This window comes from Flavobacterium frigoritolerans (assembly GCF_025847275.1).
GTDB classification, from domain to species: Bacteria; Bacteroidota; Bacteroidia; order Flavobacteriales; family Flavobacteriaceae; genus Flavobacterium; species Flavobacterium frigoritolerans.
This window is the reverse complement of sequence record NZ_JAOZEV010000005.1, coordinates 1-57,671: the sequence shown is the minus strand read 5'-3', so window position 1 is coordinate 57,671 and position 57,671 is coordinate 1. Positions and strand designations below refer to the sequence as shown.

The window sequence follows — 57,671 nt, the reverse complement described above, 5'->3', positions numbered from 1 at the left end:
GATTATAGAAATGCTCAAAGTTCGTTTGAAAAAGCGACGCAGTTAAATCCAAATAATAAATGGTTTTGGTTGGGTATTTATGATGTTTGTTATCAAACCAAGAATTATCCTTTGGCAATAGAAACCATTCAGAAAATTATTCCGTTTGATGAGGAGTATAAAGATGATCTGATTTCATTGTACATGATCACAAATCAATTAGACAAAGCGCTTTCGTTGATTAATGAAATGAATGAGAAGTTTGGAAAATCGGATGAAAGAGAATTATATAAGGCACAGATTTTGTCACAAGGAAAATATCAAAATGGTGAAATAGAAAACCTTGTTGATCAGATTAAGAAAAATCCAAAAGAAGAGTCTAATTATATTGCTTTGATTACATTGTACGCAAAGAATAATGATGCTGACAAAGTGCTGCAGATTACGCAACAATTAGAAAAGGCAATTCCTACATCAGAGTGGGCGCAAGTAAGTTCTTTTAAAAGTTATTTAGATCAAAATCAACCAGAAAAAGCAATTCAGGCAATGAACGTTGTTTTAGCAAATTCTAAAATAGACTCTAAAATAAAGCATCGAATCTTAAATGAGTTTTTGATTTTCGTAAGTAAGAACCCGCAATTTGCACCAGATTTGGATAAAGCAATTGTTTATTTTAAGAATGATCCAAATGTAGATGTCGCAAAAGAAATTGGAAAGTTTTATCACAGTAAAAATCAATTTGATCAGGCAGTTAAATACTATGAGTTGTCGGTAAATTCGGCTTCGGAAGTAGATATCGAAACTAATTTACTTTTGCTTCAAGCATACACCGAAACCAAACAATACGAACCAATGGCTAAGCGTTCGGTAGTAATGATAGAGACATTCCCAACGCAGCCACAATTTTATTTTTATTCAGGTTTGGCTAATAATCAATTGCAACAATTTAAAAAGGCAAAAGACGTTTTAGAAATGGGACTTGATTATGTTGTGGATGATCTGACTTTAGAAGCAAATTTTAACATTCAGTTAGGAGAAGCTTATAATGGTTTAGGGGATATGAAGAAAAAAGAAGCGTATTTTGCGAAAGCAAATCAATTATTAAGACAAAAAAAGTAAATTCTGATGAAGAAATATATAATGATCTTGTTACTCGTTTTCATCGTTTCGTGTAAATCGAAATCGAGTGCAGTACAAGGGAATGACAACAAAGAAGAGGTAAATCCTATTGCTGCGAATAAAATTATCGACGGACATTATAATAATAAATTACAGTTTTCGACTTTATATATTAAAGCCAGTGCCAAATATTCTGATGATAAACAAAGTCAGAATGTTACAGCTGAGATAAAAATTAAGAAAGACGAACAGATTTTGGTAAGTATTCGTTTTCTGGGTATTACAATGGCTAAGGCTTTAATTACGCCAAATTCCGTGAGCTATTATGAAAAAATAGGAGGCTCTTATTATGAAGGAGATTTTAGTAGTTTGAGTAAATGGCTTGGAACTGATTTAGATTTTAATAAAGTTCAAAACCTTTTATTAGGTGCAGCAATTGATGACTTGAAGAAAGGTAAATATACCGAAACGTTAGTTGATAGAGTATATCGATTAGATGAGGCAAAGGAGACAGATATTAAAAAATCATTTTTCTTTGAAGCCGATACGTTTTTGTTAGAAAAAGAACAAATTTCACAAACGTCAAAGAATATTATGATGCAAATTGCATATGGTGATAACAAAACTTTTGATCAAGGAACACTTCCTAGAACCATTGCTATAGAAGCTATCCAGCCAAAAGGGAAAACAGAAATTAATTTAAATTACAATACAATTACTTTTAATGAAGAACTTTCTTTTCCTTATAGTGTTCCAAATGGATATAAAAAAATTATAATTAAGTAAGTTTGCAAAAATATATTTTAAAGATGCCAAAATTTCTCCTAAGCCTAATTTTTATTTGCACCACTTCATTTATGTGGGCGCAAGACTCGCAACAAGAAAAACTGGAACAACGTAAAGCTCAGATTCAACAAGAAATTAGAGACAACGAGAAGATGTTACAATCTGTAAAGAAGAAGGAAAAATCTGCAGTGAATGTTTACATTGTTCAGTCTAATAAAATTAAGCTTAAAGAAAAGCTAATCAATACTACCGAAAAGCAAACGAAGCTTTTGAGTAATGATATGTATATTAATCAAACAAAAATTAATAAACTTAAGAAAGAGTTAGAGGTATTAAAAGCAGATTATGCCAAGATGATTCTTAAGTCTTATAAAAGCCGTTCTGAGCAAAGCAGAGCAATGTTCTTGTTGTCTTCGGAGAGTTTTCTGCAAGCATACAAAAGAGCACAGTATATGAAACAATATACAAATTTCAGAAAAAATCAAGGAGAAGAAATTCAGTCAAAATCACTTCAATTATCCGATTATAATGCAAAGCTAGACGGACAAAGACAAGTGAAGAGAAAAATAATTGCCGAAAATGAAAAGGAACGCATTGCATTAGAAGTAGAAAAGAAAGAGCAACAAAAACTAGTTAACTCGATTAAAAAGGATAAAAACAAAATTATTGCCGATACCAAAAGCAAACAACAGGAAGCAAAAAGAATTGATAGACAAATTGACCGCTTAATTCGTGAAGCTATTGCTGCTGCAAACCGTAAGGCTGCTGCCGAAAAAGAAAAAGCGACAGGAACAAAATCGGTTGCTGCTGTATCGGATACAAAAATTGCATTAACTGCTGAAGCAAAAATACTTGCTGCTGACTTTAAAGCCAACAGAGGGAAATTACCTTGGCCAGTAGAAAAAGGATTTGTTTCATTGGGCTTTGGTGATCAGCCGCATCCTATTTATAGTACATTGGTAATTCATAATAGTGGTGTCGAAATTACGACTGAATCGGGTTCAAATGCAAGAGCGGTTTTTGAAGGGGTTGTATCGAGTGTTATGGTATTATCGCCAATAAATAAAGCAGTAATGATTCAGCATGGAGATTATTTTACAGTGTATCAAAACTTAAGTTCAGTATCTGTAAGTAAAGGAGAAAAAGTAAGCATCAAACAAAATATAGGTAAGATTAGAACTAGTGGAGAAACTGGAAAAACAACTATTAAGTTCTCAATACTTCAAAACACAACGTATAACAATCCGCAAAGCTGGTTGTATAATATGTAATAGAAAACGGGACTTAGTGTCCCGTTTTTTTATATGTTGTATTTGATTTAATCGTATTGTTCTAAAAAATATCTTACAACATCGGTTGTAGTAACAATACCCTTGAGTTCACCATTATCAACTACAGGCAAAGCGTGAAATTCTTCTTTCACAAAAATTTCAGCCAAATCTCTAATAATTGTATCCGATGATACTGTCATGGGTTTTGATGTCATTACTTGAGTAATTGTAAGCATATCCAGAATAGCTTCATCGGCTCCTTCTTGTCCTTCGAATAAAGCACCAAAAGTTAATCGGTTTATATCTGTACGGCTTATAATACCAATGACTTCTTTACCCCGAACGATAGGAATGTGTCTAATGGTATTTTTTCGGAGTTTTTCGACTACTTTTCTTAAACCGTCATTTTCATTTGCAGTTACTACAGTTTTAGTCATTATATGACTGATTGGTTCTCTCTTTTTCATAATATATTGTGTTGTTATTTCTTTATTAAAGATGTAGAATATTTCTTATAAAAAACATGATTTTTATCATCTTACTAAAAAGAAGTAATGAGTGAATAATTATCTCAATTTTGGTTTTTTATTAAAAAAGAGTACCGAAATTTGTGCTAAAGGAAATAAGAATATAAAAATGATCTTATTGTTCATTTGAAAATGTATCGATTGAAATTTAAAATAGTATTTTTGCACTATGGAAACAAATAGACAGAAAAAAATAGGCGGTGTCATCCAAAAGGATTTGGTTGATATTTTGCAAGGTGAAGTGAGAAAAAATGGAATTAATAATTTGATAATTTCAGTATCCAAAGTTAGCGTAACTACAGATTTATCCGTGGCAACAGTATATTTAAGTATTTTTCCTCAGGAGAAAGCCAAAGAAACATTGGAAGCAATTAAGTCAAATTCGACTTTGATAAAACATGATCTATCACAACGCGTACGTTTGCAATTACGTAAAGTACCCAACTTAGTGTTTTTTATAGATGACTCATTAGACTATATTGAGAAAATAGACAATGCTTTAGCAAATAGAGATAACCCAATAGAAAATCGTGATCTTTTAGAAAAAAGAAGAAAATCATAGCTTGAACTTTCCCCTTTACATAGCCAAAAGGTATATTTTTAGCAAGAGTAAAAACAATGCTATTAATATCATAAATCGTATTGCCAGCCTTGGAATAATTGTTGGTACAATGGCTTTGTTTGTGGTTTTATCCGTTTTTAGCGGATTAAAAGTATTCAGTCTTTCTTTTACAAATGAAATAGACCCTGATTTAAAAATTGAAAGTACCTATGGAAAATCATTTATGGTTGCTCCTGATCAGGATACTCAAATTAAAAAAATCGATGGGATTGCTTCGTACACGAAAATAATAGAAGAACGGGTTTTGTTTATTTTTAATGGAAAACAACAGGTTACTTATTTAAAAGGAGTTGATCGTAATTATCCAGTTGTAAATGATATTAGAAAAAAACTCTTTAACGGGCAATGGTTAAAACCTGATACGTATCAGGTTGTTGTAGGTTATGGGATTTCCAAAAACTTTTCGATGGGAATATTGGATTTTGAGAATCCATTGCAGGTGTTTGCACCCAAACCAGGAAAAGGAACTATCGAAAATCCAGAAGAAGCGTTTAGTAAAACAGATGTATTGCCAGTAGGAATATATTCGATAAGTGAAGATTTAGATTCTAAATATGTTTTTGCTGATTTAGGTTTAGTTCAGGAATTATTGGAGTATAAACCCAATCAGATTTCTGGAATCGAATTTAAGTTAAAACCAAATGCAAACGAATCAAAAATTGATTCACAATTACAAACAATATTCAATAATAAAGTTACTACAAAAAACAGAGCACAACTTAATGCGTCTTTGTATAAAATGCTTAATACCGAAAATATTGCAGTTTATTTAATATTTACGTTGGTAATTATTGTAGCCCTTTTTAACCTGATAGGAGCATTAATTATGATGATTTTGGATAAAAAAAGCAACTTGAAAACGCTTTTTAATCTAGGAACGGAAATTAAAGATTTGCGAAAAATATTCTTACTGCAGGGAACTTTACTAAGTGTATTTGGAGGTTTGATAGGTCTTGTGCTGGGTGTTATCCTAGTTTTATTGCAACAACAATATGAGCTTATAATGATTACTTCGACACTAGCTTTCCCTGTTGTTTTTACTCTTGAAAACGTATTTATTGTTTTAGGAACTATTTTTTCACTTGGATTTATAGCTTCATTAATAGCAAGTACACGCGTAAGTGTAAAATTGCTGGATTAGATTTTTTCTAAATTAAATAATAATTCTTCTTATATTTATCATCTCAAAAAAACACTACGCTATGATAGTTTCTGCCTAGTCCTATTTTTATTTTTCGAATAATTAGGATGTCTTCAAATTTTTTTAAGTCCAGCCAGCATATGGTTCTGGACAATTTTATCATTTATCCTTAATTATCATGACAGAAACAACAATACAGAAAAGTGTATTCTCACGAATTTTTTCAACAATAAAACAAGCAATCAAAGGAGACGAATCCTTTGATTATACATCTGGTAGTATAAAAAAAGCAGTGATTCTTCTGGCTATTCCAATGGTATTGGAGATGCTTATGGAATCGGTTTTTGCATTAGTCGATTTATATTTCGTTGGCCATCTAGAGCATAGTAGTTTTGCTATTCAAGCAGTTGGACTTACTGAGTCTGTTATTACCATCGTTTATTCTATAGCAATTGGTATAAGTATGGCTGCAACAGCAGTTGTTGCTCGTCGTATAGGTGAGAAAGATCCAGTTGCTGCTGCAAAAGCAGGAATGCAAGCCATTATTATTGCCTTTGCAATTAATAGTGTAATCAGTGTTTTTGGTTTTATTTATGCCAAAGAGATCTTATTACTTATGGGGGCTTCAGTAGAAGCTGCCGAGTACGGTTATAGATTTACTCAAATTATGATAGGCGGAAGCTTATGTGTGATGCTTTTGTTTCTTATCAATGGTATCTTTCGTGGTGCAGGAAATGCGGCTATAGCCATGAAAAGTCTTTGGATTGCTAATATTTGTAATATCATTTTGTGCCCTGTTTTAATTAATGGATTTGGGCCAATCCCAGCTTTTGGATTAGTAGGAGCAGCAATAGCAACAACTACAGGAAGAAGTATTGGTGTATTATATCAATTGTATCACTTATTTAACGGAAAAGGAGTTTTAAAGATTATTTCATCTTATTTTATTCCTGACTTCAAGCAAATCAAAGCTTTGGTAAAAATTGCAGCGCCAGGAGTATTACAATTTGTTATTGCATCTTGTAGTTGGATTTTTCTTGCACAATTAGTTGCTACAACAGGAGGAGATCATGGTTCTGCAGGGTATCAAACGGCATTGCGTATTATGATGTTTTTTATTCTCCCAGCATGGGGATTAAGTAATGCCGCAGCAACTTTGGTTGGACAAAATTTAGGTGCCAAGCAAATTGAACGTGCCGAAAAATCAGTTTTGACAACTGCGAAATACAATGTTATTTTTATGGCAACAATAATGCTTATAACATTCTTTTTTGCAAAATATATCGTTTCATTTTTCACCTATGATATTCTAATACAAAATATAGCTGTTGAAGCTTTACAGATTATGAGTTCTGGATACATTTTCTACGGAATCGGGATGGTATTAATTAATACTTTTAATGGAGCAGGAGATACCTGGACACCTACACTGGTTAATTTTGTTGGATTCTGGCTGTTACAGATTCCATTAGCATATGTATTAGCGAAGCATTTTAAAATGGGGCCAACTGGTGTTTTTATAGCTATTCCAGTTGCAGAAACGGCTATAACTTTGGCAAGTATTGTATTGTACAAAAAAGGAAAATGGAAACGTATTCAAGTGTAATTTACAATTTATACAATTTTTCTTAAATATTCTCGTTGGAATAGACTAAACAAATCAAAACTAAATTAGTATGAAAACCAACATCAAAATTTCAGGAATTCTTAGTGCAGTAGTATTATTTTGTCTTTTTGCATTTAAACCGCTAGAAGAGAAAAAAGTGATTGTAATTGACGCAGGTCACGGAGGTCATGATTTTGGAGCAGCGATGCATGGTTTTCAAGAAAAAGTTATTTCTGAAACGATTGCTAAAAAAATCAAAGCTTTAAATAAAGATAGTAATCTTGAAATCGTTTTACTTCGTGACGGAGATCATTCTATGGAATTGAGCGAAAGGGTTTTAATGATAAATAATCTTAAACCTGATTTGGTGATTTCATTACATATTAACGCTTCAAAAAATACTGAAACAAATGGGGTTGAAGCATATATTTCATTGAATAAAGAGTTTTATGAAAAATCGAAAGAAAGTGCAGAAAAAATAATTGATGAAGTTTCTGGAGAAAATCTTTTTAAAAGAAAAATAGGTGAAGCTCCTTTTTATATTTTGAAAAACTCTAATTGTCCAGCAATAGTATTAGAAATGGGATTTTTATCAAATAATAATGATAGAGTTTACCTTACTAGTGAAACTGGACAGAATGAAATTGCAACTAAAATTTTAGGAGCAGTAAAATAAACGATAATTATACAGCATAAAAAAGACCGTCAATTGACGGTCTTTTTTGATAATATATTTGAAAGAAAACATCTTTGTCAAAGTTTAAAACCTTGTCAAAGATTAATCTATAGTCTAAACAAATTCATATCCAGCATATACGTCCTGGATTTCGTTCATTACATTAAACAGTCCTTGAGGATCATCAATTGTAACTAGTTTTTGTTTGTATTCTTTAAAAGAGTGTATGCCTTTAAAGTAATTGGTATAATGACGACGCATTTCAACAATTCCTAAGCGTTCCCCTTTCCATTCCATCGACCACGTAAGGTGGTTTCTTGCGGCTTCTACACGATCAGCAACTGTTGGAGCAGGTAAATGCTCACCAGTTTCAAAAAAGTGCTTTATTTCGTTAAAAATCCAAGGATAGCCAATTGCAGCACGACCTATCATAATACCGTCGATACCGTATTCATTTTTAAATTTTAATGCTTTTTCAGGACTATCGATATCGCCATTTCCGAAGATAGGCATCGTAATTCTTGGATTGTTTTTTACACGGGCAATGTGGGACCAATCTGAATGCCCTTTGTACATTTGAGCACGTGTTCTTGCATGAATCGTTAACGCCTGTACGCCAATATCCTGTAGGCGTTCTGCCACTTCATCGATGTTTATCGAGTTATCATCCCAACCTAAGCGGGTTTTTACAGTAACAGGTAAATTAGTGCTATCAATAACGGCTTTAGTCAAACGTACCATTAAATCAACGTCTTTTAGAACTCCTGCTCCAGCACCTTTACAAACTACTTTTTTTACAGGACAACCAAAATTAATATCGATCAAATCAGGATTCACGGTAGTAACAATTTTTGATGACATTGCCATCGCTTCTTCGTCTCCACCAAATATCTGAATTCCAACAGGACGTTCATAATCAAAAATATCCAACTTCATTCGGCTTTTAATAGCGTCACGAATTAATCCTTCCGAAGAAATAAATTCCGAATACATTAAATCGGCTCCGTGTGTTTTACACAATCTACGGAACGGTGGATCACTCACATCTTCCATAGGAGCGAGTAGTAAAGGAAATTCAGGTAATTCTATGTTGCCAATCTTGACCATCTTCATTATTTTTTGCAAAATTACAACTTTTAGTTCAATTTGTACCAAATTGAGGTTCAAAGGTTCATAGAAGCAAAGGTTCACAGGTTTTTTTTAAAAGGTGCAGAGGCTCAAAAGTATGAGGAAGGGTTCAAAGGTTTAAAGAAGGTTCAGAGGGAGAAAGGTTTTCCGTAGAGGCGCACCGCAGTGCTTCTTAATTAAAAGAGTAAAGTTTTAAATTAAGTCAAAATTGGATTTTTTTTAAATCTTTGAACCTTTGTACCTCAGAACCTTAGTTCCTTGTCTTAAGAATCTCTGTTGTCAAAAAAACGAATTGGTTTGCGACTCATTGGGTTAAAAACCAGAGGATTTAATAACTCTTTTGAAGTAAATTCTATTTTTGGTGTTACTCTTAATTTGGCTCTAAAGTGATCTTTGATTGCATGCAATAATTCATCCGATTGATTTTTTACAGCAATCTTAATCAGGATTTCGTCAGTTCCTAAATCATTGGTAGATATTTCGATGATGTGATTTTCGATAGCATCAAAATCACTTAAAACATCATTCATTGCAGGTGGATAAAGGGTTGTTCCTTTGTATTTTATCATTTGTTTTTTGCGTCCGATGACTGGGCCTACACGCAAAGTATTTCTTCCACAGGTGCAAGGAGTGTCGTGTAATTGTACAATATCGCCAGTTTTAAAACGCAATAAAGGCATGGCTTCGATTCCTAAAGTGGTAAAGGTAAGTTCACCAGCTTCGCCATTCTTCACTCGATTATTATTTTCATCAAGAACTTCTACAATGATTAATTCGGGATGATGATGTCCTCCATTTCCATGCTCACATTCAGTAAAAGCAGTGCTCATTTCGGTTGAAGCATAAGTAGAGAACAACTTTATATTCCATTTGTCAGTGATTTTTTTAGACAAAATATTCATCGAAAAATTTTGATTCCTAAGTGATTCACCAATACAAATTGCGCCTTTTATGCTCGAATTATTATAATCAATATTATTATTTTCGGCATATTCAATCAGTTTTAGTAAAAATGAAGGTACCGTTATTAAATAAGAAGGATTGTATTTTAAGATGGAGTCCCATTGTAGCTCGGGAATTCCTGCACCTACGCGAATTACACCCACTTTTAATTTTCGCAGTCCCAAAAAGTAAGCTAATCCAGCCATGAACTTACGATCAATTGTAGTCATAAGTTGTACAATATCACCCTCTTTAATTCCTGCACAATCAAAAGAAATAGCCTCGTTATAAGCTAATCTGTCTAAATCAGCATCGGTTAAACCAAACGTTACAGGATCTCCTAAAGTTCCCGAAGTAGATGCAAAATCGATGACTTTTGAAATTGGTACACAAAGGAAATCATCATTGTTATTTTGAAGATCTTCTTTGGTAGTAACTGGTAAAAGCTGAAGATCTTCCAGAGTTTTAATAGCAGAAATATCAATTTTTTTCTTTTCGAATAGATCTTTATAAAAAGGAGATTTCTGACTGATATAAGTCAAAAGTTCAGTTAATTTTTTCTCTTGAAAAATTTTAATTTCTTCTAAAGAACCTTTTTCTATTTCTGGGATCATCTTAACTTGCTTTTGATTTTTTTAATATATTTTTCAACTTTCTGTTTTTCAGGAAGCGTCGTGATTTCTTTAGTTAGTGCTTTTTCAAAGTGATTTCGTGCCAAAGCGTATTCTTTTTTCTGATAAAAATACAATCCCGCTTTATAATAAACGATCCAGTAATCTGGATTTAAGGATTGATATTCTTGAATAAACTCAGATGAAATGGTGTCTTTTTTCTTTAAAGAAGAATCGATTTTTTCATCTTCAATTCTAAATTTCTGATAATTTTTAAATTCGACTGTAGCCAAAAAAGGATCCTTTGCAATATTTAATTCACTTTTAGACAAAGATACAATTGTATCTGTTTGCTCTCGATTTTTAAATATTTTATTCAAGTCGTAACAAACAAATTCGCCTAATTGGTACGGATTAGCAGAAACCCAAACTAACTTTTCTTCGGGTTTAAAAATTATGCCATGATGTGCCATTAATTGATTCAAGGATTTTTCGTTACCATAACCTAATTTAATGTTCTCCAGACCATCTTTGTTTCTAAGAATTTCGGATGCCTTTTTAGGATTTACTTTTGGCGTTTCTCCAAAAAGTTCTACCATTCTATCATATCTATATTTTGAATGACTGTTGAGAATTTGATTCTCATTTCGTTTGTCATTTTTTAAAGCATCACTCTGAAAGTGATTGGAACAAATAAGCTGATTGTTATTCGGAACTTCATAAACTCCAAATTTGTTTGGAGATACTTCTATTAAAACGGCTTTGTTATCGCTGGCACTTCCTACCATAATTGACTCGGAAACAAAAACAGTTGTTCTTTTTGCAATAGCAATAGCCTCATCAATATTGGTAGCATATTGGAGGATTTCACGAGTGAGAATAGAAATTGGAGTTTTTGCAATTAGCGGGATTTTTGATTTTCCAGCATTTATGGTTACTGTTAATCCTTCCTGATTCATTCCTGAAACTGCTCCAATCATTCCTGGCCAGGTTACCATCATAAACGGATGACCTGTTTTTGGTTTTATAAAAGCTACTATTTTGTCTTTCGCGAAAGCGTCATTTACATAAAAATCAAAATTGCGCCCAAGGATTAAATTTCCATCTTCTGATTTTTCTCCCCAAGCTGCAAATGAAGAACAGCCTACCAATGCTAAATCTTGTAGCGCATGACCGATATCATGTGCTGCATGTAAATACAAATTGCGTAAATACTGTGATGCGATTGCATCGTAATCATGAGATGTATATTGAGAAACACCGTAAATTTCAGTTTGATATTCTTCGGGAACATTGAGGTATAATTTCCTGTTGTACCATTTTAAAAAGTTTCGAAGCATATTTTGCTTAAACTTTGAGGGTACTATATCTTTAATTTTAGAGAAAAATATGTGCTCCTGTTTCTTTAAAAGAGAGTCGGTTAATGCTCCTGAATTAAGACCAATTTGATATGCATCACCTTCTACATAAAGTTCCCAAAGGCCTTGTTTGTTTTTTAAGAAGAAGTTGTTTCCTGATGAAAATACCGAATCGGATTGTTTTTTTACAATAGGTAAAATAGTATCATAATCTGAAATCTTGGGCTGATGATGCATTGATTTTGAAGTACCACATGATAGGCACACCAACAAAAAACCGATTAGGAAGACAACCAGAATTCGTTTTTTCATAATCAAAATTATTCAGAGGCTTGGTTGATTTTAGTTACTAGATATTCTTTCCCAACTATTTCTGAGCAAGTAATAACAGCACCAATAGTTACGCCCAAAACGCCATGCATATTAATACTTTGCCCCGTTAAATATAGGTTATTAAGTTTAGTTTTGGAAGCAATAAATGACTTCATAGGATTATTGGAATCTTTAATATAGCCATACATATTCCCATTATAACCACCAATATAATCACGATAAGAAAGTGGACTAGAAGTATGCATTGATTGAATACAATCCTTTATTCCAGGGAATTTTATCTCTATCTCGTTTAAAAACTTGGTTGCTTTTCGGGTTTTAAATTCATCATAACTTTCACCGCGATCTTTTTTCTCTGCAGTAGTATTAAATGTATCTGCCCAAGGTAATAAATCATCGAATTTCATGTAGGTAATAAAGGTCATTCCATCAGCCCATTCTTCTTCTTCCTTAGATGCGTTCATTGAAGCCATATATGTTTTTGGCCATGTGTTTTCATCATATTCATGCGCAGTCCAAACTTCATTACTACTTTTAAAATGGTAATAGTTGTGATTGATGTATTTGAATGTTTTTGGTTTAAAAACTAAGTACAAACTAAACGCTGATAGTACTCCTTCGAGACTTTGAATGCGATTGTAGAATGATTTTCTGAAATTTTCCTCGCCAACCATTTTTAAAGTGGTTTTGGGTTCAATGTTAGAAATAAAATAAGTTGCTGAAAGTTCGCTTCCGTCTTTCATTTTAACTGAAGTTACATCATTATTTTTGGTTTCAAAATGAATTACTTCTTTGTATTTATGAACCTCTCCACCATGTTTTTTTAATTGTTTGATGAGTTGTTTTGTAATTTGGCTTCCTCCATTTATACATCGCCAAGAGCTTTCTATATAGGAGTTTACAGATAAGGCATGTACATAAAAAGGCGATTTATCTTCAATACCTGCATATAAAAAATTAGAACCAGCAAGGACAGCTCTTAATTGTTTATTCTTAGTTATGGAGTCAATAGTTTGTTTAGCATTTAAAGTTAAGATATCACTGTCATATTTTCCTTCCCAGCGTAAATTATATAAGGGAAACAAATCGCAGGTATCTTTTATTTTTTTACAATAATTTTCTATTGCTTCTTTTTCTTCTGGAAAATGTTTTAATAATTGATTAACGAAGTTTTTATATCCTTGAGCATGCGGATATTCTTTGTTTTGATCTTCAAAGGAGATAATGTCAAAACCATCTTCGTCCATTTTTTTTAATTTCAAATGATCTATAATTCCCAGATATTTGAAATATTTATGCAAGTTTTGCCCTTCAGTCAATCCTCCTATGTAATGGATTCCTGTATCAAAAATAGTTTTATCTCTCACAAAAGTCTGAAGATTTCCGCCGAACTGATTGTTTTTTTCGAGCACACAAACGCTATATCCTTCTTTGGCAAGAATGATAGCCGAAACGAGACCGCCTAAACCGCTCCCTACGATGACAACATCATAACGTTCTTTCATGCTATTCTTTCTTTAATACTAAAATTTCACCCTCCTCATTTGTACAAGTATAACCAAAATTAAGCAATGTGTCTTTTAAATTGGAGCTGTTTATTAAAATTATGCAAGAAGTAACTGTAACTATTTCTTTGATTACAGCACTATAATTTTTATCAGAAATTAGAACAACATCATATTGTTTTTGTAATGCAGGATTTAGATTTTCCAGATAGTGGATGGCTCTTTTCTTAACTATATAATTTGTTTTTGCAACCGCATGTTTTTCTTCATCGGTTGTATAAGAATCAACTTTTCGTTGTGGTTCCTGTAATGTTAATAGTAAATCCAGTTGGCCATAATCATTACTTAAATGCAAGATCTTAGCTTTAAGGTTTATGTGTTTGTTTAACAAATAATAGGTTTCTAAATTGGTATTTAGGTTCTTTTTTACGCTATTTATTATTTCTAATTCTTTGTAATTAAAACTAGTAAGAATCATTTTTTTGAAATAATCTGCACCTTCAAGTTGCTCACGTATTTTTTTGAATTCGGATTTAAAGTACGTGCTTATTTGTTTTGTTTTTTCGGTATAATTTTTTCCAAAAGCAAGATTTTCGGGAGTAATTCGGTCCAGAATAGTAACGGTTATAGCACCGTCATATATAATGAAATCTCCTTTTGGTAAGACTTCGGATGTACCATGAATTACAATCGGAATAATGTCAAGATTAAAATGTTCGGCAAGATAAAATGCTCCTTTATGAAATCGTTTTACCTGATTGCTTTCGGATCTTGTTCCTTCTGGAAATACCATTAACGAATATCCTTCGTCTATTTTTTTTCGTAAATGTTCGAGACCTCCTTCTAGTCCTTCTGACACGGGATAAAAACCAGCTTTTTTTACAGTTGCTCCAAAAACAGGAGAATTATAAACCCAGTCGCTTACGAGATAGATGATTTTTGGACTCAGCATTCCAACTGCCAGAATATCCAAAAAAGAAGAATGGTTGGCAATAATTACGGCAGGTTTTTCGAAATTTTCATGATGAATATTAATCACTTTTTTACGTACGAAAGGATTTGTATATAAAACTGATTTCATGAATTTTGAAATCAAATATCTAAAACCGTTCATTTTTGTTTGCTCTTTTAAAGGAAGAATTTTCATGATTGTCAAGCAAAAAAATGACATTAAAACTCCGCCAAGACCATAATACAAAAATGAGAATATACCATTTATGAAGGAACGAATTTGAAATGGTGCTTTCCCATTTTTAGGGCGATTGGACAAAAATAATTTGAATAAAATTGGATAAAAGATAAACGTAATGATTAGTGCTGCAAATACTCCAATTAATGAGATTGACGAAATAGATTGTAGTGCAGGATGTTTGGCAAATATCAATGCGCCAATTCCTAGAATGGTTGTTATTACCGCAAGAATAATTGATGTTCTATAGATTGCAATTTCATTCTTTCCGGTTGTATATTCTTTCTGTAATGCACTAGTCATAAAAATACTAAAATCGACACCATGCCCGAAAATTAAGGTGCATACAATCATACTGAAAATGTTCAGTTCGATATTAAAAATCCCCATGATACCAGCAGTTACAATTCCGGTTAATGCAATTGGGATACAACTTATGATTACCAATTCGACTCTTCTGAAAAAGAAGAACAGAATAAGAATTACTGCAACAAAAGAATAATTTACAAGAGAGTTGAAGTCGCTGTTTAGCGTACTAAAAAAGGTTTCATTCATTTGCTGACGGTCGATTGCCAGTAAACCGTCTTTGGCAGATGCTGATTTTACAAATGTATCACGTTGTTCAGGCGCGACTTTTACTAATGTCGAAATGGTGAAAAATCCATCTTTCTCACTAATAAATTCCTGTAATTGTAAAGTACTTATCTTTAAATAATCATGATAGGAAATGGGTTTAAAGCTAGTATCAAGATGGTCAAAAAAGGCAGTGTATGTTGTAGGTTTAAATCCAAGTTTGGCTCCTTCGGTTATTAATTTAGATTTTAAAAGCTGTTTTTTATTGGCATCCCAAAACGAATTCCATTTATCTATTTTTAGCTTTTGCTCTTTTTGCGAAAGCATAATTCCTCCTACCGAACTATAATTTAGTATTTTATTTTGTTGTTTGTCTTTTGCGAGAGCATCAAAAAGCTGACTGTTTTTTTGCAAAACTTCTTCCATACTATTTCCGTAAGAAGCCAGATAAATTGTTTTAGAAGTTAAACTTGTTGTACTTTCTTCCAACTTTTTTTCAGCAGCTTTAATTTCTTTTGGAACAAAATTAAGTTGTGATAAATCGTTGTTGAATCCTACATCGTTATAAGTAAAACAACAAACGATGGTAATAAGTACGCAAAAACCAATTAGGAATTTATTGTTATGAAATGAAAAATGAGCCAATTTATCAATCACATTTTTCTTGTGTTCGAAATTATTTTCTTTTGGTTTATATAAATGTGGTACAATGAGAAGTGAGAAAAATGCAGATGCCATTACAATTACTGCAGCAAAAATCCCCAAGTCGTTTAGTGCATCTGATTTTACAAAAAGCAAACATAAAAATGCAACGGCAGTTGTAGAGCTGCTCATGATTACTGGCATCGTTATGTCTTTGTATAATGTTTTTACATCGCTATTATGCTTGTAATGTGTTAAGATATGTATGGAATAATCTATGGTGATTCCCAATAGAATAGAACCTATCCCGAGTGAAATCGCTGAAATTTTTTCTTTCACAAAGTATAAAAATGCAATTGCAAATAGCGCTCCAAATACTGTTGGAAGAAAAATGATTAACGGGATAAATACTTTTCGGTAAAACAAAATCAAAATAAGCATTAAGGTAATCATTGCAATAGTTGTAGTAAGTACAATATCGCCTTTTATCTGGTTGGCATTTGCAACAGCAATAAGTGCCGAACCAAAATAACTTACTGAAGCTTTTGTTTTAAACTGTTTGTTTAAATTGTCTTTTATGGTATTGAGCTTTGCAGCAAAAATAGAGTTTTGCTCTGTTTCGCTCGATGGTAAATTAGAAGTAATAAATAACAACAATTTCTTTTTGTCTTTGGTCATTACAAAGCCATTATCGAGAGTAAAATCATCACCCACATTTAATTGCTGTAATTTTTTTAGAGCTATAAATGAAATCCCTAAAGGATCTTGTAAGATGAAATCTTTGGTAATAAATCCCGAAGGCGAAATTATCGATTTGTAATTTCCTTGTACTGTTGCAGCAATACTATCCTGTTGCAGTTTGGATTGTATGGTTGCATAATCTTGATCATCCAGAAAAAGCGGTACATTGTTGTAAACAAAATCGATGGTTTCCTGAATGTTCTCTTCGTCTATTTTTCCTTGTACAGCCGTTATATAAGGTTTACAAGTTTTGGCAATACTATCAGTAAAAACTGCTGCCATTTCTTTTAAATCTTCATTTGTTCCTCCTTTTTCAAGCTGAAAGATTACTGTAATCTTGTCAGCGAAATTAAGCTGTTTTAGTACTTTGGCAGTAACATCGGTCTTGTCGTTTGTTGGAATAAGTTTGGTAATATCTTCTTCAAATTTAATTTTTGAAGCAAAAAATACAAATATAAAAAGCAATGCGATTGCCAGAAAAACCGAGAGGGATTTTCTTCGATTTACAAATAAATGTATGGCGTAGAAATAATGATGCATGCTTATTTTTTTTGAGTACTAAATAATGTTAAAATCAAGTACGATGTTAATCCGAATAATAATGCCATTAGAGATGCTAAAATAAGACTTCCAATGACATATTGTGTTATGTTTTTTGAAACGTCAGCGAGTACCATTGAATCATTTTGTATCGAGGAAGAATTGTTTGATATAAAAAGGCTTCCCATTTTTAGAGATCCATATATTACTAATGGAATCAAAGGAGGCAAACTAATATTTGAAGCTACAAAAGCTATGACTTTATTGAGCTTGAATAAGGTGGCTAAAAAAAGAAGTAATACCGTTTGGAATCCCCAAAAGGGTGAAATTCCAATAAATACACCTAACGCGATTGCGGATGATTTTTTAAAATTTGACTCGTCACTTTCTAGAATATCCTCGAGAAGAAATTTTTTAAGTCCTTTTTTTTTAATTTTCTGAACTAAATCTCTTGGTTTGATATAAACAAGAGCAATAATTACCAATACAGTATTTAAAATACTAATTCTGGTAAAATCCTTGAATGGGCGAAAATGTGAAACCCGCTCAAGTGGATCGTACAAAACTTTAACTGGGATATTTTTAACAGGAATGCCTTTCCAGGCGGTACGTACAATAATCTCGATTTCAAATTCAAATTTAGGAGTGTAATACCTTTCGGGAATTAATCGTAAAGGGTATAATCTAAATCCAGATTGTGTGTCTTCAAGACGTATTCCTGTTTCAAACCAAAACCAGAAGTTTGAAAATTTATTTCCAAAGCTACTTTTTTTAGGTACATTTTCCTGCGCCATATTACGACTACCAATAAGTAATGTATTTGGTTCGTTTTGGATAGCATCGATAAACGAAGGAATATCCGAAGCAAAATGTTGCCCATCGGAATCGATTGTTATTGCATATTCGTAATTTAAAGCAATTGCCTTATTAAACCCGTTTTGCAATGCAATTCCCTTTCCTTGGTTTTCGGGATGGTGAATTTGAATGAGTTGTGGAAATTTTCCCAAAATTAGACTTGTTCTATCTGTAGATCCGTCATTGACTACAATAATATTCTTGGTGTAGGTCAAAATTGAATGAAGTACTTTCTCCAACGTTTTGTTGTTGTTGTATGTGGGTACAATAACACAAAAATTAGTTTGAGCAAGTTGTTCTTCTTGAGATAGAATAGGTTTCATTTTGTGGTTTTTCTTTAATTACTTTATCGTTAGTTTTTCTGTTGTGGAAAAACTTTTAGATTCTAGGATAAAGTTTTTTAAATATTCTTTTAGTATAGTATCCTGATCACTATACCCTTTAGTACTAGTTTTATAGTTACGTTTTTTTATAAACATTACTTAGTTTTACAGCAATTGTTTCGTTAAAATAAGTGGTGTTTTTTACTTTTACCAAACCATCTTTGGTTGTTGTAATATCCAATTCTAAACGCAATTTGGGTGTAACTTCGGGATTGATTAACGCCATAAATTTTGCATTACTAAGTGTTTGCATCGTTAAGTTACTTTGGGTGATTGTTTCTGAAAGTTCTTTTATAATCTGAATCATGCATACTCCTGGCATTATAGGATTGTCTGGAAAATGACCTTTAAAGACGTCATGTTTGTCATTTACCAAAATGACAGCATCATATATGGAACCATTTGAGTTTTCTAATGAAAGGATTTTATAAAAGTCTTTTAAAACCATGATGTGTTTTTATTTTACTTTGAATGTATAGGTAATTCCAAGTTGAAATACTTGATTTAAGATAATAGTATCGTAGTAGTAATCGTATCCATTATCAATACCATCATATCCGTAAATATCGACTAATCCTTGTTTAAATCTTGCTTCAAAAGTTAAGCCATTGGGTAAAGTATATCCAATACCACTAACGAAAGCAAGGTCAACTCCGACAGGATCGTAATCGTATGAAGGAAAATTGTCGTTAACTTTAAAATCTATTGAAGGGCCGCCTATTATATGAAATCCACCTCCGGTAAAATGATATTTAGCAACTGCACCTAATGAAATATAATTTAATTCGTAGGTTCTTTTACTTGATCTGCCTGATCCTATAAAATATTCACGCGCTTCTGCTCCTTGTCTTGTGTAAGTTAGTTCTGGCTGAAGTGTAAAATATTTGTTGAATTTTATAGCTATTAATCCACCAGCATAAAAATCTGTTTTTGAGTTACTAGACCCAAAATTGGTTAAGTTTGAAACATTTAAACCACCACGAATTCCCGGACTAACGGTTACTTGTGCATGAGATTTTATAAAGCCGATAAAAAATATAAATGCAATTAAGGTTAATTTTCTCATTTTGATTTAATTTAGATAATTAGTTTAAATTTTACTCTGACTTAAAATAATTCAATTCAATTTTTAACTTTATATTTTGATGTAAAATCTCAATTTTTTCTGCAAAATTATTGTTTTCTGAACTAAAAAGAATAGTTATCTTTTCTTTTGTTTGAGAGGCATGTATTACTTTCTCTAGTTTTTGATTGTCTTTAGATAAAAAAATAAAATTATATTGTTTGTCATCTTTAGATTGGTAAATAGTATTGGTTTGATCTTCAAATTGTTTTTCGATCAAGTAATCTTTTCTAAGGAGCAATCGAAAATCTTTTTTTAAGGTCGAAATAAGAATCTTCCGGTCTAATTCGGATACAATTGAGTTGACTTTAAAGCTAGCTTCCGAAATTTCAAAGTCTAGTAATTTATTGCCAAATTCGGTTGTAAATACAACTCTATGTGTAGTATCATTTATTTTTTTTGCAATAAATATTCCTGATAATTCATGTCCATAAACGGTTATGTTTGCTTTATATACATAATCAATTTCGGGACTAGAAAAGTAAGGTGCTTCATAAGATGTTTTTTCTAATGGTTTTGGAGTGTAATTTCTCGTGATTTTTTGACCACAAGAAAACAGGAAACAGACTAAAAAACAATTAATTAGTAAAAACGGAGTCGTCGATTTTTGCATTTATCACTTTGTTTTTAAGTACAATTCGAGTATAATCTTCAGATGATTCAAGCAGTTTTACCTGAACAACTGTAGCGTCTTCTTTATCAAAAGTTAATTCTATTTGTTTAATGTATTTCTTTAAAGTTACATCTTTTGGAATGAACTTGGCAATATTCTGATTTTTTGATTTAAAATAGCTGATAATGAATTCTTTATCGTCAAACATATCGCCGCTTACGCTACCTACAATTAGTTTATTTATTCGACCAAAAATTTTGCTGTTTCCAATATCTACAGCACTTTTTTTACCTTCGTCATTAATCAATATTTTACCATTTTTAAAGACAATAGTATAATTGTACGGTTTCTTGTATTGCCATTGCAACAAGCTAGGTTCTTTAAAAATCATCTTCCCAGATGTTTCAATATCCTTGGATAAAAAATCCAAATGTTTGTATTGTACAAAATCAGTACTTAATGTTTTTATCTTTTTAGAAACTACATTAACCGATTGTTTGAAAGTTGTGATTTCACCATCAGACATTTTTTGTTCTTGTGCGGAAGAGTTCCAAGCGAACAGATTCAGAATAATAGCGAATAAATATATTTTAGTTCTCATATGCTTTAAGATTCAAAAGTTTTTCAACCGTAATCACGGTATAATTGTTTTGTTGCAGGAACTGCAAGAACTGTTCCAAGACCAAAACCGAATGTTTAGCCGTATCGTGCAAAAGTACGATTCCGCCGGGAGAAAGGCGTTTTATAATACGATTGTAAATGATTTTTTGGTCTTTGATTCCGCCATCAAGCGATCGTATATTCCAACCAATTACTTTATGCCCACTTAATTTTATGGCTCTGCGAATAGATGGAGTTGTTACGCCATAAGGAGGTCTGAAGAATTGTATTTTCTTTGAGGTGAATTTTTCCAGAAGTGCATCAGTTTTATTAATTTCTTCCAGTATTTTTTTAGCATTGTAAAAATCAAAAAAAGGAGAATGATTGTATGAGTGATTTCCAACAAGATGCCCTTCGGATAAAATACGTTCTATGATTTCTGGATATTTCTCAATGTTTTTCCCAATACAAAAAAAAGTAGCTTTTACATCGTATTTTTTTAAAACATCTAAAATCTCTAAAGTGATATCGCTTGGGCCATCATCAAATGTTAAAGCAATTTTCTTTTCGGTTAGCGATGGGTTATTACAATAAGCCTTTACATGATAGTTGGATTTTATTTGTGCTGAGTTTATTGCTACTATACTCAACCAAATTATTCCAATTAGGATAAACCACCAAAAATTGATTGCTATATAAAGTTTCGTAAGAAGCAATAAAAGCAATAGGATGATAAAAAATACAGCAGTTTTTGTGTGTGTTATCATTTTGAAATTAATGTAAAACTATGATCTTTTCCGTTTAACTGATTGTATAATAAAATAGTATTATATGCAGGTCTTTCTATCGAATTTGATTTAATTAGTTCTGGGATTGTCTGTGTCTTAATGATTTTTGAACCTGTCCATAACCCAAAGGCAGAAGCAGTATTGTATTCTCCACATAAATGTTTGTAGTAAATCTGTGGCGTGTTCGCGAAAGCATTTTCTGCTAAATTTTTATAATAGGAATCAAATTCAACATCTCCATTAAAGCCTAAAATGATAGCATCGATGTCTGAAATTTCTAAATTATTCAATTTAAGAAAATCAATAATTTCAGTTTCAATTTCATCTTCTTGTAGTACATTTTTAATTTCTAAATCTACGAGTTGAGCGTAAGTACTCTCTTTTTTTTCATTTTCTAAAACAAAAAAACAAGCTCCTTCTCCATGAATATATCCTTTTGTAGTTTCGTTTAAAAGTTGGTACGGTTCTTTTCTGTCTTCTTTTATATAACCAGCTAACTTAAAAAGAGATAGTATATGATCACCATTTTCATCAACTCCGCCAACTAATATTGAGTTGGCTTCATTTTCTTCTATTTGCATTTTAGCATCTAAAAGACCCGACTCAAAAGAGATTGCGCCATTTACATAAGTAAAATTATATCCTTTGCATTGCATTGTAAGGGCAATTTGTGCTCCAACGGTATTATGTGTTGATTGTATAAAAGCAGTTGGTGTTAAAAACTCTTCGTTATTATCGATGATTGCTTTTAAGAATTTTTCAGTATCCTCGATGCAACCCATTCCAGTTCCAGTAATAATAGCATCGACATTTGTAACATTGGCTTCTTTCATGGCATAAGCCGAAGCTACGATTCCGTTTTTGATTCCATTAGCCATTCTTCGGCTTGCAATTGGAGAAATAAAATCTTTGTAAACCGGTTTTTTTAAAAATAAAACATTGTCATTTTTATTCCATTCGGCATCTTCCAAAAAAACAGTATCAAATGTTTTTTGAGCTGAAAGACAACCTGTACCATTTATATATGTCTTTCTCATTTGTTTTTAGAAAATATAAGAGTGGAACAATTACCGCCAAATCCGAAAGAATTGGATAATACGTGCTCGATATTTTTATGTTTTAATGTTGTTTGTGGTGTCAAGTTAAATTCCTGCATCGGTGTTTCGAAATTTAAACTAGGGAAAACCACATTGTTCTGAATGGCAAGTATGCTATAAACAGCTTCGATTGCTGCTGCTGCTGCTAGTGTATGACCTGTAAAAGGTTTAGTCGAGCTAAAATCAGGAACAGATTTTTCGTAGTATATTCTAAGAATGGCTCTTCCTTCTGATAAATCATTATTAGGAGTTGCTGTTCCATGAACATTTATATAATCTATTTCGCTTGGATCTAAAGCTGCAACATTAAATGCTTTTTTCATAGCAAGGTAAGCACCATCACCATTTTCAGACGAAGCGGTTTGATGAAATGCATCATTGGCATTGCCATAACCCGAAACACGAGCGAGTACTTTTTTGTTTTCTTTTTTTACAATTTCATCAGATTCTAAAACTAAAAAAGCAGAGGCTTCACCTAAGTTTAACCCTTTGCGTTCATCATCAAAAGGTTTGTTATAACCATCGGATAATATCATTAAAGTCTTGAAACCATTGATTGTAAATTTTGCCAAAGCATCGGTTCCGCCAACAATTACACGGTCTAGTTTTCCAGTCTTTATCAATCGTGCACCAAGCATAATTGCATTTGCAGCCGAAGAACAAGCGGTACTTATTGTTGTAACCATGCCTTTTAATCCAATTTCGGAGGCAATTTTTTGAGCTACATCTCCACAATTATGACTAATAATGTATTTTCGTACTTCGGGATTTTCAAAATAGTCATAATAATACTTTTCGGTCATATCCATTCCGCCAACGGTGGTTGCCGAAATTAATCCTGTTTTATATTCATTAATTGATGTAATTCCTGCATTTGCAACAGCTTCTTTGACAGCAATAAGACCAAGTAAGGCTGTTCTTGAAAAGTTGCTTTCTTTGTCGAGTTGTAATTGTGCAATTAACTCAGCATTGGTTTTTTTTATTTCTCCAACCTTAATACTATTCGCATGAACTGTCGAAATGTTCTCGATAGTTGTTATAGCAGCTTTGTTATTTATTAATGAAATATAATTTTCCTCAACCGAATTTCCGATTGAAGAGATTATTCCCATTCCAGTTATAGCAACTCCTTTTACCATTTTTTAGACTTCTTGGTTTTTTAGACTTCTTGGTTTTTTAGACTTTCTTAGATTTCTTATATTTTAGGCAATACTTCATATCTAAGTAGTCTAAAAATCTAAGCCAGTCTAAGCCAGTCTAAGAAAGTCTATTTAGTTCTGTTTGCTGTAATATATGCTGCCATTGATTCGATTGATTGAAAAATTACTTTTCCTTCTTTCGGGTCAATTAGTTTAATTCCGTAATCTTTATCTAGAATAACGATTAATTCTAAAGCATCAATAGAATCTAAACCCAAACCATCTCCGAATAAAGGATCATTGTCATTAATGTCTCCAAGTGTAATATCTTCAAGGTTTAATACAGTAATGATTTTATTTTTTAATTCTAATTTTAATGCGTCCATTGTTATTTATTATATAATGTTTCTATCGTTTCGTTTTGATATTTTTGGTTTTCTTCTTTACCAATCAGGCAAAGAAAAGATTTATATTCTTCATTAAAAAATTCGACCCATCCACAAAGTACCCTTTCTGCTTTATTGGTATGCAAAAGCGTATTGGCATAACTGGTCATAAATTCTGGATTGAAGGCATCAAATATAAAGAAAGAATTCTCACTTTTTAGTTGATGACGAATGCTAATTTCGCCCAGGCAAATGTTTGGTAACGTATAAACAAAAACTGCAGGACTTGGATAATAGTTTTCCTTATCGGATATGGATTCCTGATATTTTACATCGGTATCTAAACTGGATGATTTATTAGCTAAAAGTATAGCAGTATTGTTTTCTGTTTGCTTTGTGAGTTCAGTATCGCTCAGGTTCAATTCTGTTTTTGATTTCAAAAGTAATTCAGCGCCTAAAAAGGCAAGTTTACTTAAAGAATCCATCTTGAAAAACTTAGGATAATTAATGTCAAAATTGCGATACGCTTGTTTTGAAAAGTCAGCAAAAGCCGTAGGTTCTATTTTGAATATAGAAGTTCCATTCAAAACAATTTCGTTGTTTTGGATTGTGCAATAGGATTGTATGTATGTTTTGTTTTGAGTCATTTTATTTTATATAATCTTCTGCATCATAAGCATCAATAGGAAAATCTTCTTCAGTTATCGATTTATAGAAGAAAGTTCCAATACTCATTTTTAAATCAATATAAATTTTATTTAAATCTTCAATATTTTCTTCTTCCCAAAGAATGTCATGAAAAGTATATCCAACACTCATTGTTTTTGTATTTAGAACAATTGGATCTCCGTTTGCGCCTGAACCAATAATTAATAAATCTTTTTTATAAATTTCTTTATTCTCTTCTTCAATATTTTCTGTTCTAATTCTGTTTACGCAATTGAAATATATACTTCCAAATTCAATTTCTTTTTTAAATGAAAATGTTTTAAAAAAAATTATCAAATCTTGAGATAGGTTTAAGCTTTCAAAAAAATCAATAGTTTTATCTGTTACTTTTATTACATTATCTTTAAAATCAAAATTTTGAATTTTTAAAGCTTCTTTAAAAAGTGATTCTTCTAAATTCATTTCTTTAAGTTTTGAGCTTGTAAGGATTGTTTACAAGTTAAATTCATGTTTAACTTTTTCAAAAACTACAGCCGTATTACAACCTCCAAATCCTGAAGCTGTTTTTAGGAACGTTTCGATATTTTTATTTTCATTTTTCTGAATAACATTTATCGATTGACTTACGCCCAATTCATCAAAGCCTAATGAAACAAAAAGCTTGTTTTGAAGTACAGATTCAATCGCAATGACGGTTTCTAATAAGCCTGATGCGCCTAAGGTATGACCATAAAAACCTTTCAGACTATTTACAGGAACTGCTTCCATTTCTAATCGGTTGAAAGCAATGGCTTCCATTTCGTCATTAAAAGAAGTTGCAGTTCCATGGGCAGAAATATAATCGATATTCTCTGACTTTATTTGTGCTTCGTTCAAGGCATTTTGTATACTTCTGAACAAACCTTCGCCTGTTCTTGAAGGACCTGAAATATGATTGGCATCGTTTATAGAACTATCTCCAATAACTTTTATTTTTGCGTCTTTGGCTTCTGCTGAAACTAAAACTGCTGCTGCCGCTTCGCCAAGACTTACGCCAGTTCTGTTTAAAGAATATGGTTTGCATGGTAAGTTACTCATTGCCTGAAAAGCATTAAAACCTGATAAAACAAACTCAGAAACTTCATCGCCAGCAACGATAAAAACATTGTCGTAAAGTTCGCTTTGTAGTAGTTTTTTGGCAACCGAAATGGCTAAAATACCAGAGACACAAGCATTCGAAACTACGATTGGTTGGGTTTTAAATCCAAAAAAATCGGCGATTGTTTGAGCCAAAGTATGTAAATAGGCATTCTGAAAACTCTCTGGCGAATCATTTTTTAATGCAGTAATATTTCCTTTTGTGGTCGAAAGTATAAAGGCTGTCTTTGAATTTAATTCTACTTTAGAATTTTTGATAATTGGCTCTAAAGCCAAAATCATCATTTTCTCTAATCTTGAATAGTTGGTTTTGGAACTAACTTTCGCGAAAGCGGTATTTAGTTTCTCTTCCTTTATAATTGAAGCATAAAAAGGATTTGGCATCAAAGACACATCTTCATGCAACTGAATACCTGATTCACCACGAACTATAGCATCAATGTTCGAGGGAACATCAAATCCTAATGGTGTGATACAATTGGTTTGCGTGATGTATACTGCTCTTGTCATTTTTATTATTTTATCCTAACAGGTTTTTAAAACCTGTTAGGTATCTCGTATTTATTATCATACCTACAAGGTTGGAAAAAACCTTGCAAGAAAGCTTTTCGGCGTTTGTATCTTGTTGCCGAAAGAGGCACGCAGATTTACACGTATTATTTTATTTCGTGACAATTTATGTTTGTCTTTATTTCAACAACCCGACTTTTCGTTTCCATTCTTCATAAAATGGAGGATTAGTGAGCATTAAATTTCCTTCTTTATTTAAAAATACCTGAACGGTTTCGCCTGTGCAAACAATTTCATTATTAGAATTAAAAATTTTAAATCTAAAAATTATTTTAGCTGCGGGTGTATCTACTATGCTTGTTTCTACGCGAATAACATCGCCATAGCGTAAAGATAATTTATGTTCGCAAATTGATTTTACAATAGGTGTTGTATATCCGCTCTTGGCAATATCAAGATATGTAATTCCGTGTTTACGCCCAAAAGCTTCACGACCATCTTCAAAATAGGTTATGTAATAACCATGCCAAACAATCCCTAAGGCATCAGTTTCATTAAAGCGAATTCTGACTTCTTCGGTAACGGTTAATGCAATAGCTTCGTTATATTGTTCTTTTCTTCTTATCATATGCTAAGGGAATAGATTTCGTAAAATCCAGTCATTTATTTTTGCAAATATAACAGGTTTAAAAGGCTTTTTTACATATCTAGTATAACTAGAAAGAATAAGAGGGTCTATTTAGTTAGATTCTTTTCTTATAGCTTTTTATTTTAAAAGAGTAGGAGGTATATTGCTTGCTTTCAGTTGTTTAGTGAAATCATCATTTTCCTGAGAATAGTCTCAAGCTGATAAGAGAAGCATTAATGTGTTATTTGGCCAAAACGGTCTTCATCTGACCATTGGCAATTTCTTCATTGTTTAATGTAGTAACAATATCTACTAAGGTTATGCCAGCAAATTCTTGTATAATGGTTATCGACGATTGAATTTCATCGTTAATATTTGGCAACTTTTTTATATTAATTTGTTTGATGGAGCCAATATAACCTATAGGTGCTTTTTCTTGTTTTAGAAAAAAAACATATCCAGTATGTAATGCTACAGATTGCGCCATATGTTCTATTAATCCAGCTTCTAAAAAAACTCCATTTTCTAAAAAGATATTTTCACTTTTAATTTTTAAACCAGCTACTAAAGAAGTTTCATCAAATGAAAACATCTTATCTACCATTACAAAAGGAAACTTCTGTGGCAACAAATTTTCTACTGCTTCTTTATCTAGAATAGGTTTTGTCATGATTTATGAAACTAATTTTTTGATTTTATTTGCTCGTTTGTGCAAGCCCAATTTAAAGAAGTTGATTCATCTTTGGATTATAAAATCGTATTTCTTAATGATTTGTTTTACAATAACTTTTCTGTAATGTTTCAGAAAACAGACTCTTTTATTTTTTATTTTTAAATTGATTCCAAAAATCAAAATAATTAAACCATTGAAGTGGGTACTTTTCAAGCATAGATTCAACGTTTTCTATATAGGCTTTTAACAATCCTTTTTCATCACGATATTTTACAATGGCTTCACGGGCATATAAATGATAGTGTAGTTTTGGTTCTTTCATTGCATAAACAAAAACAACAGGAACTTTTAATCGAGAAGCAATTAAAAAGGGCCCAGCAGGAAAATTGGTTTCTTGACCTAGTAATTTTTCAGATAATGATTTAGATCCTTCAAGGTAACGATCACCTGTAAAACAAATGAGCTCATTTCGGTCAAGAGCAGCATTGATCTCGAAAACATGAGATAAGTCGTCTTTTATGATTATATGCTGGACAGTTGGTTTTTGGGTAACGCTTTCTAAATATTTTTTTATGTCAGAATGTTCCAAGTCTGTAGTAATCAAATTGATTCGGAAATTAATGTCTATTTCTTCGAAAAAATGTTCAGCAATTTCAAAATTCCCAATATGAGCACTAATTAAGATGCCACCTTTTTTTTCGGCAATCAGTTTTTTTAGTGATTCAATACCATCAAATTCATAAGTAAATTTTTCTCTCATTCCGGCAGAAATGGAGACTTTGTCAATTATGGTTTGACCAAAAACATAGTAGCTTTTGAAAACCATTCTCTTAGATTTAAAATAAGAATAGCCTAGTCTTTTGTTAAAATAGTAAAAGATGACACGATTACTTTTTTTTAGGAAAAGAAAATAATAAGAAGCAACAAAATATAAAAGAAAATAGGCAGATTTAACCCCCGCTTTTTGTATTAAAAAAACGAATATTCTATAGCCTAAAACTGTTCCTTTTGATTTGCCATCCCATTCACTCATTAAGCAGTTTTAGCTTTTAGTTTGGTTTCGATAAGGTCATAAAAGTTTTGAAAAGTAGCAATGCCAACAAAATCAACTTCAACTAATTTTACGCCAAAATTTGACTCTACAGATACTACTAAATCTACATAGTCTAAACTATCTAGTCCTAAAGTATCTTTTAAATTAGCATTTGGTTCAATATCATCATTGTCAACTTCAAATTCATCAACCAAAAAACCATTAATTTTTTCTATTATCTCTTGCTTATTCATTATTCAATTTAAACTTTTTAACTACCAGTGCAGAATTTGTCCCTCCAAATCCGAAGGAATTGGACAAAAATATATCAATTTTTTTATTTAAGGTAGTTTTAACTAAATTTAATTTAGCGGCTGCTTGGTCTGGAGTTTCTAAATTGATGTTTGGAGCTATAAAGTCATTTTGCATCATTAGTATAGAGTAAATAACTTCGCTAGCGCCAGCCATCCAGCATTCATGTCCTGTCATCGATTTTGTAGAACTCACATAAGGATTGCTTTTTTCAAAGATTTCGAAGATAGCTTTGGCCTCATTTTCATCTCCAACAGGAGTAGAGGTTGCGTGTGCATTTATGTAGTCAATGTCTGACGCATTTAATTTGGCATCATCGAGTGCTCTTTGCATTGCTATGGATGGGCCTTCGACATTTGGAGTCGAAATATGTCCTCCATTTGATGAAAATCCATAACCACCAACTTCGGCAATTATAGTTGCTCCACGTTTTATGGCTGATTCATAACTTTCTAGAATTAGAGTTGCACCTCCACCGCTAGGAACTAAACCATCTCGACCAGAGTCAAAAGGTCTTGATGCTTTGGTAGGGTCTATATTTCCTGTAGAAAACACACCTAAACCATCAAAACTGCTCATGGCGTATTTGTTGATTTCTTGTGCTCCACCACAAATTATGATATCTTGAAATCCACTCTTTATCAAAAAATAAGCAAGGCCTATAGCGTGTGAACCGCTAGCACAAGCCGCACTTATAGTTAAATTAATCCCTCTTAACTTAAATATTGTCGAAAGGTTCATTGTAACAGTTGAGTTCATGGACTTAAAAATCGCTCCAGAACCAATAAGGGCAGTATCCTTTTTTTCTCTAACAATATCGGTTGCATCAATAATAGCTTTTGAAACGCTATCATTACCATACATAATACCGACTTCGTTATCGTCGAAAAAAGAATCATCAATTCCAGCATTTTTTAATGCTTCAATAGTAGCCATATAAGCATATTCGGTTTCTTCACCAATGCTCATACGTTGTCTTCGGGTTAATAAGTTTTTCAAATCTGGTCTCGGAACCATACCAGTTAAGGCCGACTGAAAACCAAATTCTTTTCTTTCTGTATCACATTGTATTCCTGATTTTCCATTATAGAGGGATTCTTTTACTTCATTTAATGAAGTTCCGATACATGAGTAAATCCCCATTCCTGTAATTACAACTCTCCTATCCATCTTCTTTTTTATAGTAATTTTTTAAGAATATATACCACCGTTTATGTTTATAACTTCACCCGTTATATAACTTGATTTATTAGAAATCAAAAAGCTTACCAAATTTGCAACTTCTTCAGCTTCGCCAAAACGATTAACAGGAATTAATTTTAATAATTCTTTTTCGTCTAGCTGGCTTGTCATGTCAGTTCTTATAAATCCTGGAGCGACAGCATTTACGGTAATGTTTCTTTTGGCTACTTCTTGTGCTAATGCTTTAGTAGCAGCTACAATTGCACCTTTTGCAGCAGAATAGTTGGTTTGACCTGGAGTCCCTTTTACTCCTGAAACTGAAACCATATTTACAATACGTCCGTATTTATTACGGAGCATTTTTTGAATGAAAAATTGTGTGACATTAAAAAAACCACCTACACTTGTGTTCATAACACCATTCCAGTCTTCATGCGACATCCACATAAATAAACCATCTTTTGTAATTCCTGCGTTGTTTACAATTGCTTCAACAATTGCTTCAGGATTTGCATCCTGCCATTGGGTTAAAACACTTTGTACTTCTTCAAAATTAGAAACGTCAAATTGTATAATCTCGGCAGTTGCGCCTAATTTTAATACTTCTTTAAGTGTTTGTTCAGCAGCAATTTTATTTGAATGATAATTAATCAGAATGTGGTACTTTGTATCTACAGCTAATTTTTTACAAATAGCACTCCCAATTCCTCGCGAACCACCAGTTACTAATGCGCATTTCATATAGGTAAATTTTATTTTTTGTATTGATTGAGAAATGTTATCGCTTTTTTTTATTTACTGGTTTTGTAACCGGTTTTGTTTTTGTTTCTGACTTTGTTTCAGCTTTTGGCTTATCAGTAGCGATTTCATTTATCGTATTTTTTTCTTTTGTTTTCGAAAAGAGTTCAGCGTTCTCGAACCATTGGTTACCTAATACAGTTCCGTCAGGTTTAAGAAATCCCCATTTGCCTTCATTTTTTACTCTTGCTAAGCCATCAATAAATCCTTTGTCTTGTTGAGTAAATAAAGCAATGACGAATGCGTTTGCAGTTATACCGTATTGAGTTGGGATTACTAATTTTCCTGTTTCATTAATAAACCCCCAGTTTTTTTCTTTTACAGGAGCTAAGCCGTTTGTACTAAAAACTTCTGCATCACTGTAAGTTGGCGGAATAATAAATTCTGCTTTAGGGTTAATATAGCCCCATTTAAATCCAATACAAACCGGAGCTAAATTTTTAGAAAAAGCTTTAGCTTTATCGTATATAGGAAGGATTGCCCAATTTCCTTTTAAGTCAATGAATCCAATTTTTCCATCTTTTCTTGCATATGTTAAATCTTGAGTTTCGAAATCCCAAATTTTATCAGCGCCTTCTACAGGAATGAATTTTCCAGCAGTTACTAACCCCAAAACTTTGTCTTTTTTGGCCCAAGCTACATTTCTATAATAATTACCAATTTCTGCATAAGCGGGTTCTATAATTTCTTTTCCAGTAGTATTTATAATCCCCCAATTTTTATTGTTTTGTACTCTTGCGAAACCATTTTCAAAAGGTTTGATAACATCATATTTTGGTTCCAAAAGAGTTGCCATTTTCGAATTGATTAATCCGATTTTGTTTCCTTGTTTTATAAAAGCTACGCCATCTTCAAAATCAAATAACTTGTCTGAAGGAGGTGCGATTTGAACTTCTCCTTTGATATTGATGTAAGCCCATTTTTTGTCTTTATATACAATACATATGCCACTATTAAAATCTTTTACATTATCAAAAGTTGCAGGGATTGCCCAAGCACCTTTAGTATCGATAAATCCCCATTTTCCATTTTCTTCTACAGCAGCCAAACCATCAAAAAAACTTTTAGCACTTTTATATTGAGGTTCAATACGGAATGTTCCTTCTTTGGTAAGATATCCATATTTTCCGTTTTTTCTAATTAATGCCAGTTCTTGACTATTAACAAATTGAATACTGCATAGTAATAAAAAAATAAGTGTTTTTTTCATGATTTTAAGATTCAAGATTAATAAATATGAAATAAAATATTAATTATTTATCAGGTAGTCTTTTACTTTTTGAACAAAAGGATACATAACCTGGTCTTCTTTAAATTTAGGAATAATTGCTCTAATATCGTCATATATTTTTTTAGATACAGACGAAATTTGATCTTTTTGTTCTAAGTAATCAATTGCTTGAACAATGGTAATCAATTCAATAGCTAAAACTTCAAATGAATTTTCGATAACTTTTGCAGTAATTACGGCAGCATTTGTTCCCATACTTACAATATCTTGATTGTCGTTATTGTTTGGGATACTGTGTACATACATCGGGTTAGACAGCATTTGGTTTTCGGCAGTTGTTGAGGTTGCGGTAAACTGAACTCCTTGCATTCCAAAATTAAACCCTAAAGTTCCAAGATTAACAAATGGAGGAAGGATCTCATTGATTTTTGAATTTAATAAATAATTCAATTGGCGTTCAGCAAGCATTGTAAGTTTAGTTACTACAATTTTTAGTTTGTCCATTTCTAGTGAGATATAATCACCATGAAAATTACCGCCATGATATACATGTTTATTTTTTACATCTATAATAGGATTGTCATTTGCTGAGTTAAATTCGTCTTCAAGAATTGAACCTACATTGTTGATGGTCTCCAAGATAGGGCCTAGAATTTGCGGTACACATCTTAAAGAGTAATACTCCTGCACTTTTTCTTTAAAAATTTCTTGGGTGTTTTCACCTGTATATAAATGATCTTCTCTTTTACGAATTAAAGTGCTGTCTGAAAGATTTTGTCTCATTCTTGCAGCTACTTCTCGTTGCCCTTTGTGACGTTTTGTTTGATTTAATTCTTCTGAAAAATGATCATCATAAGCTTGTACAAGTTCATTTATTGTACATGAAAATTTTAAAGACCAATCTAGTAATTTGTTTGCATGATGTACATTTACAACGCCTATTCCGGTCATTACTGAGGTTCCGTTTATAAGAGCAAGACCTTCTCTTATTTCTACTTGAATTGGTGATAGATTTTCAATTTCGAAAACTTCTTTTGTAGATTTTCTTTCGCCTTTGTAAAAAACTTCTCCTTCACCAATTAGTGTTAGAGCCAAATGGGATAGCTGAACTAAATCTCCACTTGCTCCAACTCCTCCGTGTTCAAAAATTAACGGAGTAATATCTTTATTTATAAAATCTTTCATTAAATGAATTACCGACGGATGTACGCCAGAATTACCTAAAGAAAGTGTATTTAATCGTGCCAGAATTGCTGCTTTTACTAAAACAGGATTTAAAGGTTTACCGGTTCCAGACGAGTGACTTCTTATTAAATTATATTGTAGTTGAATTTGGTCTTCGTCTTTAATACGATATTGTGCCATTGGTCCAAAACCAGTGTTTACGCCATAAATAATTTTATTTTTTGAGAACTCTTTCAAGAAGTCAAAGCTTTCATTTACGCGGTCTAAGACAATTTTACTGATGTTAATTTTAGTATTACCAAAGATTATGGATTCAAATTCTTTTAAACTTAAATATTCGCCAATTGTATTCATTTAACCCTTTTTGATTATACTAAATTAATTTTATTTATTAAAATAAATGTAGTTATTTTGATGATGGCAAATGTAAGTTAATAATTAATAGCAATTCGTATATGTTAAAGGAGTTTGTTGATGTGTTAGTAATAGGTGCGGGGCCATCTGGATGTGTATCGGCTGCTTATTTGCATAAGAATAATTGCAAAATAAAGGTTGTTGAAAAGACAAAATTCCCTAGAATTGTTGTTGGTGAGAGTTTGATACCAAGAGTTATGGACCACTTTGCCGAAGCTGAGTTATTTGATAGTTTAAATGCTATGAATTTCGAAAAGAAGCTAGGCGCACGATTTATTAGAGGAAATGAAATTTGTGTTTTTGATTTTTCTAATAAATTTTCTGAAGGTTGGGATTGGACCTGGCAAGTACCCAGGGCTGATTTTGACAATACAATGGCTCAGGAATTAATACGAAAAGGAATTGATTTAGAATTTGAGTCAGAGGTAATTGAAGTTTCTTTTGAAGGAAGTAATTCAAAAACAATTGTAAAGGATAGGGATGGAAATTTAAAAGAGATTCATGCCAAGTTTATTATAGATTCAAGTGGGTACGGTAGAGTTTTGCCAAGACTTTTAGATTTGGATAAACCGTCAGCATTAGATCCGCATTCTTCTATTTTTACACACGTAAAAGATAGTAACAGACCAGAAGGCGAAGAAGGAACATTAATTTCATTTGATGTTCTTGAAACCGAAGTTTGGCTATGGGTGATTCCTTTCTCTAATGGAAACACAAGTTTGGGAGTTGTAGGCCCTACAGATTTTATCAATTCACTTTCTGAAAACAAGAATAATGGTGAAGCTTTAAAAAATGCAATTCAACTTTCGGATTATTATATTAAAAGATTTGGCGGAACTGAATTTTTATTCGAACCTATAAAGTTAGAAAATTATTCACGCTCAGTAAAGAAAATGTATGGAGATGGATTTGCATTAACTGGAAATAGTACTGAATTCTTGGATCCAGTATTTTCATCGGGAGTTGCTTTTGCAACAGAATCGGGTATGCTTGCTGCAAAACTGTATTTGAAGCAGTCTCAACAAGGTATTGTTGTAGATTGGGAAACAGAATTTACCGCTTATATGAAGCGTGGAATTAATGTTTTTACGACTTACGTAAAAGAATGGTATACAGGGAATTTACAAACTTTATTTTTTCATCAACCAGAGAATCCAGATGTAAAACGTAAAATCTGTGCTGTACTTGCGGGATATGTTTGGGATGAAGAAAATCCATTTGTAAAAAAACATGATAATGTAATTAAAAACATGGCTTACCTTTTAAATATGGAAAGCAAGAAATAAAAGAAACCCTAGTTTTTACTAGGGTTTTCTATTTGCATCTTATTTGATCTTTGATCTATTTAGTACTACTCTAATTCTTACCAGAACTTAACATATAAAGAGGCTATTATTAATAAAGTAATTACAATCAATACTGTTGTTTGTGGTTTTAATTTAAACATTGAGGTATCTAATTCAAAAGCTTTTGGATTTACTTTTGGACCTGCAAAACTTACAAGAACCATGGCCAGTGTAGTAAAGAAGAAAGACAATCCCATACAAATATGGAACGGAATTTCATATGCTCCTTTACCGTTTGGATAAGCAGTGTATAATAATGTATCATTTCCAAAAAGCATTGGAGCATATTCATTAAATAAAACCGATAATACAAATCCTAAAATTACACCAACAATAGCTGCGGTTCCAGTAGTTCTTTTCCAAAACATACCAAGAATAAACATAGCAAAAACTCCAGGGCTTATAAAGCCAGTATATTTTTGGATGTATGTAAATCCGCCAACACCACCAATTCCTAGAATATCATTCCAAGTAAATAAAACAGCCAATAACATTGCAGCAAAAACAGCAATTCGACCAATGTTTACTTGTTGTTTTTCACCAGCTTCTTTTTGGATGTATTTTTTATGAATATCTAAAGTGTAAATAGTCGAAATACTATTTACTTTACCTGCCAATGAGGCTACAATTGCAGCAGTCAAGGCAGCGACTGAAAGCCCTTTTAATCCTGTTGGTAAAAAAGTTAATACAGCAGAGTAGGCGCCATCTTTTCCTCCAACAAGTTGAGGTAAATGACCATTTTGATATAAAACATAAGCTGCAATACCAGGTAGCATAACAATCACAGGCATTAATAATTTTAAGAAACCTGCAAATAAAATACCAGTACGAGCAGTTTGTAAGTCGGCGCCAAGTGCTCTTTGAGTAATGTATTGATTGCAACCCCAATAGTTAAGGTTTATGATCCAAATACCAGCAACGTAGGATAATAAACCAGGAAAAGTTAAATATTTATCTATTTCTAGTTGAGAAGAAGTTGCGGTTGGTTTCGGTATTATCATTTTAAAATGTTCTGGCGCTTCTTGCATCAAAACTTTAAAACCTGCAATTGCATTTTGCCCCACACCAAAATAGTGTCCAACAGTCGTTAAAGCGATATAAGAAGTTACTAATCCACCTATGATTAGTACGGCTACCTGAATAACATCAGTATAAGCAACTACTTTCATTCCGCCTAAGGAAATTATCAAAGCAAAAAGAGCCAATCCTACCATAATAACATGGAGGTATTCTCCTCCTGCTAATCCATTAATAGCAACAGCTCCTAAGTATAAAATAGAAGTCAGGTTTACAAAAACATACAAAAACAGCCAAAAGACAGCCATAATCAAAGCAGTCGATTCATTATAACGTGTTTTTAAAAATTGAGGCATGGTGTATATCTTATTTTTAAGATAAACAGGAATAAACCATACAGCAACTATTATTAAAGTTATAGCGGCAACCCATTCGTACGCAGCGACAGCAATCCCCAGAAAGAAACCTTCGCCACTCATTCCGATAAACTGTTCTGCTGAAATATTAGATGCAATTAATGAAGCGCCAATTGCCCACCAAGTCAGGTTTCCTTCGGCAAGAAAATAAGCTTTGGCATCTTTTTCATCTTTTTTGCGTTTTCGATATATGGTGTAACCGTAAGTTGATACTACAATAAAGTAGATTATAAAAACCGCATAATCTGCGAAGGCAAGGTTTTGGTTCATGGTTAATAGTGTTTAAGGAGGAAATTTATATAAGGTATTTCGTGGTTATAGTTATTGGTTTTTTTAAATAGATTGAAATTTGTAAATTGTTTTATGATGGTATTTATCTTCTTTTTTTAATATTGAATTAGGAAAGTTACTGTGATTTGGAGCATCAGGATAGTTCTGAGCTTCAAAACAAATACCGCTTAAAGAGTGATAAGTGACGTTTTCTTTTCCTTTTATTTCGGTTGAGCAATTACCACCTACAAATACATGAACACTTGGTTGATCGGTATAAACAGTCATTCGTAATCCGTTTGTTGGACTATAAAGTGCAGCGGCAATATCATTTTTGGTCTCTATTACAAATGAATTATCAATAATAGGAGGGCAGTTTGCAGGAGTTCTAAAATCGAAAGGATGATTAAGAAGATTTAATATATTTCCTGTTGGGATATTTTCGTGAGTTGTTTCTAATATTTTATCAGAGTTTACAATCATTTCTTGGTCTGCAACGCTAGAGCCATGTCCGTTAAGATTAAAATAACTATGATTTGTTAAATTTATAATGGTATCAGCTGTCGTAGTTGCATTGTATTCTAGTTGGAACTCATTGTCTTCAGATAATGTATAAGTTAGACTTACAGATAAATCTCCAGGATAATTTTCTTCATTAGCAGGACTTAAAAGAGTCATTGTTATTGATGGGTTTTCACCTTCGGTAATTGTTTTGACTTCCCATCTTTTTTGGGAAAAACCAACAATTCCACCATGAATAGAATGATTGTTATTGTTTTTGTTCAAAAGATATGTTTTATCATTAAGAGTAAAAGCCCCATTGTTTATTCTGCCAGCATAACGACCTATAATAGCCCCAAAATAGGGAGCACCCGATAAAGAATACGATTTTAAATATTTATCTAAATTGTCAAAGCCTAAAACTACATCTATAAGTTCTCCATTTTCAAGAGGAATCATTAATGAAGTAACGGTTGCGCCATAGTCGATAATTGTGGCTTGCATACCATTTTTGTTAGTTAATTTATAAGAATGAATAGCATTATTGTCGGGCAACACACCAAATAATTCTTTTGTGTTTATGTTAGTAAAATGTGATTTGTGTTTTATTTTCATTATTTTTTTGTGAAAAATGAAATTCAAAAATATGTATATATTGACACGATTCATACCAGCACCTACCAGTTTTTTGTATATTGCATAAAAACCAAACCTTTTATGAATATAATTTCTATCCAAAATAATCTAGGTATTCCTAAATACAAGCAGATTATAGCTTCTGTTGAGAGCAGTATTAATAAGAAAAACTTAAAGAAAGGCGATAGACTACCATCAGTTAATAAAGTGTGTTTAGCCTTTTCTTTGTCAAGAGATACTGTCTTGCAGGCTTATGATGAATTAAAAAAGAGAGGTATTATTTATGCCATACCAGGAAAGGGATATTATATTAAAAGTGTTGAAATCACGATTAAAGAGCGGGTTTTTTTACTTTTTGATGAATTGAATAATTTTAAAGAAGATATTTATATTTCCTTTTTGAGAAATATAGGGGAAGAAGTGCAGGTTGATATCTTTTTTTATTATTTCAATACTAAGGTTTTTAAGAAACTAATAAATGACAATAACGGAGCATATACTAAATATATAATAATGCCAACCGATTTGGCAGATGCAGCCTCTTGTATAAATACCCTACCAGTAAATGAAGTTTATATTTTGGATCAGACTAGTGAAGCTTTAAAAGCATATCCATCAGTTTGCCAGAATTTCCCAAAAGATATTTACGATGCGTTAGTAAAAGGAAAAACTAAACTAGATAAATATAAGAAGCTTATTATGATTTTTCCAGGATTTAGAGAACCTTTGGGAATGAAAGTTGGGTTTTTGAATTTTTGTAATGATTTTTCATTTGATAATGAAGTCATCACTGAGTTTAGAGAAAGAGAGGTTAAAGTAGGAGAGGTATATATAATTCCTAATGATAGGGATTTGGTTCGGGTTATCGAAAAATCTAAACGCCAAGATTTAAAACTGGGAGTTGATTTTGGAATTATCTCTTACAATGAAACGCCATTAAAAAAAGTAGTAGAAAACGGGATAACAACTATTTCAACAAATTTTGAAGAAATGGGAAAAATTATGGCAAAGATGGTTTTGTCAGGAAAAAAACAGAACATCGAAAACAAATCCTCTTTGATTATGCGTAATTCATTGTAATCAGAAGTTTTGTTATTGTAGTTTTTTAAATTTAAAATAATTATGGGATTTAAACATTTATTTAAAGCAGAGGTCAAATGGAAATCTAATGAAGATGAGACGAAACTTAATCCTAAAAATCATGAGATCATAATTGAGGGCAAACCTAAATTAAGCGTCTCTGCCGCAAAAGCTTTTAAAGGCGATCCAAAGTTATATAATCCAGAAGATATGCTATTGAGCAGTCTTGTTTCCTGTCATATGATGTCGTATTTCTATGTTTGCAGTCAAAATGGGATCGAAGTGCTTGCTTATTCAGATAACGCTGAGGCTATTCTAGAAGTTGAGTTTGATGGAAGTGGGCGCTTTACGGAAGTTCGATTGAATCCAAAAGTTACAATTGCTAATCCAGATAAAATTCAACTTGCATTAGAGCTACATAAAAAAGCAAACCAATTATGTTTTATAGCCAATTCATGCAATTTCCCAGTTTTGCATAACCCAAGTTGCGAAGTTATTTAAGCGATATACGGGATGTCCGTTCATTTTAATTGTACTGATGTTGTATATGTGAAATGGTTTTTATGTTTACTTAGGATAGTAGGTAGTTAGTGGTTGTTTGAATAATATTTTGAGGATAAAAAGAGAGGGATTTTAATCCATAAAAAAAGTTATTTTTGCAAAAAAAATACCCATAAAAAAATCTATTTTAATTTACATTTAAGATAAATACGATCATATTTGTAGAAAGGAATAAATGGTATAATTCATATCTTAAATCCACATATAATTAAAAAATGTTTTTTAACTCAATCAATTTTGCAATATTTTTACCTATAGTATTCATTTTCTATTGGTTTGTAACAAATAAGTCGCTTAAATTTCAGAATATTTTACTATTATCTTCAAGTTACTTTTTTTATGCTTGTTGGGACTGGAGATTTTTATTTCTTTTGATGTTTTCTACATTATTGGACTATTATACAGGTCTAAAAATGGATGATACAGAGAGTAAGAAAGCTAAAAAAGTTTGGTTTTGGCTGAGTATTTGTATTAATCTAGGGTTTCTAGGAGTTTTTAAATATTATAATTTTTTTGCAGAATCATTTGCAGAAGCGGTTTCGAATTTAGGATTGCAAGTTAATCCTTGGACATTAAAGGTTATTTTACCTGTTGGTATTTCATTTTATACTTTTCATGGTTTGTCGTATGTAATTGATGTTTATAAAGGACGAATTAAAGCAGAGAAGAATTTTATTGATTATTCAGTTTTTGTTAGTTTTTTTCCGCTGCTTGTTGCAGGGCCAATTGAGAGGGCTTCTCACTTACTGCCTCAAATTAAGAAAAAAAGGGTATTCAATTATGAGCAAGCTGTTGATGGTTTAAGACAAATTTTATGGGGGTTATTTAAAAAAGTAGTTATTGCTGATTTATGTGCTATTTATGCGAATACAGTTTTTAACGATTCTGCAAATTATTCGGGTAGCACATTACTAGTGGGAGCTATACTTTTTACATTTCAGATTTATGGTGATTTTTCTGGGTATTCAGATATTGCTTTAGGAACTGCAAGGCTTTTTGGTATTGATTTATTAAGAAATTTTGCATTTCCATATTTTTCAAGAGATATTGCAGAGTTTTGGAGACGATGGCATATGTCACTATCAACTTGGTTTAGAGACTACTTATATATTCCATTAGGAGGAAGTAAAGGCGGTATGTGGATGAAAGTTAGGAACACTTTTATAATATTTATTGTAAGTGGTTTTTGGCATGGCGCGAACTGGACTTTCATTATTTGGGGTTTTTTAAATGCCCTGTATATTATGCCTTCGATAATTTTTAATACTAATAGAAATAACCTTGATATTGTGGCTCAGGGTAAATATTTCCCTACTAGTAAGGAGCTTATTTCAATGATGATAACTTTCAGCTTAACTGTCTTTGCTTGGATTTTCTTTAGATCTGAGAGCATAGAACATGCTATGACTATTATTACTAAAATATTTTCTAAATCATTATTTTCGATTCCTTATTTTTCCAGTATTGGTTTAACTCCAAGTTTGATATTGTTACTTATAGCATTCTTAATTATTGAATGGATTGGTAGAGAAGAGCAATTTGCAATAGCTAAATTTGGACTAAGATTACCCAAAGCAATTAGATGGGGATTTTATTATGCAATTGTATTTACCATATTCTATTTTGCTGGTTCGGAGCAACAATTTATTTATTTCCAGTTTTAATTATGAGAAAATTTATCAAACTTGTTATTATTTTTCTAGCTCCAATTATTTTATTGACAATATTTATGGAGCTTTTATCAAGAACAATACCTAATGATTATTCATATAAAAATGAATATTTAGAGTATAATTCAGATAAAGTGGAAGTTCTTTTTTTAGGTAGTTCACATACTTATTATGGTATTGATCCACAATATATCAAAAAGAAAAGTTTTAATGCAGCACATGTTTCGCAGCCATTAGATTATGATTTAGCTATTCTATCAAAATATAATAAAAAATGGAGTAATCTTAAATATATTATAGTACCGGTTGATTATTTTTCTTTGTATTCTACGCTTGATTCTGGAGTAGAAAAATGGCGAAAAAAAGAGTACAAAATTTATTATGATATAGATTTAAATACTAACATGTATTATAATTTTGAAATTATCAATGGGAAATTAAAGGAGCATATATCTAGAATTAAGAAGTATTATATCAAGGGAATAAATGGTGTAACTTGTAATAAATTGGGTTGGGGCACAAGTTATAAATCGATCGAAAGTAAGAATTTAGAGGAAACTGGAGTTACTGCAGCTGAAAGACACACTATAAACATAGAAAACAATTTATATTATAAAGAGAATATTGAAACATTAAATAAACTTGTTCAGTTTGCTGAATCTAGAAACGTTAAAGTAATTTTTATTACATCTCCTGCTTATAAAACATATATAGATAATCTTGAGCCAAAACAAATAAATAACACGATTTATACGATGACTCAGTTAACAAATAAAAGCAAAAACACGATTTATTATAATCTACTTAATGATAAGTCATTTGTGAGTAAAGACTTTTATGATGCTGATCATTTGAATGAAATAGGAGCGAAAAAATTATCAGGAATTATTAATGATTTAATTAATATAGAAGATAAGAATTAAAAAGGATAATTTTAATTAACAAAGAGAATATTTGTTAATTAAGTATTAGTACATCTTTTTGAGAAACGTAGTAAAATGAATTTGATATAAAATAAAAATCCGTCAAGTATAATACAAGACGGATTTAATATTTTGAAAGGAGATCGGTTTACTCTATTTCAGAAACTCTCATGGTGTTTACCATTCCTTTATCTTTAATAGGCATTGCAGCCAAGTTGATTAGGTAATCACCTTTTGCAACATATCCCTTATCTTTTACGATTTGATTTACATCAGTTACAGTATCATCGGTACTTACATCTTTGTCATAGTAATAAGATTTAACTCCCCATAAAAGACTTAACTGAGTTAAGATTCTTCTGTTAGAAGTAAATACTAAAATATGAGCAGATGGTCTCCAAGCCGAAATTTGGAAAGCAGTATATCCACTGTTTGTAAGTGTACAAATTGCTTTAGCTTTTATAGCATTTGCCATAATAGCTGCTTGCTGACAAATTGTTTTAGTAATAAAACGATTTGTTTTTATTTGTGGAGTGTTTTGTGGAACATGAATTAGCGGAGAGTCTTCAACAGCTTCGATAATTTGTGTCATTTTTTGGATAACCTGAACAGGGTAATTTCCTGCAGCAGTTTCGCCAGAAAGCATTACAGCATCAGCACCATCCATAACAGAGTTAGCAACGTCATTTACTTCAGCACGAGTAGGTGTCAAGCTAGTGATCATTGTTTCCATCATTTGTGTTGCCACAATTACTGGAATACGAGCTGTTTTTGCTCTACGGATTAATTCTTTTTGAACTAAAGGTACTTCGTGAGCAGGAAGTTCAACTCCTAAATCTCCACGAGCAACCATTAAAGCGTCGCAATAAGCAACGATTTTATCCATATTCTCTAATGCTTCAGGCATTTCGATTTTAGCAACGATTGGAATTTTAACATCAGAGTGTTTTGCGATTAACTCTTGTAAGTCTTGTAAGTCACGTGGTGTTTTTACAAATGAAAGAGCAATCCAATCTACTTTTTGTTCAATAGCAAAAATTGCATCAGCGATATCTTTCTCAGTTAATGCAGGTAAAGATATTTTAGTATTAGGAAGGTTAACTCCTTTTTTAGATTTTAGTTCACCACCTTGAATTACTACAGCAGTAACTTCAGTTTTTTTATCAGTAGTAAGGATTTCAAAGATAAGTTTTCCATCATCAAGTAAAATGCGCTCTCCAGGATTTACATCATTTGGAAAGTTTTGGTACTTCATGAAAACTTTTTTAGCAGTACCGATAATGTCTTCAGCAGTAGTAAAAGTGATTATATCACCATCATTTACTACAACACCTTCTTCCATTACTCCTACACGAAGTTTAGGGCCTTGTAAATCTCCAAGTATAGCTGTGGTATAACCAAACTCTTCGTTAAGTCCTCTAATGATATTGATTTTCTCCTTTACACCTTCGTAATCTGCATGCGAAAAATTAACTCTAAATACATTCACACCTGCTTCGATCATGTCTTTTATGATCTCTCTAGTACCACATGCAGGGCCAAGTGTGGCTACAATTTTGGTTTTTTTGTTTGTAAGCATTTCTATTAAAAAATTAAATTGTTTTTTGATTTTATTTTATTCGTATCAACTATATAAACCGTTGAGATGGTATCAATGGTATTTAATATTTGTTGTATTTTTAATATATCGAAAGCTTCCTCACTCTTTTCAATTTTTAAAAAATAATCAACCTTTTTAAACTCAGGTAGTAAATATACTTTGGTGGCTACTTCCATCGAAGTATCTGAAAATAAATCCTGATTGTCATTTGGTGTATTTTGAATGACTTCGTTTTTATTCTGAATTAAATCCCAGTAAAGTTCTTTTTCTTCGTCATAATAATCAAATCGTGAAAAATGAGTCTCACCTTCTTTCACATTAATTTGAATTTCATTTTTACTCTTACTCAAAAGAACCGGGAAGTTTTGATTGATAAAATAAGCCAATCTATAGTCTTCCATTGAAGTATGTATGGCAATCAAATTATAATCAATTTCATCAAATTCGCCTAATTCTAATTTATGAATAGCCATTTCCTGAAAAAATAAGTTGTAAATATACTATTTCTATTGCTGGTTCAATAGTTAAGATTGGTATGTTTTTGTTAATTTATAAACGAAAACGATATAGTTTTAAGAAAATCGAGTTTATTTCTTGTCCATTTTTTCTTGAAAAGCAAAATAGGCACGTTGAGATGCCTTCTCTTCAGCTTTCTTTTTGGAAGTTGCTCGCGCTCTTGCGACTACTTTATCATCAATACTTAATTTTACGCCAAATAAACGTTCACCACCAATGCCATTATCTTCAAAAATATCGTAATGGAATATTTTTTTCTCTTTTTGGCACCATTCGATAACTAGGCTTTTGTAGCTTATTACTTTTCCCTCAAGTCGGGTAATGTCTACATATGGACTAATTACACTATTCTGAATGAATTTTTCACAATAAGAATAGCCTCTGTCTAAATAAATAGCTCCTATGAGCGACTCGAAGATGTTACCATGAATGTTTTCTCCAAAATGTTGCAGAGGTACTTTACTTTCGATAAACTGAACAAGATTTAAATCCTTTCCAAGGTCGTTTAAATGCTCTCTACTTACGATTTTCGAACGCATTTTGGTTAAGTAACCTTCATCTCCAGCAGGAGCTTTGTTGAATAAATGCGCAGCAATTACAGCACTTAACATTGCGTCTCCCAGAAATTCTAGACGTTCGTAGTTAATAGGATGTCCGTTTTCATCCAGTCTATTAGAAGAGCGATGTGTAAATGCTTTCTTATAAAATTGTATGGAAATAGGCGGAAATCCAAGTATTTTTTGAATAGAATCAAAAAAAATCCCGTCTTCTTGAGAACGGGATTTTGAAAATATTTTTTTGAAAATACTCATACGAAAATTAGTCAACTAATTTTTTAAATAAAACACAAGCATTGTGACCTCCAAAACCGAAAGTATTGCTCATAGCAACATTAACTTCTCTATGTTGAGGTTTGTTTAGTGTTAAATTTAATGAAGGATCTATTCTCTCATCAACAACCGTATGGTTGATTGTTGGAGGTATAATACCGTGCTTCATTGCTAGGATAGAAGCAATTGCTTCGATAGCTCCAGCAGCACCAAGTAAGTGTCCAGTCATGGATTTAGTAGAGTTGATATTGATGTTTTTAGCATGATCGCCAAAAACAGCACTAATCGCTTTTAATTCGGCAACATCACCAAGTGGAGTAGATGTACCGTGCGTATTAATATGATCAACATCTTCAGGTTTCATACGAGCATCACGTAATGTATTGTTCATTACAGCAATAACTCCAAGTCCTTCTGGATGTGGTGCAGTTAAGTGGTATGCATCAGATGACATTCCGCCTCCGCCAATTTCGCAATAAATTTTTGCTCCACGTGCTTTTGCGTGTTCGTAATCTTCAAGTACCAATGCTCCAGCTCCTTCACCTAAAACAAAACCATCACGTGTAGCATCAAAAGGTCTTGAAGCAGTCTCAGGGCTTTCGTTTCTAGTTGATAAAGCGTGCATAGAGTTAAAACCTCCCATTCCTGCAATTGTGATAGCAGCTTCAGATCCACCAGAGATGATAACATCGCACATTCCTAAACGAATGTAGTTGAAAGCATCAATAAGTGCATTGGCAGAAGAAGCACAAGCAGAAACAGTTGTATAATTTGGTCCCATATAGCCATTTCTCATAGAAATGTGTGCCGGGGCAATATCAGCAATCATTTTAGGAATAAAAAACGGATTGAATTTTGGTGTTCCGTCTCCTTTAGCATAGTACATTACCTCTTCTTGAAAAGTTTCTAAACCACCAATTCCAGCTCCCCAGATAACACCAACTCTTTGTTTGTCGATATTGTCATCTGTAAGTCCAGCATCTTTTATAGCTTCATCACTTGCAGCAACAGCATATTGTGCAAATTTATCAAGTCTACGTGATTCTTTACGATCCATAAAATCTTCGATGTTGAAGTTTTTTACTTCACAGGCAAATTTCGTTTTATGTTTTTCTGTATCGTAATACGTTATTGGGGCAGCACCGCTAACTCCATTAATAAGCGCGTTCCAATACTCCTGAATGTTATTTCCAATAGGAGTAAGTGCGCCTAATCCTGTTACAACAACTCGCCTTAATACCATAAATAATGTGTTTTATTAGCTTTAAACAAATAAAACCCATGCTTCCTTGATTGTATTATATTACAAAAGAGCCATGGGTATTACAATATAAATATATTTTTTTGATTGAAAATCAACCCAAAATTTAAATTTTTATAAAAAATAATAACACCCGACTTTTTATAATTTATAAAAAAATCGGGTGGAAATTTATTATTTTTTAGCTTCTTCGATGTAAGAAATAGCTTGACCAACAGTAGCAATGTTTTCTGCTTGATCGTCTGGAATTTGAATATCAAATTCTTTTTCGAACTCCATAATAAGCTCAACAGTGTCTAATGAGTCAGCTCCTAAATCATTAGTGAAGCTTGCTTCTGTTACAACTTCGTTTTCGTCAACACCTAATTTGTCTACGATAATCGCTTTTACTCTTGATGCAATGTCTGACATAATCTTTAATTTTAGAATTTAATTTGTTGGCAAAAATAAAAAACTTTATTTTAAAACCACGATTTAGTTAATAAATGTAACACTAATTTATAAAATTTATTTCAACAAAGGGATTGGAATGTTATTTATTTTGGTTTTTTATTCCGTTTTTTGCAAAAAATAAATTAATTCTAGTATGAAAAAAATAATCGTTTTTGCTTCAGGATCAGGAAGTAACGCTGAAAACATAATAAAATATTTTGCTGAAACACAAATCGCAAATGTGGTTTCTGTGTTTACTAATAACGCAAATGCGAAAGTAATTGAAAGAGCCAAAAACTATCATGTTGAGGTCGAAATTTTCACTAAAACAGAATTAATTGAAGGCAATGTACTACAAAAAGTAAAATTAATTGACCCCGATTTGATTATTCTGGCTGGTTTCCTGCTTCAATTCCCAAAACACATTATCGAGGCATATCCTGATAAAATAATTAATATACATCCAGCTCTATTGCCTAATTATGGAGGTAAGGGAATGTATGGGATGCACATTCACAGGGCGATAGTGGAAAATAAGGAAAAAGAGACAGGAATAAGCATTCATTATGTAAATGAGAATTATGATGAGGGAGCAATTATCTTTCAGGAAAAAGTAATTCTAACAGATACAGATACAGCAGAAGATGTAGCGGCTAAAATACATGAACTAGAACAAAAACACTTTCCGGAAGTTATTCATAGGCTGGTAGAAGCCTTAGATATTTAGACTACTTAAGATTAGTTAGATTGTTGTTTTTATTCTAGGTTTGAAAAAAGAATAAAAAAAGATAAAATTGTTTTTTGTTTCGCTTGAAAAAGTAAATAGAAACAGAATTTTTTTCTTTCTAAGTATTTAGAAAGAAAGTCGACTTTATAGTTCAAGAAGTCTAACAGTCCAAAAAATTAAAATCTAACTAATCTTAAGTAGTCTAAAAAGCGAAGCAAGTCTAAGAAGTCTAAAAATCTAAGAAGTCTAAAATGAATCAACACGAAGTACATATATATACAGATGGTGCAGCTAAGGGTAATCCTGGCAATGGGGGATATGGAGTCGTTATGGAATTGGTTGGAACGCCACATAAAAAGGAATATTATGAAGGATTTCGTCTAACAACAAATAATAGAATGGAACTATTGGCTGTAATAGTCGGTCTTGAAAAGCTTAAAAAGCCAAATATGAAAGTTCTTGTTATTTCGGATTCGAAATATGTGGTCGATTCTGTTTTAAAAAAATGGGTTTTTGGTTGGGAGAAGAAAAAATTTGTAGGTAGAAAAAATCCTGATTTATGGAAACGTTTTTTAGTTATTTATAGAAAACACCAAGTAGATTTTAAGTGGATAAAAGGGCATAATAATCATCCTCAAAACGAACGCTGTGATGAATTGGCTGTTATGGCTTCGATGCAAAAGCAACTTTCAATAGATGCTTATTATGAAAATGTAGGTTCCAAAGAAGCATAAAAAAATAACGTGCCGAAAAAAGGATTTCCAAGGCACGTTATTTCATTGAAATTAATTTAGGACTAATTGTTATTTAAATCTTTTGATTTATTAAATCCAATAAGCAAACCAATTCCGGACATTGTAAAAATAGTAGCAGGATATACAACACCATCCTGAAGAGAGGTGTATGTTGTAATGAGTAAGGCTATAAAAATTCCTATTCCACTACCTATTAGCAAGAAAGCCAAATTTAAAACAAGTATTTTCCATATAGGAGTATTGTTGTTTTTGCCATTCATAAAAATACTGGCATCTATGCCTTTTTCAATAAGAGCTAAACGTTCTCTGTTTCTTGTAGACAAAATAAGATAGGCAATTCCAAAGATCATAAAGAAAAGACTAATTGGTATTAAAATTTGTGGACCCATAATTTTATAATTTAATTGATTGATATTGCATATGACGAAAGAGGTTTGATAGAGGTTACAGATTTTGCTAAAATAATTTTTTTAACTTAGTTGTAACCTTAATAAGATTGTCGTCGTCATATGCAATATGGATAAAGTAAATGATCAGTATTATATCAATCAGATTCTTTTAGGAGAAACCAATAGGTTTGCAGTATTGGTTGATCGTTATAAAGATATGATTTTTACTTTGGCCATAAAGATGGTGAAAAATAGAGAGGTAGCCGAAGAAGTTTCTCAGGATACCTTCATTAAGATTTTTAATTCTTTAAATAAGTTTAAAGGAGATTCTAAGTTCTCTACCTGGATCTATAAAATTGCATACAATACATGTTTGGATTATTTGAAGAAGAATAAAAAAGAAGAACATAGCATTATTGTTGATGAACTCAATGGACATTTACTTAAAACAACTGATAATGCCTTGAGTATTTTGGAAGATCAGGAACGGAAACAGGATATTCAGAATTGTTTGAATTTATTACCAAGCGAAGAAAGTTTCTTGTTAACGCTTTTCTATTTTGAAGATCAGAATTTAAATGAAATAGGTGAGATTATGGATATTAGTGCTAATAATGTCAAAATTAAATTATTCCGAAGCAGAAAAAAATTGGCAGTTATTTTAAAAGAACAATTAGAGCCAGAAATATTAGATTATTATGACATTGGTAAGGTTTCAAAAATAAAATGAAGAATACCAATAGCATATTCTGTTAAATGACAAATGATAACTACGTATGGAAGAGAGTGATAAATATTACGAAAATCTAGTTGACAAAGTAATGGCTGGAAGTACCTTGCAGAAGCCATCTGCTGATTTTACTTCAAAAATCATGTCCCAGATTTTAATTGCAGAGAAAAATAAAACGATTGTATATAAGCCATTAATTTCAAAATCAGTTTGGATTGTAATTTTCGGATGCCTAATTGCTTTTGTCGGATATATAATTTTTACAGGAAATAAAGCAACAGATCATGAATTAAATGTAAGTACTTTGTATTATTCTAAAATAGATAATTTGATTCCAGTGTTTCAGTTTTCAAAAAACACTTCTTATGCAGTTTTAATTGTTGCTTTAATGGTTCTGATTCAGATACCGATATTGAAGAATTATTATGATAAAAAATATAGATTCTAAAACCATTTTTTTTAAGAATTACCGATTGATTTATTCTTACTATTGTAAGAAATAAATAATTATTTTTTGATTATAAGTCTTTGATTTTTAATGTTTTTGATTGTTTTATTCGGTTTTGTTTTTTAAGAAAATTTTGGTACAAAGAACCGTTGCAACTCTGAAACTTATAAAGTATCTTTGCACCTTAATTCGAAATTCATAAAATGAATAAATTACTGATTGTCGGAACAGTTGCTTTCGATGCGATTGAAACTCCTTTTGGGAAAACAGATAAAATATTAGGTGGTGCAGCGACATATATTGGTTTGTCGGCATCGTTTTTCAACCTACAATCGGCTATTGTTTCTGTAGTTGGAGATGATTTTCCTCAAGAACATTTAGATTTATTAACGTCAAGAAATATTGATATTTCTGGACTTGAAATCGTAAAAGGTGGGAAAACTTTCTTTTGGAGTGGACTTTACCATAACGATCTGAATTCAAGAGATACATTAGCAACTGAGCTTAATGTATTGGCAGATTTTCAGCCTAAAGTTCCTCAAAATTTCAAAGATGCTGATGTTGTGATGTTAGGTAATTTACATCCTCTTGTACAAAGCAGTGTTTTAGATCAAATGGAATCAAAACCAAAATTAGTAGTTTTGGATACGATGAACTTTTGGATGGATTGTGCTTTACCTGAATTATTAGACGTTATAAGACGTGTTGATGTAATTACAATCAATGATGAAGAAGCAAGACAGCTTTCTGGTGAATACTCATTAGTTAAAGCCGCTGCAAAGATTCATACTCTTGGACCAAAATATGTGGTAATCAAGAAAGGTGAGCACGGAGCGTTGTTGTTTCATGATAAAGAGGTGTTTTTTGCACCAGCATTACCTTTAGAAGATGTTTTCGATCCAACAGGAGCAGGAGACACATTTGCAGGAGGATTTGCAGGATTTATTACACAGAGTGAAAATATCTCATATGAGAATATGAAGAATGCTGTGATTTATGGATCAAATTTAGCTTCTTTCTGTGTAGAGAAATTTGGAACAGAAAGAATGGTAGCATTAGATAAAAATGAAGTAGTTGCGAGATTAAAACAATTTAAATCGCTAACTCAGTTTGACATAGAACTATAAAGAATTAAAGCCTCGTTCACGGGGCTTTTTTGATTTTGTTATTACAAAGAATAGTACAAACTACAACAACAACAACAACACACAAACACAAATACAATGAGCGACGCTTTAAAACACGAATGTGGTATAGCTTTGGTTAGACTTCTTAAACCGCTTGAATATTACAAAGAAAAGTACGGAACGGCTTTTTATGGGGTGCAAAAAATGTACCTTATGATGGAGAAGCAACATAACCGTGGACAAGATGGAGCTGGTTTTGCAAGCATCAAATTAGATGTTGAGCCAGGACAACGATACATAAGTAGAGTTCGTTCTAATCATGCACAACCAATACAAGATGTTTTTAAGCAAATAAATGAGCGTATTAATGAAGAGATGACTTTACATCCTGAATACGCAAATGATGTTGCAAAACAAAAAGAAAACATTCCATATATAGGAGAGTTATTTTTAGGACACGTTCGTTACGGAACCTTTGGTAAAAATAGTATCGAGAGCGTACATCCATTTTTACGTCAGAGTAACTGGATGCATCGTAATCTTATTTTGGCAGGTAATTTTAACATGACTAATGTTAAAGAACTTTTCGAAAATTTAGTAGAGCTGGGACAACATCCTAAAGAAATGGCGGATACGGTTACAGTGATGGAAAAAATCGGTCACTTTCTTGATAAAGAAGTAATGTCTTTATATCAAGATTGTAAACAAGAAGGATATTCTAAAAGAGAAGCTTCTCCTGTAATTGCAGATCGATTGGATATCGGAAAAATATTAATGCGTTCTGCTAAAAATTTAGATGGAGGATACGCAATGGCTGGTTTGTTAGGTCATGGTGACGCTTTTGTTTTTAGAGATCCAGCTGGAATTCGTCCTGCTTATTTTTATCAAGATGAGGAAGTAGTAGTTGTAGCATCAGAAAGACCAGTTATACAAACTGTTTTTAATGTGCCTTTTGAGAGCGTTCAGGAAATTGAACCAGGAAATGCATTAATCATTAAGAAAGATGGTAAAGTTTCGATGGAAGAAATTTTAACTCCAACGGTTAAAAAAGCATGTTCGTTTGAAAGAATCTACTTTTCTAGAGGTAGTGATGCCGAAATATATCAAGAACGTAAAAACTTAGGTAGATTAATTTTGCCTGCAGTTTTAAATGCAATTGATAGTGATACAGATAATACAGTTTTCTCTTATATTCCGAATACGGCTGAAACCTCTTTTTATGGTTTGGTCGAAGCGGCGCAAGATTTCTTGAATCAAAGAAAAAACAATTATATAATTGCCAATAGAAATACGCTAACTGCAGATACGTTGCAAGAATTACTTGCTGTAAAAATACGTACAGAGAAAGTGGCTATTAAAGATGCTAAATTAAGAACCTTTATTACAGAGGATAGTAGTCGTGATGATTTAGTTGCTCACGTATACGATGTAACTTATGGTGTTATAAAACCAACGGATAACTTGGTGATAATTGATGATAGTATTGTTCGTGGGACAACACTTAAAATGAGCATCATAAAAATGATGGATCGTTTAAATCCAAAGCGAATTGTAATTGTATCATCGGCACCACAAATTCGTTTCCCAGATTGTTATGGAATCGATATGGCAAAATTAGAAGGATTGGTAGCTTTTAGAGCAGCTCTAGAATTGCTAAAAGAACGTAATTTATATCATATAGTAGATGAGGTTTACGCGAAGTGTAAAGCACAGGAGAATTTTTTAGACAGTGATGTTGTAAATTATGTTACTGCAATTTATGCTCCATTTGAACCACAAGAAGTCTCAGATAAAATTGCAGAAATGTTAAGTTCACCAGAGATAAATGCCGAAGTAAAAATCATATTCCAAACAGTAGAAGATTTGCATATTGCATGTCCTAAAAACCTTGGAGATTGGTACTTTACAGGAGATTACCCTACGCCGGGAGGGAATAGAGTAGTGAATCGTGCTTTTATGAATTTTTATGAAGGAAAAGACGCAAGAGCGTATTAAAAAAACATAATAAAAGGTTAAAACGTGCATTTCATCGGTTTTTTTTACCGTTTATCTTAATTGTTTGGAAGAAATGCACTGCTAACATACTTTTGAAGAACCATAACATTAGTAGGTTAAGTTTATGGTAGATTTGGGGCAAAAAGGGTGGAAGTAATTCCACCTTTTTTATTGGAATAAAGTCAAGAGAATAACTTAAAAAAGGCTCTTAGATATAAAATAAGACTAATAAACGTTTTTTTTTGTAGTTCAACAGAAATATTTGGTATAGCTACAATGTCAACATACATTTGAAGAACCATAACATTAGTAGGTTAAGTTTATGGTAGATTTGGGGCAAAAAAGGTGAAAGAAATTTCACCTTTTTTATTTTTATTTTTTTAGAAAAAAGAAATAGATTATAGAATAAGGACGAAATGCATAGATAAAAAAAGACGAGTACCTTTTGGCACTCGTCTTTTCTCTTTATTCTATAATCTATTTTCGACTATTTGTCTAAAGCATATCTTCTTGAAACTTCAGTCCAGTTAATTACATTGAAAAAAGCTTCAATATAATCAGGTCTTCTGTTTTGGTAGTTTAAGTAGTAAGCATGTTCCCAAACATCCATTCCTAAGATTGGAGTTCCTTCGCAACCAACTTCTGGCATTAAAGGATTGTCTTGGTTTGGTGTTCCGCAAACATCTAATTTTCCTCCTTTAAGTACACATAACCAAGCCCATCCAGAACCAAATTGTGTTGCACCAGCTTTAGCAAACTTAGCTTTGAATTCTTCAAAAGTTCCAAAAGAAGCTTCAATAGCTGCTAATAAATCCCCTGTAGGTAATCCGCCTCCGTTTGGTGACATTACAGTCCAGAATAAGTTATGGTTGTAATATCCACCACCGTTGTTACGAACTGCAGCGTTTTTTTTATCTAAATTGATTAGGATATTCTCTATTGTTTTTCCTTCTAAATCTGTACCAGCAATTGCTGCATTTAGATTTGTTGTATATGCATTATGATGTTTTGTGTGGTGGATTTCCATTGTACGAGCATCAATATGTGGTTCTAATGCATCATATGCATAAGGTAATTGTGGTAATTCGAAAGCCATAATATTATTGTTTTACGATTTATAATTAAATTTAATCCAAATTTATACATTTAACTTTGGAATAGAAAATACTATTTGACTATAATCAAATTAAATTAATTGATAATTTGATTTTCCAGTACTTATGTTTTCAGGATTTCTTACTTTCCATTATAAGTGGTCATTGTATTTTCGAGACCAGCAGTTCCGAAAGATTTGATGATTTCAGAAGCTATTTCTAAACGTTCAGGTAGTTTTGCTTTTTCTGTTTCATCCCATTCGCCTAACACATAATCAACTTGTTGGCCTTTTTTAAACTCATCACTGATTCCGAATCTAAAACGGGTATATTGTTGAGTGTTTAGGACTAAATTGATGTTTTTAAGTCCGTTATGACCTCCGTCACTTCCTTTAGGTTTAATACGAATGGTTCCGAATGAGAGATTAAGGTCATCAGTAATTACGAGGATGTTCTCTAACGGAATGTTTTCTTTGTCCATCCAGTATTTTACTGCCTTTCCGCTCAGGTTCATATAGGTGTTTGGTTTTAAAAGCAAAAAAGTTCTTCCTTTAAATTTGTATTCGGCAAGAGAGCCAAGTTTTACAGTTTCAAAAGATATGTTTTCTTTTCTAGCTAAAAAGTCAAGTATTTTAAAACCAATATTATGTCGAGTGTTAACGTATTCAGCTCCAATATTACCTAATCCTACGATTAAAAATTTCTTCATATAATCTGTTTTCTCTTCTGATTTCTCCTCTGTTTTTATTGATGAAAACAGTTTTGTTATCCATTTTATCATAAATACAAAAGTACACTTAATTAGATAATCGGGCAATTGGAAATTAGAAAATATGCCAATTAGAGAATGAGATAATTTGATAATTATGTGGATCGGGCTTTTTAGATTATTGGATTTTATGGAAAACAGGTATAAGTATAATTTTGTTTTCCCGACAAAGGAAGAATCTCTATAAGTAACCCGATAATAAGAGAAAAAGGAGAATTATTTGATTGAGTTTTGAAAAATGAAAATATAGAAGATATGCTCTATATAAAAAAAATCGCAAGATTTTTACTCAGAACCTCAGAACCTCAGAACCTTTGTAACTTTGAACCTTATAAAAAATGAGCAAAAAAAAACACCAGTTTTGCAACTGATGTTTTTTGTAATTGTTTGAAAAAAATTATTTTTTCTTTCCTTTTGCAGGAGTAGCTTTTGCAGCTTTTGCAGCTTCTTGAGCAGCTTTCATAGCAGCACGAGAGATTCTTACTTGAGCAACAACAGTGTTTTCTGGGTGCATAATTTTGTATTCTGGAGCACCAACTTTAGTAACGTATAATTTGTTACCCATTTCAAGTGGAGTGATGTCAGCCTCAACAAAATCAGGAAGATTTTTCGGTAATGCTTTTACTTTAAGTTTACGAGTGTTTAAACGTAAAACTCCTCCACCAAGAACACCTTTAGATACTCCAGTAATTTTTACTGGAACTTCCATAGTGATTTCTTTGTCATCAAATAATTGAAAGAAGTCAATGTGTAAAATTTTGTCAGATACAGGGTGTACTTGAATGTCTTGTAAAATTGCATTAAATGATTTTCCTTTTCCAAGCTCAATCACAACTGTGTGTGCGTTTGGAGTGTAAACCAAGTTTTTGAACGCTGCAGCGTCTGCTGAGAAGTGTACTGCCTGATTTCCTCCGTATAACACGCAAGGAACCGCTCCAGCATTACGTAAGGCTTTAGTTGACACTTTGCCCACGCTTTCTCTTTCTGATCCTTTAATTGTAATCGATTTCATTGTAAAAAAAATATAGTTATTAATAAATATTCTTGTTTTTTAAGCTTTAAGCAATACGCTCTAGGCTTTTTCTGCGCTAAGTAAGAAGGCTTATAGCCTATGACTTAAAGCATAATGCTCTTACATTATAAATTTTCCACTAATGGAATTGTTGTGGTGCACCATGTGCATAACTTCAGCAAAAAGAGGTGCACAACTCAACACTCTAATTTTCTTTGATTCCTTTTTTAATGGGATTGAATCGGTTACGATCAATTCACTTAATTTAGAATTCTCTATTTTCTCATAGGCATCGCCAGATAGAATAGCATGTGTACAAATAGCTCTAACACTTAATGCTCCTTTTTCGATCATTAAATCGGCTGCTTTTGCTAATGTACCACCGGTATCGATCATATCGTCTACCAATATTACGTTTCTGCCTTTCACTTCACCAATTAATTCCATGGTGTCGATAACATTGGCAACTTTTCTTTGTTTGTAACAAATCACTACATCTGATTCTAAAAATTTAGAATACGCATAAGCTCTTTTTGAACCTCCCATATCTGGAGAAGCGATTGTTAAATTTTCTAAACCTAAACTTTCTACATATGGCAGAAAGATTGTCGAGGCAAAAAGATGATCTACTGGTTTTTCAAAGAATCCTTGAATTTGATCTGCATGCAAATCCATTGTCATAATTCTTGTTGCTCCTGCAGCATCTAATAGATTGGCAACTAATTTAGCTCCAATCGGTACCCTTGGTTTGTCTTTTCTATCTTGTCTAGCCCAACCAAAATAAGGTACTACAGCTGTAATATGTCTGGCTGATGCGCGTTTTGCAGCATCAATCATAAGTAACAATTCCATCAAATTATCTGCTGTTGGAAAAGTTGAACAAACAATAAATACACGTAGCCCTCTGATAGACTCTTCATACGATGGCTGAAATTCGCCATCACTATAAGTTGACATTGTAACCTTACCTAACGGTATTCCGTATTGCGCTGCAATTTTTTCAGCAAGGTAAACACTTTTTGAACACGCAAAAATTTTAGCTTCTGGTTCTTGGTGCGACATTATAATTTGTTGTTTTGTAGTTAGTTGTGTGTGCGTCGTTTTAACGAGGTGCAAATTTATGAAATTTATTGAACACTGAAAGGAAAATTTTAAGTATTTTTATTAGAAAATGTAAAATTATTTTATAAATTTGCACCGTGTTAAAGGAACAAGGGTTTATTATAACGATAAAAACTTATTCTATTGCGTTAAAATGATCACTTTTATTTTATAAAAAAGATTGTTTTTTCGTCTGCTAAGCCCGGATGGCGGAATTGGTAGACGCGCTGGTCTCAAACACCTGTGGGAAACCGTGCCGGTTCGACTCCGGCTCCGGGTACAAAAACCTCTTCGTAAGAAGAGGTTTTTTTGGTTTTAGACTGTTTCTGTCAAAGCTTAATCTATTATTTTCTATGTAGTTACTGTTTTTTTTAATGAATTCAATGAGGGGATGTGATCATTGAATTAGGCTGCAATTAT

56 protein-coding genes and 1 tRNA gene (1 of these 57 running past the window's edge) are annotated in these 57,671 nt (G+C 32.2%); 19 read left to right on the top strand and 38 right to left on the bottom strand.

The features are described 5' to 3' along the window. The 3 genes in view from OIU80_RS08255 to OIU80_RS08245 are tightly spaced (at most 23 nt apart) and all read left to right on the top strand, a layout consistent with a single transcriptional unit that may run on beyond the window. Positions 1-1,098: the 3' portion of a tetratricopeptide repeat protein gene (locus tag OIU80_RS08255; protein WP_264286558.1), read on the top strand. It extends 252 nt beyond the left edge of the window; only the last 1,098 of its 1,350 coding nucleotides appear in the window; its start codon lies beyond the left edge, outside the window; its stop codon occupies positions 1,096-1,098. A 6-nt stretch (positions 1,099-1,104) separates the two neighbouring features. Then, entirely contained in the window at positions 1,105-1,884 is a 780-nt protein-coding gene (locus OIU80_RS08250; RefSeq protein WP_264286557.1) for a DUF4292 domain-containing protein, read from the top strand. Between the two features lie 23 nt (positions 1,885-1,907). Continuing rightward, on the top strand, positions 1,908-3,155 hold the full coding sequence (locus OIU80_RS08245; protein WP_264286556.1) for a murein hydrolase activator EnvC family protein: 1,248 nt from the start codon (positions 1,908-1,910) through the stop codon (positions 3,153-3,155). A gap of 47 nt (positions 3,156-3,202) precedes the next feature. On the opposite strand, the gene OIU80_RS08240 is transcribed toward OIU80_RS08245, so the two are convergent. Next, positions 3,203-3,622: a CBS domain-containing protein gene (locus OIU80_RS08240; protein ID WP_264286555.1), complete on the bottom strand. Its 420-nt coding sequence runs from the start codon at positions 3,620-3,622 to the stop codon at positions 3,203-3,205. Positions 3,623-3,851: 229 nt separating this feature from the next. Here OIU80_RS08240 and rbfA point away from each other — a divergent pair, with 229 nt between their 5' ends. From rbfA to OIU80_RS08220, 4 genes are all read left to right on the top strand, one after another. Further along, entirely contained in the window at positions 3,852-4,244 is a 393-nt protein-coding gene (gene rbfA, locus OIU80_RS08235; RefSeq protein WP_129540401.1) for a 30S ribosome-binding factor RbfA, read from the top strand. A 1-nt stretch (position 4,245) separates the two neighbouring features. Continuing rightward, positions 4,246-5,445 carry an ABC transporter permease gene (locus OIU80_RS08230; protein ID WP_264286554.1) on the top strand — a complete coding sequence of 400 codons (1,200 nt, stop codon included), beginning with the start codon at positions 4,246-4,248 and terminating at the stop codon, positions 5,443-5,445. A gap of 178 nt (positions 5,446-5,623) precedes the next feature. After that, complete coding sequence (locus OIU80_RS08225; protein ID WP_264286553.1) at positions 5,624-7,051, top strand: MATE family efflux transporter; 1,428 nt, start codon at positions 5,624-5,626, stop codon at positions 7,049-7,051. Positions 7,052-7,121: 70 nt separating this feature from the next. Beyond that, positions 7,122-7,727 (top strand): N-acetylmuramoyl-L-alanine amidase family protein, encoded by a 606-nt coding sequence (locus OIU80_RS08220; protein WP_264286552.1) that lies wholly within the window; start codon positions 7,122-7,124, stop codon positions 7,725-7,727. 114 nt (positions 7,728-7,841) lie between these two features. Here the strand turns inward: OIU80_RS08220 and dusB are convergent, their stop codons facing one another. The 25 genes from dusB to OIU80_RS08095 form a co-directional block, all read right to left on the bottom strand. Then, positions 7,842-8,834, bottom strand: coding sequence for a tRNA dihydrouridine synthase DusB (dusB, locus tag OIU80_RS08215; RefSeq protein WP_264286551.1), 993 nt, complete (start codon positions 8,832-8,834; stop codon positions 7,842-7,844). 284 nt (positions 8,835-9,118) lie between these two features. Then, positions 9,119-10,411 (bottom strand): AMP-binding protein, encoded by a 1,293-nt coding sequence (locus tag OIU80_RS08210; RefSeq protein WP_264286550.1) that lies wholly within the window; start codon positions 10,409-10,411, stop codon positions 9,119-9,121. Beyond that, positions 10,408-12,078, bottom strand: coding sequence for a C45 family autoproteolytic acyltransferase/hydolase (locus tag OIU80_RS08205; RefSeq protein ID WP_264286549.1), 1,671 nt, complete (start codon positions 12,076-12,078; stop codon positions 10,408-10,410). Before OIU80_RS08205 ends, OIU80_RS08210 begins: the two co-directional genes overlap by 4 nt. An 8-nt stretch (positions 12,079-12,086) precedes the next feature. Next, positions 12,087-13,604 carry a phytoene desaturase family protein gene (locus tag OIU80_RS08200; protein WP_264286548.1) on the bottom strand — a complete coding sequence of 506 codons (1,518 nt, stop codon included), beginning with the start codon at positions 13,602-13,604 and terminating at the stop codon, positions 12,087-12,089. 1 nt (position 13,605) lies between these two features. Continuing rightward, positions 13,606-17,289 carry a 1-acyl-sn-glycerol-3-phosphate acyltransferase gene (locus OIU80_RS08195; protein WP_264286547.1) on the bottom strand — a complete coding sequence of 1,228 codons (3,684 nt, stop codon included), beginning with the start codon at positions 17,287-17,289 and terminating at the stop codon, positions 13,606-13,608. A 2-nt stretch (positions 17,290-17,291) separates the two neighbouring features. Continuing rightward, positions 17,292-18,467, bottom strand: coding sequence for a DUF2062 domain-containing protein (locus OIU80_RS08190; RefSeq protein ID WP_264286546.1), 1,176 nt, complete (start codon positions 18,465-18,467; stop codon positions 17,292-17,294). A 136-nt stretch (positions 18,468-18,603) separates the two neighbouring features. After that, a complete protein-coding gene (locus OIU80_RS08185; RefSeq protein WP_264286545.1) occupies positions 18,604-18,975 on the bottom strand; it encodes a hotdog family protein in 372 nt (123 codons plus the stop codon). Between the two features lie 9 nt (positions 18,976-18,984). Beyond that, positions 18,985-19,593, bottom strand: a complete 609-nt coding sequence (locus tag OIU80_RS08180) for a porin family protein (protein ID WP_264286544.1) — start codon at positions 19,591-19,593, stop codon at positions 18,985-18,987. A 31-nt stretch (positions 19,594-19,624) separates the two neighbouring features. After that, entirely contained in the window at positions 19,625-20,263 is a 639-nt protein-coding gene (locus OIU80_RS08175; RefSeq protein WP_264286543.1) for a hypothetical protein, read from the bottom strand. Beyond that, the gene (locus OIU80_RS08170; RefSeq protein WP_264286542.1) at positions 20,229-20,864 is read right to left on the bottom strand and encodes a LolA family protein; all 636 of its coding nucleotides are present in this window, start codon (positions 20,862-20,864) and stop codon (positions 20,229-20,231) included. Before OIU80_RS08170 ends, OIU80_RS08175 begins: the two co-directional genes overlap by 35 nt. Beyond that, the gene (locus OIU80_RS08165; protein ID WP_264286541.1) at positions 20,854-21,630 is read right to left on the bottom strand and encodes a polysaccharide deacetylase family protein; all 777 of its coding nucleotides are present in this window, start codon (positions 21,628-21,630) and stop codon (positions 20,854-20,856) included. Before OIU80_RS08165 ends, OIU80_RS08170 begins: the two co-directional genes overlap by 11 nt. Further along, positions 21,627-22,688 (bottom strand): beta-ketoacyl synthase chain length factor, encoded by a 1,062-nt coding sequence (locus tag OIU80_RS08160; protein WP_264286539.1) that lies wholly within the window; start codon positions 22,686-22,688, stop codon positions 21,627-21,629. Before OIU80_RS08160 ends, OIU80_RS08165 begins: the two co-directional genes overlap by 4 nt. Next, a complete protein-coding gene (locus tag OIU80_RS08155; protein ID WP_264286538.1) occupies positions 22,685-23,887 on the bottom strand; it encodes a beta-ketoacyl-[acyl-carrier-protein] synthase family protein in 1,203 nt (400 codons plus the stop codon). Before OIU80_RS08155 ends, OIU80_RS08160 begins: the two co-directional genes overlap by 4 nt. A 128-nt stretch (positions 23,888-24,015) precedes the next feature. Beyond that, the gene (locus OIU80_RS08150; RefSeq protein WP_264286537.1) at positions 24,016-24,273 is read right to left on the bottom strand and encodes a phosphopantetheine-binding protein; all 258 of its coding nucleotides are present in this window, start codon (positions 24,271-24,273) and stop codon (positions 24,016-24,018) included. Between the two features lie 2 nt (positions 24,274-24,275). Then, entirely contained in the window at positions 24,276-24,920 is a 645-nt protein-coding gene (locus OIU80_RS08145; protein WP_264286536.1) for a 3-oxoacyl-ACP synthase, read from the bottom strand. A gap of 1 nt (position 24,921) precedes the next feature. Further along, positions 24,922-25,404, bottom strand: coding sequence for a hypothetical protein (locus OIU80_RS08140; RefSeq protein WP_264286535.1), 483 nt, complete (start codon positions 25,402-25,404; stop codon positions 24,922-24,924). A gap of 30 nt (positions 25,405-25,434) precedes the next feature. Next, a complete protein-coding gene (locus OIU80_RS08135; protein WP_264286534.1) occupies positions 25,435-26,589 on the bottom strand; it encodes a beta-ketoacyl-[acyl-carrier-protein] synthase family protein in 1,155 nt (384 codons plus the stop codon). Positions 26,590-26,767: 178 nt separating this feature from the next. Further along, entirely contained in the window at positions 26,768-27,217 is a 450-nt protein-coding gene (locus OIU80_RS08130) for an acyl-CoA thioesterase (RefSeq protein WP_264286533.1), read from the bottom strand. A 241-nt stretch (positions 27,218-27,458) separates the two neighbouring features. Then, on the bottom strand, positions 27,459-27,887 hold the full coding sequence (locus OIU80_RS08125; RefSeq protein ID WP_404827362.1) for a hypothetical protein: 429 nt from the start codon (positions 27,885-27,887) through the stop codon (positions 27,459-27,461). Positions 27,888-28,035: 148 nt separating this feature from the next. Then, positions 28,036-28,923 (bottom strand): LpxL/LpxP family acyltransferase, encoded by an 888-nt coding sequence (locus OIU80_RS08120; RefSeq protein WP_264286532.1) that lies wholly within the window; start codon positions 28,921-28,923, stop codon positions 28,036-28,038. Next, positions 28,923-29,177 carry an acyl carrier protein gene (locus OIU80_RS08115; RefSeq protein ID WP_264286531.1) on the bottom strand — a complete coding sequence of 85 codons (255 nt, stop codon included), beginning with the start codon at positions 29,175-29,177 and terminating at the stop codon, positions 28,923-28,925. Before OIU80_RS08115 ends, OIU80_RS08120 begins: the two co-directional genes overlap by 1 nt. Beyond that, complete coding sequence (locus OIU80_RS08110; RefSeq protein ID WP_264286530.1) at positions 29,170-30,405, bottom strand: beta-ketoacyl-[acyl-carrier-protein] synthase family protein; 1,236 nt, start codon at positions 30,403-30,405, stop codon at positions 29,170-29,172. The genes OIU80_RS08115 and OIU80_RS08110 overlap by 8 nt, the downstream gene beginning before the upstream one ends. Positions 30,406-30,426: 21 nt before the next feature. Next, positions 30,427-31,158 (bottom strand): 3-oxoacyl-ACP reductase FabG, encoded by a 732-nt coding sequence (gene fabG / locus OIU80_RS08105; RefSeq protein WP_264286529.1) that lies wholly within the window; start codon positions 31,156-31,158, stop codon positions 30,427-30,429. A 37-nt stretch (positions 31,159-31,195) separates the two neighbouring features. Continuing rightward, a complete protein-coding gene (locus OIU80_RS08100) occupies positions 31,196-32,425 on the bottom strand; it encodes a WG repeat-containing protein (protein ID WP_264286528.1) in 1,230 nt (409 codons plus the stop codon). 39 nt (positions 32,426-32,464) lie between these two features. Then, complete coding sequence (locus OIU80_RS08095) at positions 32,465-33,985, bottom strand: HAL/PAL/TAL family ammonia-lyase (protein ID WP_264286527.1); 1,521 nt, start codon at positions 33,983-33,985, stop codon at positions 32,465-32,467. Positions 33,986-34,086: 101 nt separating this feature from the next. Between OIU80_RS08095 and OIU80_RS08090 the strand changes: the two genes are divergently transcribed. Continuing rightward, the gene (locus OIU80_RS08090; protein ID WP_264286526.1) at positions 34,087-35,331 is read left to right on the top strand and encodes an NAD(P)/FAD-dependent oxidoreductase; all 1,245 of its coding nucleotides are present in this window, start codon (positions 34,087-34,089) and stop codon (positions 35,329-35,331) included. A 77-nt stretch (positions 35,332-35,408) separates the two neighbouring features. Here OIU80_RS08090 and OIU80_RS08085 read toward each other — a convergent pair whose 3' ends face one another. Beyond that, complete coding sequence (locus OIU80_RS08085; protein ID WP_264286525.1) at positions 35,409-37,094, bottom strand: sodium/sugar symporter; 1,686 nt, start codon at positions 37,092-37,094, stop codon at positions 35,409-35,411. Between the two features lie 63 nt (positions 37,095-37,157). Next, the gene (locus OIU80_RS08080; protein ID WP_264286524.1) at positions 37,158-38,210 is read right to left on the bottom strand and encodes an aldose epimerase family protein; all 1,053 of its coding nucleotides are present in this window, start codon (positions 38,208-38,210) and stop codon (positions 37,158-37,160) included. Positions 38,211-38,312: 102 nt separating this feature from the next. On the opposite strand from OIU80_RS08080, the gene OIU80_RS08075 reads away from it, so the two are divergent. From OIU80_RS08075 to OIU80_RS08060, 4 genes are all read left to right on the top strand, one after another. Beyond that, a complete protein-coding gene (locus OIU80_RS08075; RefSeq protein ID WP_264286523.1) occupies positions 38,313-39,311 on the top strand; it encodes a GntR family transcriptional regulator in 999 nt (332 codons plus the stop codon). Positions 39,312-39,353: 42 nt separating this feature from the next. Beyond that, complete coding sequence (locus OIU80_RS08070; RefSeq protein WP_264286522.1) at positions 39,354-39,812, top strand: OsmC family protein; 459 nt, start codon at positions 39,354-39,356, stop codon at positions 39,810-39,812. 275 nt (positions 39,813-40,087) lie between these two features. Then, the gene (locus OIU80_RS08065) at positions 40,088-41,536 is read left to right on the top strand and encodes an MBOAT family O-acyltransferase (RefSeq protein ID WP_264286521.1); all 1,449 of its coding nucleotides are present in this window, start codon (positions 40,088-40,090) and stop codon (positions 41,534-41,536) included. 2 nt (positions 41,537-41,538) lie between these two features. Continuing rightward, on the top strand, positions 41,539-42,465 hold the full coding sequence (locus OIU80_RS08060; RefSeq protein WP_264286520.1) for a hypothetical protein: 927 nt from the start codon (positions 41,539-41,541) through the stop codon (positions 42,463-42,465). 148 nt (positions 42,466-42,613) lie between these two features. Here the strand turns inward: OIU80_RS08060 and pyk are convergent, their stop codons facing one another. From pyk to OIU80_RS08035, 5 genes are all read right to left on the bottom strand, one after another. Beyond that, positions 42,614-44,044 (bottom strand): pyruvate kinase, encoded by a 1,431-nt coding sequence (pyk, locus tag OIU80_RS08055; protein WP_264286519.1) that lies wholly within the window; start codon positions 44,042-44,044, stop codon positions 42,614-42,616. Positions 44,045-44,049: 5 nt separating this feature from the next. Further along, complete coding sequence (locus OIU80_RS08050; protein WP_264286518.1) at positions 44,050-44,538, bottom strand: IPExxxVDY family protein; 489 nt, start codon at positions 44,536-44,538, stop codon at positions 44,050-44,052. 114 nt (positions 44,539-44,652) lie between these two features. After that, entirely contained in the window at positions 44,653-45,393 is a 741-nt protein-coding gene (rnc, locus tag OIU80_RS08045; protein ID WP_264286517.1) for a ribonuclease III, read from the bottom strand. 7 nt (positions 45,394-45,400) lie between these two features. Further along, a complete protein-coding gene (fabF, locus tag OIU80_RS08040) occupies positions 45,401-46,654 on the bottom strand; it encodes a beta-ketoacyl-ACP synthase II (protein WP_264286516.1) in 1,254 nt (417 codons plus the stop codon). Positions 46,655-46,846: 192 nt separating this feature from the next. Then, complete coding sequence (locus OIU80_RS08035) at positions 46,847-47,083, bottom strand: acyl carrier protein (RefSeq protein WP_007137004.1); 237 nt, start codon at positions 47,081-47,083, stop codon at positions 46,847-46,849. 175 nt (positions 47,084-47,258) lie between these two features. Here OIU80_RS08035 and purN point away from each other — a divergent pair, with 175 nt between their 5' ends. Both purN and rnhA read left to right on the top strand, forming a co-directional pair. After that, entirely contained in the window at positions 47,259-47,831 is a 573-nt protein-coding gene (gene purN, locus OIU80_RS08030; RefSeq protein ID WP_264286515.1) for a phosphoribosylglycinamide formyltransferase, read from the top strand. Between the two features lie 251 nt (positions 47,832-48,082). Next, on the top strand, positions 48,083-48,565 hold the full coding sequence (rnhA, locus tag OIU80_RS08025) for a ribonuclease HI (protein WP_264286514.1): 483 nt from the start codon (positions 48,083-48,085) through the stop codon (positions 48,563-48,565). A 62-nt stretch (positions 48,566-48,627) separates the two neighbouring features. On the opposite strand, the gene OIU80_RS08020 is transcribed toward rnhA, so the two are convergent. Then, entirely contained in the window at positions 48,628-48,975 is a 348-nt protein-coding gene (locus OIU80_RS08020; RefSeq protein WP_264286513.1) for a DUF6249 domain-containing protein, read from the bottom strand. A 127-nt stretch (positions 48,976-49,102) separates the two neighbouring features. On the opposite strand from OIU80_RS08020, the gene OIU80_RS08015 reads away from it, so the two are divergent. The 4 genes from OIU80_RS08015 to OIU80_RS08000 all read left to right on the top strand — a co-directional run bounded on the left by OIU80_RS08015 (position 49,103) and on the right by OIU80_RS08000 (position 53,275). Beyond that, positions 49,103-49,705: an RNA polymerase sigma factor gene (locus tag OIU80_RS08015; protein WP_264286512.1), complete on the top strand. Its 603-nt coding sequence runs from the start codon at positions 49,103-49,105 to the stop codon at positions 49,703-49,705. A 46-nt stretch (positions 49,706-49,751) separates the two neighbouring features. Beyond that, positions 49,752-50,153 (top strand): hypothetical protein, encoded by a 402-nt coding sequence (locus OIU80_RS08010; RefSeq protein WP_264286511.1) that lies wholly within the window; start codon positions 49,752-49,754, stop codon positions 50,151-50,153. A 203-nt stretch (positions 50,154-50,356) separates the two neighbouring features. Then, complete coding sequence (locus OIU80_RS08005; RefSeq protein ID WP_264286510.1) at positions 50,357-51,280, top strand: PfkB family carbohydrate kinase; 924 nt, start codon at positions 50,357-50,359, stop codon at positions 51,278-51,280. A 96-nt stretch (positions 51,281-51,376) separates the two neighbouring features. Continuing rightward, positions 51,377-53,275: an amidophosphoribosyltransferase gene (locus OIU80_RS08000; protein WP_264286509.1), complete on the top strand. Its 1,899-nt coding sequence runs from the start codon at positions 51,377-51,379 to the stop codon at positions 53,273-53,275. Positions 53,276-53,762: 487 nt separating this feature from the next. Here OIU80_RS08000 and OIU80_RS07995 read toward each other — a convergent pair whose 3' ends face one another. From OIU80_RS07995 to OIU80_RS07980, 4 genes are all read right to left on the bottom strand, one after another. Beyond that, positions 53,763-54,371 carry a superoxide dismutase gene (locus tag OIU80_RS07995; RefSeq protein WP_264286508.1) on the bottom strand — a complete coding sequence of 203 codons (609 nt, stop codon included), beginning with the start codon at positions 54,369-54,371 and terminating at the stop codon, positions 53,763-53,765. Positions 54,372-54,511: 140 nt separating this feature from the next. Beyond that, on the bottom strand, positions 54,512-55,150 hold the full coding sequence (gene pth, locus OIU80_RS07990; RefSeq protein WP_264286507.1) for an aminoacyl-tRNA hydrolase: 639 nt from the start codon (positions 55,148-55,150) through the stop codon (positions 54,512-54,514). A gap of 385 nt (positions 55,151-55,535) precedes the next feature. Next, positions 55,536-56,150, bottom strand: coding sequence for a 50S ribosomal protein L25/general stress protein Ctc (locus OIU80_RS07985; protein WP_264286506.1), 615 nt, complete (start codon positions 56,148-56,150; stop codon positions 55,536-55,538). 120 nt (positions 56,151-56,270) lie between these two features. Then, positions 56,271-57,212 carry a ribose-phosphate pyrophosphokinase gene (locus OIU80_RS07980; protein WP_129540445.1) on the bottom strand — a complete coding sequence of 314 codons (942 nt, stop codon included), beginning with the start codon at positions 57,210-57,212 and terminating at the stop codon, positions 56,271-56,273. A gap of 239 nt (positions 57,213-57,451) precedes the next feature. On the opposite strand from OIU80_RS07980, the gene OIU80_RS07975 reads away from it, so the two are divergent. Continuing rightward, a tRNA-Leu gene (locus OIU80_RS07975) sits at positions 57,452-57,531 on the top strand. Positions 57,532-57,671: the final 140 nt, after the last annotated feature.

Bases quoted from the DNA above. Each gene is read 5' to 3' on its own strand.
- OIU80_RS08250 (WP_264286557.1), top strand. From the start codon at position 1,105: ATGAAGAAATATATAATGATCTTGTTACTCGTTTTCATCGTTTCGTGT.
- OIU80_RS08245 (WP_264286556.1), top strand. From the start codon at position 1,908: ATGCCAAAATTTCTCCTAAGCCTAATTTTTATTTGCACCACTTCATTT.
- OIU80_RS08240 (WP_264286555.1), bottom strand. From the start codon at position 3,622: ATGAAAAAGAGAGAACCAATCAGTCATATAATGACTAAAACTGTAGTA.
- rbfA (WP_129540401.1), top strand. From the start codon at position 3,852: ATGGAAACAAATAGACAGAAAAAAATAGGCGGTGTCATCCAAAAGGAT.
- OIU80_RS08225 (WP_264286553.1), top strand. From the start codon at position 5,624: ATGACAGAAACAACAATACAGAAAAGTGTATTCTCACGAATTTTTTCA.
- OIU80_RS08220 (WP_264286552.1), top strand. From the start codon at position 7,122: ATGAAAACCAACATCAAAATTTCAGGAATTCTTAGTGCAGTAGTATTA.
- dusB (WP_264286551.1), bottom strand. From the start codon at position 8,834: ATGGTCAAGATTGGCAACATAGAATTACCTGAATTTCCTTTACTACTC.
- OIU80_RS08210 (WP_264286550.1), bottom strand. From the start codon at position 10,411: ATGATCCCAGAAATAGAAAAAGGTTCTTTAGAAGAAATTAAAATTTTT.
- OIU80_RS08205 (WP_264286549.1), bottom strand. From the start codon at position 12,078: ATGAAAAAACGAATTCTGGTTGTCTTCCTAATCGGTTTTTTGTTGGTG.
- OIU80_RS08200 (WP_264286548.1), bottom strand. From the start codon at position 13,604: ATGAAAGAACGTTATGATGTTGTCATCGTAGGGAGCGGTTTAGGCGGT.
- OIU80_RS08195 (WP_264286547.1), bottom strand. From the start codon at position 17,289: ATGCATCATTATTTCTACGCCATACATTTATTTGTAAATCGAAGAAAA.
- OIU80_RS08190 (WP_264286546.1), bottom strand. From the start codon at position 18,467: ATGAAACCTATTCTATCTCAAGAAGAACAACTTGCTCAAACTAATTTT.
- OIU80_RS08185 (WP_264286545.1), bottom strand. From the start codon at position 18,975: ATGGTTTTAAAAGACTTTTATAAAATCCTTTCATTAGAAAACTCAAAT.
- OIU80_RS08180 (WP_264286544.1), bottom strand. From the start codon at position 19,593: ATGAGAAAATTAACCTTAATTGCATTTATATTTTTTATCGGCTTTATA.
- OIU80_RS08175 (WP_264286543.1), bottom strand. From the start codon at position 20,263: ATGCAAAAATCGACGACTCCGTTTTTACTAATTAATTGTTTTTTAGTC.
- OIU80_RS08170 (WP_264286542.1), bottom strand. From the start codon at position 20,864: ATGAGAACTAAAATATATTTATTCGCTATTATTCTGAATCTGTTCGCT.
- OIU80_RS08165 (WP_264286541.1), bottom strand. From the start codon at position 21,630: ATGATAACACACACAAAAACTGCTGTATTTTTTATCATCCTATTGCTT.
- OIU80_RS08160 (WP_264286539.1), bottom strand. From the start codon at position 22,688: ATGAGAAAGACATATATAAATGGTACAGGTTGTCTTTCAGCTCAAAAA.
- OIU80_RS08155 (WP_264286538.1), bottom strand. From the start codon at position 23,887: ATGGTAAAAGGAGTTGCTATAACTGGAATGGGAATAATCTCTTCAATC.
- OIU80_RS08150 (WP_264286537.1), bottom strand. From the start codon at position 24,273: ATGGACGCATTAAAATTAGAATTAAAAAATAAAATCATTACTGTATTA.
- OIU80_RS08145 (WP_264286536.1), bottom strand. From the start codon at position 24,920: ATGACTCAAAACAAAACATACATACAATCCTATTGCACAATCCAAAAC.
- OIU80_RS08140 (WP_264286535.1), bottom strand. From the start codon at position 25,404: ATGAATTTAGAAGAATCACTTTTTAAAGAAGCTTTAAAAATTCAAAAT.
- OIU80_RS08135 (WP_264286534.1), bottom strand. From the start codon at position 26,589: ATGACAAGAGCAGTATACATCACGCAAACCAATTGTATCACACCATTA.
- OIU80_RS08130 (WP_264286533.1), bottom strand. From the start codon at position 27,217: ATGATAAGAAGAAAAGAACAATATAACGAAGCTATTGCATTAACCGTT.
- OIU80_RS08125 (WP_404827362.1), bottom strand. From the start codon at position 27,887: ATGACAAAACCTATTCTAGATAAAGAAGCAGTAGAAAATTTGTTGCCA.
- OIU80_RS08120 (WP_264286532.1), bottom strand. From the start codon at position 28,923: ATGAGTGAATGGGATGGCAAATCAAAAGGAACAGTTTTAGGCTATAGA.
- OIU80_RS08115 (WP_264286531.1), bottom strand. From the start codon at position 29,177: ATGAATAAGCAAGAGATAATAGAAAAAATTAATGGTTTTTTGGTTGAT.
- OIU80_RS08110 (WP_264286530.1), bottom strand. From the start codon at position 30,405: ATGGATAGGAGAGTTGTAATTACAGGAATGGGGATTTACTCATGTATC.
- fabG (WP_264286529.1), bottom strand. From the start codon at position 31,158: ATGAAATGCGCATTAGTAACTGGTGGTTCGCGAGGAATTGGGAGTGCT.
- OIU80_RS08100 (WP_264286528.1), bottom strand. From the start codon at position 32,425: ATGAAAAAAACACTTATTTTTTTATTACTATGCAGTATTCAATTTGTT.
- OIU80_RS08095 (WP_264286527.1), bottom strand. From the start codon at position 33,985: ATGAATACAATTGGCGAATATTTAAGTTTAAAAGAATTTGAATCCATA.
- OIU80_RS08090 (WP_264286526.1), top strand. From the start codon at position 34,087: ATGTTAAAGGAGTTTGTTGATGTGTTAGTAATAGGTGCGGGGCCATCT.
- OIU80_RS08085 (WP_264286525.1), bottom strand. From the start codon at position 37,094: ATGAACCAAAACCTTGCCTTCGCAGATTATGCGGTTTTTATAATCTAC.
- OIU80_RS08080 (WP_264286524.1), bottom strand. From the start codon at position 38,210: ATGAAAATAAAACACAAATCACATTTTACTAACATAAACACAAAAGAA.
- OIU80_RS08075 (WP_264286523.1), top strand. From the start codon at position 38,313: ATGAATATAATTTCTATCCAAAATAATCTAGGTATTCCTAAATACAAG.
- OIU80_RS08070 (WP_264286522.1), top strand. From the start codon at position 39,354: ATGGGATTTAAACATTTATTTAAAGCAGAGGTCAAATGGAAATCTAAT.
- OIU80_RS08065 (WP_264286521.1), top strand. From the start codon at position 40,088: ATGTTTTTTAACTCAATCAATTTTGCAATATTTTTACCTATAGTATTC.
- OIU80_RS08060 (WP_264286520.1), top strand. From the start codon at position 41,539: ATGAGAAAATTTATCAAACTTGTTATTATTTTTCTAGCTCCAATTATT.
- pyk (WP_264286519.1), bottom strand. From the start codon at position 44,044: ATGCTTACAAACAAAAAAACCAAAATTGTAGCCACACTTGGCCCTGCA.
- OIU80_RS08050 (WP_264286518.1), bottom strand. From the start codon at position 44,538: ATGGCTATTCATAAATTAGAATTAGGCGAATTTGATGAAATTGATTAT.
- rnc (WP_264286517.1), bottom strand. From the start codon at position 45,393: ATGAGTATTTTCAAAAAAATATTTTCAAAATCCCGTTCTCAAGAAGAC.
- fabF (WP_264286516.1), bottom strand. From the start codon at position 46,654: ATGGTATTAAGGCGAGTTGTTGTAACAGGATTAGGCGCACTTACTCCT.
- OIU80_RS08035 (WP_007137004.1), bottom strand. From the start codon at position 47,083: ATGTCAGACATTGCATCAAGAGTAAAAGCGATTATCGTAGACAAATTA.
- purN (WP_264286515.1), top strand. From the start codon at position 47,259: ATGAAAAAAATAATCGTTTTTGCTTCAGGATCAGGAAGTAACGCTGAA.
- rnhA (WP_264286514.1), top strand. From the start codon at position 48,083: ATGAATCAACACGAAGTACATATATATACAGATGGTGCAGCTAAGGGT.
- OIU80_RS08020 (WP_264286513.1), bottom strand. From the start codon at position 48,975: ATGGGTCCACAAATTTTAATACCAATTAGTCTTTTCTTTATGATCTTT.
- OIU80_RS08015 (WP_264286512.1), top strand. From the start codon at position 49,103: ATGGATAAAGTAAATGATCAGTATTATATCAATCAGATTCTTTTAGGA.
- OIU80_RS08010 (WP_264286511.1), top strand. From the start codon at position 49,752: ATGGAAGAGAGTGATAAATATTACGAAAATCTAGTTGACAAAGTAATG.
- OIU80_RS08005 (WP_264286510.1), top strand. From the start codon at position 50,357: ATGAATAAATTACTGATTGTCGGAACAGTTGCTTTCGATGCGATTGAA.
- OIU80_RS08000 (WP_264286509.1), top strand. From the start codon at position 51,377: ATGAGCGACGCTTTAAAACACGAATGTGGTATAGCTTTGGTTAGACTT.
- OIU80_RS07995 (WP_264286508.1), bottom strand. From the start codon at position 54,371: ATGGCTTTCGAATTACCACAATTACCTTATGCATATGATGCATTAGAA.
- pth (WP_264286507.1), bottom strand. From the start codon at position 55,150: ATGATAAAATGGATAACAAAACTGTTTTCATCAATAAAAACAGAGGAG.
- OIU80_RS07985 (WP_264286506.1), bottom strand. From the start codon at position 56,150: ATGAAATCGATTACAATTAAAGGATCAGAAAGAGAAAGCGTGGGCAAA.
- OIU80_RS07980 (WP_129540445.1), bottom strand. From the start codon at position 57,212: ATGTCGCACCAAGAACCAGAAGCTAAAATTTTTGCGTGTTCAAAAAGT.